The 57,671-nt window shown below is 67.8% G+C and carries 51 protein-coding genes (2 of these 51 cut by a window edge); 13 read left to right on the top strand and 38 right to left on the bottom strand.

The genetic code is table 11. The features are described from left to right. On the top strand, positions 1-2,291 hold the 3' portion of the coding sequence (locus BLV57_RS36400) for a S8 family serine peptidase (RefSeq protein WP_091297444.1). It extends 1,573 nt beyond the left edge of the window; 2,291 of the gene's 3,864 nt are visible here — the last part of the coding sequence; the start codon falls outside the window, past its left edge; the stop codon is at positions 2,289-2,291. Here BLV57_RS36400 and BLV57_RS36395 read toward each other — a convergent pair. Then, the gene (locus BLV57_RS36395) at positions 2,254-3,282 is read right to left on the bottom strand and encodes a helix-turn-helix domain-containing protein (protein WP_091297441.1); all 1,029 of its coding nucleotides are present in this window, start codon (positions 3,280-3,282) and stop codon (positions 2,254-2,256) included. The two genes, BLV57_RS36400 and BLV57_RS36395, sit on opposite strands and share 38 nt — an antisense overlap. A 125-nt stretch (positions 3,283-3,407) precedes the next feature. Between BLV57_RS36395 and BLV57_RS36390 the strand changes: the two genes are divergently transcribed. Then, complete coding sequence (locus BLV57_RS36390) at positions 3,408-4,007, top strand: PadR family transcriptional regulator (RefSeq protein ID WP_091297440.1); 600 nt, start codon at positions 3,408-3,410, stop codon at positions 4,005-4,007. On the opposite strand, the gene BLV57_RS36385 is transcribed toward BLV57_RS36390, so the two are convergent. Further along, complete coding sequence (locus BLV57_RS36385) at positions 3,962-4,780, bottom strand: class I SAM-dependent methyltransferase (protein ID WP_091297437.1); 819 nt, start codon at positions 4,778-4,780, stop codon at positions 3,962-3,964. The genes BLV57_RS36390 and BLV57_RS36385 overlap by 46 nt on opposite strands. Before the next feature lie 123 nt (positions 4,781-4,903). Here BLV57_RS36385 and BLV57_RS36380 point away from each other — a divergent pair, with 123 nt between their 5' ends. Beyond that, positions 4,904-5,749, top strand: a complete 846-nt coding sequence (locus BLV57_RS36380) for a VOC family protein (protein WP_091297435.1) — start codon at positions 4,904-4,906, stop codon at positions 5,747-5,749. Between the two features lie 5 nt (positions 5,750-5,754). Here BLV57_RS36380 and BLV57_RS36375 read toward each other — a convergent pair whose 3' ends face one another. From BLV57_RS36375 to rpsB, 5 genes are all read right to left on the bottom strand, one after another. Further along, on the bottom strand, positions 5,755-6,636 hold the full coding sequence (locus BLV57_RS36375; RefSeq protein ID WP_091297433.1) for a phosphatidate cytidylyltransferase: 882 nt from the start codon (positions 6,634-6,636) through the stop codon (positions 5,755-5,757). After that, positions 6,636-7,193, bottom strand: coding sequence for a ribosome recycling factor (gene frr, locus BLV57_RS36370; protein WP_091297430.1), 558 nt, complete (start codon positions 7,191-7,193; stop codon positions 6,636-6,638). Before frr ends, BLV57_RS36375 begins: the two co-directional genes overlap by 1 nt. 55 nt (positions 7,194-7,248) lie before the next feature. Beyond that, complete coding sequence (gene pyrH, locus BLV57_RS36365; protein WP_091297428.1) at positions 7,249-7,980, bottom strand: UMP kinase; 732 nt, start codon at positions 7,978-7,980, stop codon at positions 7,249-7,251. A 102-nt stretch (positions 7,981-8,082) separates the two neighbouring features. Next, positions 8,083-8,898 (bottom strand): translation elongation factor Ts, encoded by an 816-nt coding sequence (gene tsf / locus BLV57_RS36360; RefSeq protein WP_091297425.1) that lies wholly within the window; start codon positions 8,896-8,898, stop codon positions 8,083-8,085. 96 nt (positions 8,899-8,994) lie between these two features. Then, the gene (rpsB, locus tag BLV57_RS36355) at positions 8,995-9,852 is read right to left on the bottom strand and encodes a 30S ribosomal protein S2 (protein ID WP_091297422.1); all 858 of its coding nucleotides are present in this window, start codon (positions 9,850-9,852) and stop codon (positions 8,995-8,997) included. Between the two features lie 388 nt (positions 9,853-10,240). On the opposite strand from rpsB, the gene BLV57_RS36350 reads away from it, so the two are divergent. Next, positions 10,241-10,720, top strand: a complete 480-nt coding sequence (locus tag BLV57_RS36350) for a M23 family metallopeptidase (RefSeq protein WP_091297420.1) — start codon at positions 10,241-10,243, stop codon at positions 10,718-10,720. 168 nt (positions 10,721-10,888) lie between these two features. On the opposite strand, the gene BLV57_RS36345 is transcribed toward BLV57_RS36350, so the two are convergent. The 23 genes from BLV57_RS36345 to BLV57_RS36235 form a co-directional block, all read right to left on the bottom strand. Continuing rightward, positions 10,889-11,893, bottom strand: coding sequence for a FliA/WhiG family RNA polymerase sigma factor (locus BLV57_RS36345; protein WP_176968961.1), 1,005 nt, complete (start codon positions 11,891-11,893; stop codon positions 10,889-10,891). Continuing rightward, the gene (locus BLV57_RS36340; protein WP_091297418.1) at positions 11,865-12,827 is read right to left on the bottom strand and encodes a tyrosine recombinase XerC; all 963 of its coding nucleotides are present in this window, start codon (positions 12,825-12,827) and stop codon (positions 11,865-11,867) included. Before BLV57_RS36340 ends, BLV57_RS36345 begins: the two co-directional genes overlap by 29 nt. 172 nt (positions 12,828-12,999) lie before the next feature. Beyond that, a complete protein-coding gene (gene dprA / locus BLV57_RS36335; protein WP_091297416.1) occupies positions 13,000-14,133 on the bottom strand; it encodes a DNA-processing protein DprA in 1,134 nt (377 codons plus the stop codon). Continuing rightward, positions 14,130-15,641 carry a YifB family Mg chelatase-like AAA ATPase gene (locus BLV57_RS36330; RefSeq protein WP_091297413.1) on the bottom strand — a complete coding sequence of 504 codons (1,512 nt, stop codon included), beginning with the start codon at positions 15,639-15,641 and terminating at the stop codon, positions 14,130-14,132. Before BLV57_RS36330 ends, dprA begins: the two co-directional genes overlap by 4 nt. 1 nt (position 15,642) lies before the next feature. Continuing rightward, on the bottom strand, positions 15,643-16,017 hold the full coding sequence (locus tag BLV57_RS36325) for a YraN family protein (RefSeq protein ID WP_091297410.1): 375 nt from the start codon (positions 16,015-16,017) through the stop codon (positions 15,643-15,645). Positions 16,018-16,175: 158 nt separating this feature from the next. Then, positions 16,176-16,499: a DUF2469 domain-containing protein gene (locus tag BLV57_RS36320; protein WP_091297407.1), complete on the bottom strand. Its 324-nt coding sequence runs from the start codon at positions 16,497-16,499 to the stop codon at positions 16,176-16,178. Continuing rightward, a complete protein-coding gene (locus tag BLV57_RS36315; RefSeq protein ID WP_091297405.1) occupies positions 16,496-17,275 on the bottom strand; it encodes a ribonuclease HII in 780 nt (259 codons plus the stop codon). The genes BLV57_RS36320 and BLV57_RS36315 overlap by 4 nt, the downstream gene beginning before the upstream one ends. A gap of 58 nt (positions 17,276-17,333) precedes the next feature. Continuing rightward, a complete protein-coding gene (gene lepB, locus BLV57_RS36310) occupies positions 17,334-18,257 on the bottom strand; it encodes a signal peptidase I (protein WP_091297401.1) in 924 nt (307 codons plus the stop codon). A gap of 31 nt (positions 18,258-18,288) precedes the next feature. Next, positions 18,289-18,657: a 50S ribosomal protein L19 gene (gene rplS, locus BLV57_RS36305; protein ID WP_091297399.1), complete on the bottom strand. Its 369-nt coding sequence runs from the start codon at positions 18,655-18,657 to the stop codon at positions 18,289-18,291. 154 nt (positions 18,658-18,811) lie between these two features. Beyond that, positions 18,812-19,558, bottom strand: coding sequence for a tRNA (guanosine(37)-N1)-methyltransferase TrmD (trmD, locus tag BLV57_RS36300; protein WP_091297397.1), 747 nt, complete (start codon positions 19,556-19,558; stop codon positions 18,812-18,814). After that, positions 19,559-20,068, bottom strand: a complete 510-nt coding sequence (gene rimM / locus BLV57_RS36295; protein ID WP_091297394.1) for a ribosome maturation factor RimM — start codon at positions 20,066-20,068, stop codon at positions 19,559-19,561. 21 nt (positions 20,069-20,089) lie between these two features. After that, positions 20,090-20,329, bottom strand: a complete 240-nt coding sequence (locus tag BLV57_RS36290; RefSeq protein ID WP_003103110.1) for an RNA-binding protein — start codon at positions 20,327-20,329, stop codon at positions 20,090-20,092. Then, positions 20,326-20,760, bottom strand: a complete 435-nt coding sequence (rpsP, locus tag BLV57_RS36285) for a 30S ribosomal protein S16 (RefSeq protein ID WP_091297391.1) — start codon at positions 20,758-20,760, stop codon at positions 20,326-20,328. The genes BLV57_RS36290 and rpsP overlap by 4 nt, the downstream gene beginning before the upstream one ends. Before the next feature lie 168 nt (positions 20,761-20,928). Beyond that, a complete protein-coding gene (locus BLV57_RS36280; RefSeq protein WP_091297388.1) occupies positions 20,929-21,690 on the bottom strand; it encodes a CPBP family intramembrane glutamic endopeptidase in 762 nt (253 codons plus the stop codon). Between the two features lie 57 nt (positions 21,691-21,747). Next, complete coding sequence (locus BLV57_RS36275) at positions 21,748-22,482, bottom strand: CPBP family intramembrane glutamic endopeptidase (protein WP_091297386.1); 735 nt, start codon at positions 22,480-22,482, stop codon at positions 21,748-21,750. A 40-nt stretch (positions 22,483-22,522) separates the two neighbouring features. Further along, positions 22,523-23,593 (bottom strand): amidohydrolase family protein, encoded by a 1,071-nt coding sequence (locus BLV57_RS36270; RefSeq protein ID WP_091297383.1) that lies wholly within the window; start codon positions 23,591-23,593, stop codon positions 22,523-22,525. Beyond that, positions 23,590-25,110 carry a signal recognition particle protein gene (ffh, locus tag BLV57_RS36265; RefSeq protein WP_091297382.1) on the bottom strand — a complete coding sequence of 507 codons (1,521 nt, stop codon included), beginning with the start codon at positions 25,108-25,110 and terminating at the stop codon, positions 23,590-23,592. Before ffh ends, BLV57_RS36270 begins: the two co-directional genes overlap by 4 nt. Before the next feature lie 204 nt (positions 25,111-25,314). Further along, positions 25,315-25,581: a hypothetical protein gene (locus BLV57_RS36260; protein ID WP_091297380.1), complete on the bottom strand. Its 267-nt coding sequence runs from the start codon at positions 25,579-25,581 to the stop codon at positions 25,315-25,317. Then, positions 25,578-26,405 carry a non-homologous end joining protein Ku gene (ku, locus tag BLV57_RS36255; RefSeq protein ID WP_091297377.1) on the bottom strand — a complete coding sequence of 276 codons (828 nt, stop codon included), beginning with the start codon at positions 26,403-26,405 and terminating at the stop codon, positions 25,578-25,580. Before ku ends, BLV57_RS36260 begins: the two co-directional genes overlap by 4 nt. Positions 26,406-26,441: 36 nt before the next feature. Continuing rightward, positions 26,442-26,813 (bottom strand): hypothetical protein, encoded by a 372-nt coding sequence (locus tag BLV57_RS36250; RefSeq protein ID WP_091297375.1) that lies wholly within the window; start codon positions 26,811-26,813, stop codon positions 26,442-26,444. Positions 26,814-27,323: 510 nt separating this feature from the next. Beyond that, a complete protein-coding gene (locus tag BLV57_RS36245; protein WP_176968960.1) occupies positions 27,324-34,184 on the bottom strand; it encodes an RHS repeat-associated core domain-containing protein in 6,861 nt (2,286 codons plus the stop codon). Between the two features lie 64 nt (positions 34,185-34,248). Next, positions 34,249-38,406, bottom strand: a complete 4,158-nt coding sequence (locus BLV57_RS36240; RefSeq protein WP_176968959.1) for a LamG domain-containing protein — start codon at positions 38,404-38,406, stop codon at positions 34,249-34,251. A 271-nt stretch (positions 38,407-38,677) separates the two neighbouring features. After that, positions 38,678-40,435, bottom strand: a complete 1,758-nt coding sequence (locus BLV57_RS36235) for a hypothetical protein (protein WP_143047235.1) — start codon at positions 40,433-40,435, stop codon at positions 38,678-38,680. Positions 40,436-40,633: 198 nt separating this feature from the next. Here BLV57_RS36235 and BLV57_RS36230 point away from each other — a divergent pair, with 198 nt between their 5' ends. Further along, positions 40,634-42,028, top strand: coding sequence for an SdrD B-like domain-containing protein (locus BLV57_RS36230; RefSeq protein ID WP_143047234.1), 1,395 nt, complete (start codon positions 40,634-40,636; stop codon positions 42,026-42,028). 35 nt (positions 42,029-42,063) lie between these two features. Here the strand turns inward: BLV57_RS36230 and BLV57_RS36225 are convergent, their stop codons facing one another. Genes BLV57_RS36225 through BLV57_RS36215 form a run of 3 tightly spaced genes read right to left on the bottom strand, consistent with a single transcriptional unit; the run spans position 42,064 to position 46,093 of the window. Continuing rightward, complete coding sequence (locus tag BLV57_RS36225; RefSeq protein WP_091297361.1) at positions 42,064-44,376, bottom strand: [protein-PII] uridylyltransferase; 2,313 nt, start codon at positions 44,374-44,376, stop codon at positions 42,064-42,066. Between the two features lie 2 nt (positions 44,377-44,378). Next, positions 44,379-44,717, bottom strand: coding sequence for a P-II family nitrogen regulator (locus BLV57_RS36220; RefSeq protein ID WP_091297359.1), 339 nt, complete (start codon positions 44,715-44,717; stop codon positions 44,379-44,381). Further along, positions 44,714-46,093, bottom strand: a complete 1,380-nt coding sequence (locus tag BLV57_RS36215; protein ID WP_176968958.1) for an ammonium transporter — start codon at positions 46,091-46,093, stop codon at positions 44,714-44,716. Before BLV57_RS36215 ends, BLV57_RS36220 begins: the two co-directional genes overlap by 4 nt. A gap of 173 nt (positions 46,094-46,266) precedes the next feature. Between BLV57_RS36215 and BLV57_RS36210 the strand changes: the two genes are divergently transcribed. Together BLV57_RS36210 and BLV57_RS36205 are read left to right on the top strand one after the other, a co-directional pair. Then, the gene (locus BLV57_RS36210) at positions 46,267-47,109 is read left to right on the top strand and encodes a putative RNA methyltransferase (protein ID WP_091297358.1); all 843 of its coding nucleotides are present in this window, start codon (positions 46,267-46,269) and stop codon (positions 47,107-47,109) included. Beyond that, positions 47,106-47,717 (top strand): (2Fe-2S)-binding protein, encoded by a 612-nt coding sequence (locus tag BLV57_RS36205; protein WP_091297355.1) that lies wholly within the window; start codon positions 47,106-47,108, stop codon positions 47,715-47,717. The genes BLV57_RS36210 and BLV57_RS36205 overlap by 4 nt, the downstream gene beginning before the upstream one ends. A gap of 46 nt (positions 47,718-47,763) precedes the next feature. On the opposite strand, the gene BLV57_RS36200 is transcribed toward BLV57_RS36205, so the two are convergent. The 5 genes from BLV57_RS36200 to BLV57_RS36180 all read right to left on the bottom strand — a co-directional run bounded on the left by BLV57_RS36200 (position 47,764) and on the right by BLV57_RS36180 (position 54,111). Beyond that, positions 47,764-50,373, bottom strand: coding sequence for an FG-GAP-like repeat-containing protein (locus BLV57_RS36200; protein WP_091297354.1), 2,610 nt, complete (start codon positions 50,371-50,373; stop codon positions 47,764-47,766). A gap of 159 nt (positions 50,374-50,532) precedes the next feature. Next, positions 50,533-50,964 carry a hypothetical protein gene (locus tag BLV57_RS36195; protein WP_091297351.1) on the bottom strand — a complete coding sequence of 144 codons (432 nt, stop codon included), beginning with the start codon at positions 50,962-50,964 and terminating at the stop codon, positions 50,533-50,535. Between the two features lie 59 nt (positions 50,965-51,023). Then, positions 51,024-52,019, bottom strand: a complete 996-nt coding sequence (alc, locus tag BLV57_RS36190; protein WP_091297349.1) for an allantoicase — start codon at positions 52,017-52,019, stop codon at positions 51,024-51,026. Between the two features lie 2 nt (positions 52,020-52,021). Beyond that, positions 52,022-53,338, bottom strand: coding sequence for an allantoinase AllB (gene allB / locus BLV57_RS36185; RefSeq protein WP_091297347.1), 1,317 nt, complete (start codon positions 53,336-53,338; stop codon positions 52,022-52,024). Continuing rightward, entirely contained in the window at positions 53,335-54,111 is a 777-nt protein-coding gene (locus BLV57_RS36180; RefSeq protein WP_091297346.1) for a hydroxypyruvate isomerase family protein, read from the bottom strand. Before BLV57_RS36180 ends, allB begins: the two co-directional genes overlap by 4 nt. Positions 54,112-54,337: 226 nt before the next feature. Here BLV57_RS36180 and uraD point away from each other — a divergent pair, with 226 nt between their 5' ends. The 6 genes from uraD to BLV57_RS36150 form a co-directional block, all read left to right on the top strand. After that, positions 54,338-54,808: a 2-oxo-4-hydroxy-4-carboxy-5-ureidoimidazoline decarboxylase gene (gene uraD, locus BLV57_RS36175; protein ID WP_091297344.1), complete on the top strand. Its 471-nt coding sequence runs from the start codon at positions 54,338-54,340 to the stop codon at positions 54,806-54,808. Beyond that, positions 54,805-55,131: a hydroxyisourate hydrolase gene (gene uraH / locus BLV57_RS36170; protein WP_091297343.1), complete on the top strand. Its 327-nt coding sequence runs from the start codon at positions 54,805-54,807 to the stop codon at positions 55,129-55,131. The genes uraD and uraH overlap by 4 nt, the downstream gene beginning before the upstream one ends. Before the next feature lies 1 nt (position 55,132). Then, positions 55,133-56,017 carry a factor-independent urate hydroxylase gene (gene pucL / locus BLV57_RS36165; protein WP_091297340.1) on the top strand — a complete coding sequence of 295 codons (885 nt, stop codon included), beginning with the start codon at positions 55,133-55,135 and terminating at the stop codon, positions 56,015-56,017. Then, positions 56,017-56,409, top strand: coding sequence for a DUF3052 domain-containing protein (locus BLV57_RS36160; RefSeq protein WP_091297337.1), 393 nt, complete (start codon positions 56,017-56,019; stop codon positions 56,407-56,409). The genes pucL and BLV57_RS36160 overlap by 1 nt, the downstream gene beginning before the upstream one ends. Before the next feature lie 73 nt (positions 56,410-56,482). Then, positions 56,483-57,058 carry a TetR/AcrR family transcriptional regulator gene (locus tag BLV57_RS36155; protein WP_091297335.1) on the top strand — a complete coding sequence of 192 codons (576 nt, stop codon included), beginning with the start codon at positions 56,483-56,485 and terminating at the stop codon, positions 57,056-57,058. A gap of 104 nt (positions 57,059-57,162) precedes the next feature. Further along, positions 57,163-57,671, top strand: the 5' portion of a protein-coding gene (locus BLV57_RS36150) for a S1 family peptidase (protein ID WP_091297332.1). Its footprint extends 310 nt past the window's final position; 509 of the gene's 819 nt are visible here — the first part of the coding sequence; the start codon lies at positions 57,163-57,165; the stop codon falls past the right edge of the window.

Genomic DNA, 57,671 nt, shown 5'->3' with positions numbered 1-57,671 from the left:
CACCGGCTGACGGGATCAAGCTCACGGAGAGCACGGTCTCGGTCCCGCCCAAGTCCACTTCGGACGTCACGATGACCGTGTCACCCGACGCGGGCACACCGGGCGTGTACGGCGGCACCGTGGTCGCCAGCAGCAGCGACGGCGCGGTGGTGCGCACCCCGCTGAGCACCTACAACGCGCCCGCGTTGTTCCCGGTGACCGTGCGGGTGCTCGACTCGTCCGGCAAGCCGCCCGACCTGGCCGTCGCGCAGCTGGTCGACGACACCGCCGGGTCGAGCAACCGCAACGACCCGTTCCTCGATCAGCTGAGCCAGCAACTCGAACTCGTCGACGGCGTCGGGCGGGCTTCCCTGCCCGCCGGAAGCTACTCGGCGCTCGGCTGGACCTTGGAGCAAACCCTTGCGCAGCGCCGTTTCTCCGCGCTGAGCGCGTCCGAGGTGGCCGTCACCGGCGCGACCGAGATCACGCTCGACGCCACCAAGACCGTCCCGGTCCGCATCGTCACGCCCACCCGCACGGATCAGCGCGACCGCACGGTCATGCTGCGCCGCGTGATCCCGGCGAGCGGGGACAAACCCGGGTTCATCGCCGAAGCGGGACTCACCGCGGGCGCCACCGACTGGGAGGTGCGGGCGACCGCGTCCGCCCCGGCCAGGACAGGAGCGATTTCCTTGCAGGACAGCGCGATGCTCGCCCAGCCGACGGCCGAGGTCTCCGTGGGCGGCACGCCGCTGGCGCCGCTGTACGACCCGGCTTCGCTGGCGGCGAGCTGGGCGGGTGACCGCTCGGTGCCGGTCGTCTTCGGTGGCGGCGGAACCGCCGCGGAACTCGCCGGGCTGGACGTCAAGGGCAAGGCGGTGCTCGTCCGGGTGCCCGCCCAGGACGCCGACACGGTCTCGGCGGGTGCGCTGAACGCCGTCAAGGCGGCCAAAGCCGCCGGCGCGGCCGCGGTACTCCCCTATGCCGGTATCGCGGGCGCGTTGCCGATCCCGAGCCTGACCAGTGCCACGCTGCCGACGCTTTCGCTCGGCTGGGATCACGGTGAACTGTTGCGCGCCAAGGGAAACGTCAACCTGCGCGTGCTCGTGCGCGCGGCGCCGGACACCATGTACAACCTCAGTTACCTGGATCCCAACGGGGTTCCGCGCGACCATGTCCGCACGGTCGACCCGGCGACGCTGGTCGCCACCAAGACGAGCTACCACGCCGATCTGCCGGGACTGACCGCGCAGAAGCTCACCTACGCGTTCCCGACCGGCCTGTGGGCGAGCCAGCTCGTGCAGGGCACGAAGCTGCCGATGCCGATCGAGTACACCGAACTCACCGGCCCCGGCGACGACCGGACGGCGTGGAAACGCGTGGTGACGCTGTCCGGCACCGACAGCAAGGGCAGGCGCGCCGCGTTGTCGATGTACGCGCAGAACCTCTACCGGGCGGGCGAGCGGACCCGGCCTGACGAGCACTGGTTCCGCGCCGACATGCACAGCACCGCGGTCGAGCTCGCGTCCGATCACCCCGCGCGGTATCCGGCCACGGCGAACGGCTGGAAGATGCTGTGCGGGCTGTGCCGGGGCGGGCCGGATCCGGACCTGTTCCTCCCGGCGGCACAGTGGGCCGACGGCGCGGGCGGGCATTTCACCAGCCCGTACGAGTCCGGCAAGTACTTCGCCACCACCTCGGTGCGGCTTTTCCAAGGCGTCACCGAGATTCCGCCAGCCAACGCCGATGATCCCTACGCGTTGCTGCCCGTGTTCCGGCTCTCCCCGGGTAGCGCGGCGTACCGGCTGGAGATGACCGAGATCATGCCGTCGTCGGCGCAGGTCGGCGCGCCGAGCACGGTGCTCTTCCAGCGTGCGCCGCGCACGGACACCACGTGGATGTTCACCTCGGCCAGGCCGTCCTCACCGCCGCCGCCCGGATACAACTGCTACCGCTCCGGGACGGTGTGCGCCTTCCAGCCGCTGATCCAGCTCGAGCACCGGCTCCCGCTCGACCTGAACAACCGGGCGCCGGCGGGCAAGCCGTTCACCTTCGAGACGACAGCGGCGTCGCACACGGGCGCGCGTGGCGGCGGCCCGGTGACGCAGCTGAAGGTGTCGGCTTCGGCGGATGAGGGTGCCAGCTGGGCTCCGGCGGTCGCCAAACCGCTCGGTGACGGACGCTGGAGTGTCACCGTCACTCCGTCGCGGTCAGCGGCGGCGGGCGGCTTCGTCTGGCTGCGGACGGAAGCACGCGACAGCGCGGGCAACACCGTCACGCAGACGGTCCAGCGGGCGTACGCCCTGCAGTAGGGGGCGGGGGCTGGGGCACCGGCACGGTGACCCAGCCCCTGGCCGCGGCCTGCAGGCCAGCCTGGAAGCGGGTCTGCGCGCCGAGGAAGTCCATCAGCTCGCGCAGCCTGCGCTGAAAGGTCCGGTAGCTCAGCCCCAGCTGCTTGGCGATGCTGCGGTCCGGCAGCCCGGTGGTGAGCAGCGCGAGCAGCCTGCTGTCCTCTGTGGACAGTGCGTTGTGCGCGGAGTGCGCACTGCCGGGCAGGCACAGCGGCAGGCTGTGCCGCCAGAGGTTCTGGAACAGCGCGCCGAGCGCGTCGAGCAGCGTGGACGGGTGGACCACGAGCGCGATCTCGACCGTCGGCGCGTTGGAATGCAACGGCACCAGCGCCAGGTGATGATCGGCGACGATCATCTTCAACGGGGCCTCCGCGGTCACCCGCGCCTCCTCGCCGAGCAGCAAGCCAGCCTCGAGGTCGGCGTAGAGATCGTGCAACTCCAGCGCGCCGCGGTCGTAGACGCCGCGGAACCGGACGCCCGCGCCGAGCAGATCCCGTTCCGCCGGATGCAGCGTGGCGGGCGCCTTGGCGTACGGGGGTTTGTCGACGAAACGCACCTCATGCCTGGCGGAGCGCATGATCTGGTCGGCCCGGCGCGCGATGGCCTCGCTGCCGCGCACCACCTCGATCAGGTCGGAAGCCTGTCTGCCGACAGCGTGCCGATGGCGGTCCTGGAACCGGTTCGCCACCAGACGAGCACTCTCCAGCTCTTGCTCTTTGAGAAGCACCAGCGCGCCGAGCCCGACATCGGGAGCGACGGCCGTGAACCGCACCGGCTTGCCCGGGGCGCGGATAACCAGGTGTTTCGAGGTGAGCCCGCGTAGCACCTGGCTGAGCCGTTGCCTGCTCAGGCCGAGTTCGGCGGCGAGCTCGGCCGTCGTCATCGATCGGCTGTCGACCAGCGCACCGTAAACCCGCAGGTCGAGTGGGCTCAATCCGATGACGTCGAGCATGTGCGCACCTCGCAAGGGTCGGCGGACTTCCAGTGTCCCGCGTCACAGAGGTTGCCGAACGACTGTTACCGATATATCGTGAACGTGTCGGAACAGTTCGTTAGACATCTAGAGGAGAAAAGATCATGAGAGGACGACGACACTTCCCGCCGCCGCACGTGCGCGAGGCCTTCGGCCCGTTCGGACGCGGTGGCTTCGGGGAATTCCCCGCGGGCTGGGGCCCTGGGCCCCGTGGTCACGGCCGCGGCCGTGGCGGACCCGGCAGGCGAGGCAGGCGCGGTGACGTCCGCGCGGCGATCCTCGCCCTGCTGGCCGAGCAGCCGAGGCACGGCTACGAGATCATCGGCGAGATCAGCGAGCGCAGTGGCGGATTCTGGAAGCCGAGCCCCGGCTCCATCTACCCGACGCTGCAGCTGATGGCCGACGAAGGACTCGTGACCAGCCGCGAAGACAGCGGCAAGCGCCTGTTCGAGCTCACCGAAGAGGGCCGCTCGGCCGCCGAGCAGCAGGACGCGGTGCCGCCGTGGGAGCACATCGCCCACGAGGTCGACCCGATCGAGGTCAACCTGCGCAAGGCGGGCATGACCCTGATGGCCGCGGCCGTCCAGGTCGCGCAGGCCGGTTCACCGGCTCAGAAGGCGAAGGCCATCGAGGTGATGAACGAGGCGCGGCGCGCGCTCTACGGGATCCTCGGCGCGGCGGACGACGAATCCGAAGCCGAGTGAAGCGGGATGACGAGGCCGGTGGGCTTGCGCCGCACATGCACGCGGTAGCTCACCGGCAGCGTCACCGGGCCACGGGAATCGTTGGCCCGTAACACTTCCGCGATCGCGCGTTCGGCGACGGCCGCGCTGAACTCGATCTTGAGCACGGCCTTCATGGCCTCGGCGTCGTCGAAGCGCCAGCGGGTTTCCACCCGGCGGCAGCCGAAACCGGCGGCCGCGAAGAACCGCTCGACGGCCACCGGGTCGTAGTCGGGCAGATCCGCCCGCATCCAGTCGCCGTAGGGGGCACGGCTGACGTCCAGGTCGACGATGGCGAACACGCCACCCGGCCGCAGCACCCGCTCCGCCTCACGCAGCCCCGGATCGCAGCCGGGGCCGAAGAAGTACGCCGTCCGCGCGTGCACGACGTCGACGCTCGCGTCGGCCACCGGCAGCGCCTGGGCGCACCCGCGGAGCACGTTCACCGAAGCCAGATCCTTCACCCGCAGCAAGGCGCGCTCGACGAGCGGCTCGTGTGGCTCGACCCCCAGCACCGACTTGGCCTGTTCGGCGAACCGCGGCAGATGGAAGCCGTCGCCGCAGCCGACGTCGAGCACGTCCTTGCCCTGCCAGCAGGCGGATTCCGCCAGTACCTGCCAGATCTCCCCGTCCACGTCCTGCGCGCGGTTCTCGATCTCGTACGCCTGGGGGTAGTACCAGATATTCGGGCTCGGCAAGACCTCCGCCTTGCGCGGCACGCGCGAGGACGGGGCGGGACGGGTGAACCAGCGCACGGAAGCTCCAACGTAACCAGGCGGCCAGGTAGTTCCGCTTGGGTTGCGATCATCATATTTCGGTCCGGAGAACGCGAGGTCAGCCCGTAGAATTGTGCTTTGGGATCTGCGAGGGAGATCAGCATGTCGCTCAGTTCTCCGTCCGTGCCACGCGTCCTGCCGTCCGGCATCCCCTGCTGGATCGAGCTCTCCACCACCGACGAAGCACGGGCCCAGCACTTCTACGGCAACCTTTTCGGCTGGCAGTACGCGACGAACCGCGACCCGGCGACCCCCACGAGGCGCTACTCGATCGCTTCGCTCAACGGCGTGGCGGTCGGCGGCCTCTACACCGGCGCGAGAAACCAGGCGCCTGGCTGGACAGTGCATTTGTCCGTGCAGCACACGGCGAGCGCGGCCGAATGGGTGACCGAACTAGGCGGCAAGGTCACGCTCGGGCCGATCGCCATCCCGCAGCGCGGCAGCATCCTGCACGCCATCGACGCGAGCGGCGCGCCCGTGGTGTTCTGGGAACCGGACGTGAGCTGGGAGTTCGGCACCGGTGTCGCCAACACGTTCAGCGGCGCCGACCTCAACGTGCACGACGGTGAGGCGGCCGATCACTTCTACTGCAGGCTCTTCAACTACCAGAGCCATCAGATCGGCGACGCGGAGACCGTCGACTACGCCGAATGGTGCATCGAGCACGAACCGGTGCTGTACCGGTACGTGATGGGCCGCGAATATCTGCCGTCCACGCCGCCGCACTGGCTGGTCTACATCAAGGTCGATCCCGCGAAGGGCACCGACGCCGTCGCCGGGCAGGCGCTGCTGCACGGCGGGTCCGTCGTGATCGAGCCGTACGACACCCCGTTCGGGCGGGTGGCGATACTGGCCGATCCCGACGGCGCCGTCTTCGCGGTCATCGACCACGAGTACATCGCCGACAACGTGGGCCGCGCCGAGGTCGACGACCCATACGACGACTAGGGCCCTCAGACAGGGACGAAGGCGCTCAGCAGCAGCCAGGACACGACCGCGGACGGCAGGAGCGAGTCGAGCCGGTCCATGATGCCGCCATGGCCCGGCAGCAGGTTGCCCATGTCCTTGATGCCGAGGTCGCGCTTGATCAGCGACTCGACGAGGTCGCCGAGCGTCGCGACGAGCACGATCGCGATGCCGTAGAGCACGCCCTGCCAGACGTGGCCGTCGACGAGCAGCGTCAGGGTGAGCGCACCCGCGACGATGCCCGCGATCACCGAGCCCGCGAAGCCTTCCCAGGTCTTCTTCGGGCTGATGCTCGGCGCCATCGGATGCTTGCCGCGCAGGACACCGGCGGCGTACCCGCCGGTGTCCGAAGCGACGACACCGATCATGAACACCAGCACCCGGCCGGGGCCGTCGGCCGGTGGCACGAGCATCGCGGCGAACGCGCCGAACAGCGGCAGGTAGCCCGCCGCGAAGATCGTCGCCGTGACGTCGCGCAGATAGCCTTCGGCGCCGCCCGGCAGCCGCCAGACGAGGCAGGCCAGCACGGTCAGCACGAACGCGATCAGCGCGCCGCGCAGCCCGAACGGCCAGGCCAGCCAGATCATCGCCTGGCCACCGGCGAGCACCGGGACCATCGCGACCTGGATGCCGGCCGCGCGCTTGAGCGCGCCTGCCAGCTCGACCGTGCCGACCGCGATCGCGGCGGCGATGATCGCGATGAACAGGTACTTCACGGTGAACAGCGACGCGATGATCGCGGCACCCAACAGCAAACCGACGCCGATGGCCGCGGGCAGGTTACGCCCCGCCCGCGACGGCTTCTTGGCGTCCTGCGCCGGTTCGGGCGCCACGACCGTTTCCTCGCGATCCTCGCTCACCTGTGCCATCAGACCTCGAGCAACTCGGCTTCCTTGTGCTTGACCAGCTCGTCGACCTTGTGGCTGTAGGTGTCGGTGAGGTTCTGCAGTTCCTTCTCGGCGCGCACGACCTCGTCCTCGCCCGCCTCGCCGTCCTTCTGGATCTTGTCCAGCGTTTCCTTCGCCTTGCGGCGCACGCTGCGGATGGAGACGCGGGCGTCCTCACCCTTGCCCTTGGCGAGCTTCACCATCTCCTTGCGGCGCTCTTCGGTGAGCTGCGGGATGACGATGCGGATGACGTTGCCGTCGTTGCTCGGGTTCACGCCGAGGTCCGACTCACGCAGCGCCTTCTCGATCGCGTTGAGCTGCGTGGCGTCGTACGGCTTGATGAGCACCATTCGCGCCTCGGGGACGTTCACGCTCGCCAGCTGGTTCAGCGGGGTCGGCGCGCCGTAGTACTCGACGACGATCCGCGAGAACATCGACGGGTTCGCCCGGCCGGTGCGCACCGACGCCAGGTCCTCCTTCGCGACGTTCACCGCTTTTTCCATCTTCTCCTCGGCGTCGAGGAGGGTCTCGTCGATCACGGTAACTCCCGTTGTTGTCCAATGGTGTGACGCTGTGCTGACACCGGCCGGTACCTCAGTCTCCGGGGGTACTGACCAGAGTGCCGATTCTTTCACCACTCACCGCGCGGGCGATGTTCCCCTCGGTGAGGAGGTTGAACACGATGATCGGCATGTTGTTGTCCATGCAGAGGGTGAACGCGGTGGCGTCCGCGACCTTGAGGTCCCGCTCCAGCACCTCGCGGTGCGTGATCTCGTGGAACATCTCCGCGCTGGGGTCGCTCTTCGGGTCGGCGGTGAACACGCCGTCGACGGCCTTGGCCATCAGCACGGCCTCACAGCCGATCTCGAGCGCGCGCTGCGCGGCGGCGGTGTCGGTGGAGAAGTACGGCATGCCGACACCGGCGGCGAAGATGACCACGCGGCCCTTCTCCAGGTGCCGCTCGGCGCGCCGCGGGATGTAGGCCTCGGCGACCTGGCCCATGGTGATCGCGCTCTGTACGCGGGTGGGCAGGCCCTCCTTCTCGAGGAAGTCCTGCAGCGCGAGGCAGTTCATCACGGTGCCCAGCATCGCCATGTAGTCGGCGCGGTCACGGTCCATGCCGCGCTCGGAGAGCTCGGCGCCGCGGAAGTAGTTGCCACCGCCGATGACGACGGCGATCTGCACCCCGGTCCGCGCGACCTCGGCGATCTGCCGGGCGACCGAGTGCACGACATCGGGGTCGACCCCGATGGCACCGCCGCCGAACATCTCACCGCCGAGCTTCAGCAGTACTCGCCGATAGCCGCCGTTGACCCGGTCACTCATCTTCGGTTTCGCTCCCTAGACCGCTGTAATTCGTCTGGACCCGACTGTGCCCCGTCCCCGGCACGGGCGGAGACGGGGCACAACCTGCGAGAACTAGCCGGTTCAGGCCTGGCCGACCTCGAAGCGCGCGAACCGGGTGATGGTCACACCCGCCTCGTCCAGCAGCGCCTTCACGGTCTTCTTGTTGTCCTTGACCGACGGCTGCTCGAGCAGCACGTTGTCCTTGTAGTACGCGTTGACCTTACCCTCGATGATCTTGGGCAGTGCCTGCTCGGGCTTGCCCTCTTCGCGGGCGGTCGCCTCGGCGACACGACGCTCGTTCTCGACGACCTCGGCCGGGACCTCTTCGCGGGTCAGGTACTTGGCCTTGAGCGCGGCGACCTGCATCGCGGCGCCGCGGGCGGCGTCGGCGTCGTCACCGGTGAACTCGACCAGCACGCCGACGGCCGGGGGCAGGTCGGCGCCACGGCGGTGCAGGTAGGTGGCGGTGGTGCCCTCGAAGGACACGACGCGGCGCAGCTCCAGCTTCTCGCCGATACGGGCGGCGAGCTCCTGGACGGCGGCGTCGACGGACTTGCCGTCGAGCTCGGCGGCCTTCAGCTTCTCGACGTCGTCGGTCTTGACGGTCTTCGCGACCTCGACGATCTTCGCGGCCAGCTCCTGGAAGTCGGCGTTCTTCGCGACGAAGTCGGTCTCGGAGTCGAGCTCGATCAGGACACCGTCCTGGCCGGCGACGAGGCCCTCGGAGGTGGCGCGCTCGGCGCGCTTGCCGACGTCCTTGGCACCCTTGATGCGCAGGAACTCGACGGCCTTGTCGAAGTCGCCGTCGTTCTCGTCGAGCGCCTTCTTGCAGTTCATCATGCCGGCGCCGGTGAGCTCGCGCAGGCGCTTCACATCTGCGGCGGTGTAGTTCGCCATGGTGCTAAATCCCGTCCTTTTTCAGGGCGTGTGGTTCGGGGGAAGAATGAGAGCCCGCGCGGCCCGAGCGAACTCGGGCCGCGCGGGAGCAGCGCGTCAGGAAGAGGCGGTGGCGTTCTCGGCCGGCACCTCGGTGGCCTCGGCGGCAGCGGCCTCGGTGGTGTCGGAACCGGCGAGCAGCTCCTTCTCCCACTCGGCCAGCGGCTCGTCGGAGGCGACGCCCGGCTCCGGCTTGTCGGTGCCCGCGTCGGCGGAACCGTTGCGGCTGGAGCGCTGCAGCAGACCGGCGGCGGCGGCCTCGGCCACGACCTTGGTCAGCAGCGCGGCCGAGCGGATCGCGTCGTCGTTACCCGGAATCGGGTAGTCGACCTCGTCCGGGTCGCAGTTGGTGTCGAGGATCGCGACGACCGGGATGTTCAGCTTGCGAGCCTCGCCGACGGCGATGTGCTCCTTCTTGGTGTCGACGATCCACACGATCGAAGGCACCTTGGCCATGTCGCGGATACCGCCGAGGGTCTTCTCGAGCTTGTCCTTCTCACGGGTGAGCGTGAGGATCTCGCGCTTGGTCAGGCCGACGAAGCCGCCGGTCTGCTCCTGCGACTCGAGCTCCTTCAGGCGGAGAAGACGCTTGTGCACCGTCTGGAAGTTGGTCAGCATGCCGCCGAGCCAGCGCTGGTTCACGTAGGGCATGCCCACGCGCGAAGCCTCGGCCGCGATGGCCTCCTGGGCCTGCTTCTTGGTGCCGACGAACATGATGGTGCCGCCGTGCGCGACGGTCTCCTTGATGAACTCGTACGCACGGTCGATGTAGGTCAGCGTCTGCTGCAGGTCGATGATGTAGATGCCATTGCGCTCGGTGAAGATGTAGCGCTTCATCTTCGGGTTCCACCGACGGGTCTGGTGCCCGAAGTGCACGCCGCTGTCGAGCAGCTGCTTCATGGTGACGACGGCCATAGCCGGAATCGCACCTCTTCTGTGTAGTGCCCGCCGGGCGTCCGCTCCGGCAAGCTGGTTCGGTTTGCCGCCGCCGGCCGGGTGGCCGACAGCCCTGGTGCTTGAGCGAGAACCCGAATCCGCTGGTCGGAGCACCACCGGAACCGCCGGGCCTCGTATCTTCCGGCCGCCGCTCACCTCAAGGAGATGAAACAAAAGCGGCCAGAATGCGCACGAGCACGCGAAGTCAGTCCACTCACATGGACTGCGGGAAACAGTCTACTCCGTCACGCGGGCACTGTTCCCACCGGCAGCACGAGCAGTGGTGAGTTGTCCACACCCGCCCCGTTCATCCACAGATCACGCCTGGTCACCCCCACAGCGCGCGGCCGGAGGCGAGCCTGGGGAGATGGACCGATTCCTGCTCGCGCTGGCGGCGTTCGCGGCGCTCTTCCAGCCCCGTTTCGACTGGCCGCTCTCCCCCGTCCCGACGGTGACCAGGCCTTTCGAAGCCCCCGCCGACACCTACAGCGCGGGCCACCGCGGCGTCGACCTCGCGGCCTCACCCGGCCAGGAGGTGCTGGCGGCCGGTCCGGGCGTGGTCGTGTTCTCGGGTTCACTGGCCGGGCGCGGGGTGGTGTCCGTCGACCACGACGGCGGCCTGCGCACGACGTACGAGCCAGTGCTCCCGGCCGTGGCCGCGGGCGACCAGGTCCACGGCGGGCAGGTGCTTGGAACGGTGACCCCCGGCCACCCGGGATGTCCCGTCGAGGCATGCCTGCACTGGGGCGTCCGCCGCGGCGAGGACTACCTGGATCCGCTCACCCTGGTCCCCGTCCCGCGCACCCAGCTCCGCCTCAAGCCCTGGGAAGACCCCGAATCCCCCTGACCCGCCCCGCCCATTCCCACGCGGTCGACAGAGATGCCCGAGCGTGAGGCACGAGGTGCCCGACTGGCCGACACGCGTACACGGATGGCCGCCACGCGTACACAGCCGGACGACACGCGTACCTGGATGGACGACACAGCGGGCCTGAGGAGTCGGCGGGCGGGGTGGCTAGACGCCGGATTGCTCGACGAGTTTGGCGCGCAGGCGCATGACGGCTCGGGTGTGGAGCTGGCTCACGCGGGACTCGGTGACGCCGAGGACCTTGCCGATTTCGGCGAGGGTGAGGCTCTCGAAGTAGTAGAGGCTGACGACGATGCGGTCGCGCTCGGTGAGCTGGGAGATGGCGTCGGCGAGCTGGCGGCGGTTGTCCTGGTCGACGAGGACGGCGACCGGGTCGACGGCGTCGTCGTCGGGGAGGGTGTCGACGAGCGAGCCGCTTTCCTTGCCCGCGGCGACCAGGTCTTCGAGCGCGACGACGCTGGTGAGCTGGAGCTGGCCGTAGAGGTCGCGGAGCTCGTCGAGGGTGATGTCGAGTTCGGCGGCGAGCTCGGCGTCGGTCGGGGTGCGGTGGAGGCGGGCGCCGAGGCGTTCGAGCGCGCGCTCGGCCTCGCGGGCGCGGCTGCGCACGACGCGGGGTACCCAGTCCTGGGAACGCAGGTCGTCGAGGATGGCGCCGCGGATGCGCTGCATCGCGTAGGTCTCGAAGCGCAGGCCGCGGGCGGGCTCGAATTTCTCGATCGCGTCGACCAGGCCGAAGATGCCGGATTGGACCAGGTCACCGACGTCGACGTGGGTGGGCAGCCCGGTGCCGACCCGGCCGGCGACGTACTTGACCAGCGGCGCGTAGTGCAGGACGAGCCGGTCCCGCAGCACCTGCTCGGGAGCGTCGGAGAACTGCTTCCAGAGCGCCTGGATACCGGAGTCGACGTCGTAGCCCGCGGTCTTCTCGCGTGCTTGGCCGGGTACCACGTCATCACCGTCCGAACACGGCTGGCCGTGTTCGACGGTTTCGCTCAGCTGCGGGTCGGCGGTCACCGGACCGCTCTCACTGGCATCTGGCTCAGTTCTTTCTCCGGCCTCGTACGAGTTCTCTCGCGCCTGTGCCTGTTCTCTGCCCCCGTGACCGGCCGGACGGTCCCCGGCATCAGCGGGCCCGGGGGTGTGCTCGGTCATGGATCGCCTTCAGCCGCTCGACGGTCACGTGAGTGTAGAGCTGCGTCGAGGCAAGCGTAGCGTGACCAAGCAGTTCCTGAACGCTGCGAAGGTCGGCTCCGCCCTCCAAGAGGTGCGTTGCCGCCGAATGGCGTAGTCCGTGTGGCCCCATATCCGCAGCCCCAGGCACCGATCCCACGGCGTCGTGGACCAGGCGGCGCACCGAACGCTGATCCATCCGCCTCCCCCGGATTCCCACGAACAGAGCAGTGCCACCCGGCGCGGCGAGCGCGGCGCGTCCCGCGTCGAGCCATTCCCGGACCGCGCTGTCAGCGGGCGCCCCGAACGGCACCATCCGCTCCTTGTCACCCTTGCCGAGCACGCGAATCATCCGCCGCCCGAAATCGACGTCGCCGACGTCGAGCCCGCACAGCTCCGAAACCCGCACTCCGGTCGCGTAGAGCAGCTCGAGGACCGCGTGGTCACGCAGCGCGACCGGATCCCGCTCAGCGGCGCCTGTCGCGGACGCCCGCATCAGCTCGTCGGCCTGCTCGGGCCGGAGCACCCCCGGCAACTTCCGGTGCGCCCTCGGCGCGACCAGCCGGGCGCCGGGGTCCGTCGCCAGCGCGCCGCGCCGCTGCGCCCACGTGGTGAACGTCCGCACCGCCGCGGCCCGCCGCGCGAGCGTGGTCCGGCTGGCGCCCCCGGCCCGCTGCCCGGCCAGCCACGCGCGCAGCACGCCGACATCGAGCGCGCTGAGCTCGGCCGACTCGTCGCGATACACGAAGCCCAGTAGCGAGACGACATCCCCGACGTACGCGCGCACGGTGTGCTCGGACAGCCCCCGTTCCAGCCGGAGGTGCCGCTCGTACTCACCGACGAGCTCGCCGGCCGCCTCGGGCAACCCCGCGCGGACCCGCCGAAGATCGACGCGCTGCGTACTCGAACTGGGCATGACGTTGACGCTGCGCGATCGGCCGCGTGCGGTCAAGGGGGCGCGCCCAGGCCGCCGCCCCGAAATCCATCACTCGCCGCGAGTTCGGCCACCGGCGGGCGACCACCCTTCCAGGCCTCGCGTCTTCGCCGGCGCCGGCGAAGACGCCGAAAGCCCTGGCAGCGGGGCTCACTCAGGAATCAAGCCGCCTCCAACCCGCTTCGCCGTGCTCGGCGAAGCCGTCGATTTCGAGCGCGGGCAGCAAAGCGCGGACACGGGACACCGGAACGCCCGACTCGGCCGCGATGTGCTGGACGGACTTGGCGCGGCGCGGGGCCAATGCCTCGTGGACGCGCAGGGCTTCGGGACCCAGCCTGTCCGTCCGGCGCCGCGGGCTCGCTCTCGGCTGTTCGCCGGCCGCGAGCTTGCCGACCGCGCCCGCCACGTCCTGGACCGACGTGACCAGGCTGGCGTGGGCCTCCCGGATCAGGTCATGGCAGCCGACCGACATCGCCGAGGTGATCGGGCCCGGCACCGCCATCACCACCTTGCCGAGCGCGCCCGCGGTGGCCGCCGTGTTCCGCGCGCCGCTGCGCTGCCCGGCTTCGACCACGATCGTGCCTTCGGTCAAGGCTGCGATCAGACGGTTGCGGACCAGGAAGCGATGCTTCGCGGGCGACGTGCCCATGGGGTACTCACTGATCACCACACCGCTTTCGGCGATGCGGTTGAGCAAGCCCTCATGACCCGCCGGATAGCCCGCGTCCAGCGCACACCCCAGCACGGCGACCGTGAAGCCCTCCGAGGCGAGCGCGCCCCGGTGCGCGGCGCCGTCGATGCCGTACGCGGCGCCCGAGAAGATCGGGAAACCCGCCGAAGCCAGGCCGAATCCGAGCTCCGAGGCGACGTGTTCGCCGTAGCCCGTGGCCGCCCGCGCGCCGACGATGGCGATCGCGTTGTCCGCGGCCTCGTCGAGCGGACGCTGACCGCGCACCCACAACGCGAGCGGCGGCACCGCCTCACGGATGCCGTTGCCTTGCGCCAGCGTCAACGAGTGCAGCGGCCAGGACGGCCACTCGTCGTCTTCCGGGATCACGAGCCTGGCGCCGAGGCGCTCGGCCTCCGCGAGATCCTGCTCGGCCAAGTCATAGCCCGCGCGAGCCGAGGTCTCCTGCCAGACCTTCTCCGGGCAGTCCCTGGCGCGAACCCGGTCGGCCGCGTCGACCGGACCGAGTTCACCGACGAACGACACGAGCTCGGTGGCTGGCGGCTCCGCGACACGCACCAGATACGCCCTGGCGAGCCGCTGATCGTCCAAGACGCTCATGCCGCCTGCCTCTCACGGAAGTCCAGCGCGGCGGCCACCTCGTCCTCGTCGGGCCGCGCCGCACCCGCCAGGTCGGCGAGCGTCCACGCGATCCGCAGGCAGCGGTCCGCACCACGAGCGGTGAGCAGACCTCGGTCCAGACCACGGTCGAGCAACGCCGTCGCCTTGGCGGGTAAGGAGAATTCCCGCCGGAGCACCGGGCCAGGCACCTCCGCGTTCGATTGCCAGCCATGCTCGGCCCACCGCGCCGCTGCCCGCTGCCGCGCCTCGATGACCCTGGTGCGGACCACCGTCGTCGACTCCGTCTCGCCCAGGTCGTGAGCGCTCATCGCCGTCATCGGCCGCAGCTTGGTCCGGAGATCGACGCGATCGAGCAACGGGCCCGACAACCGGCTCAAATACCGGCGCCTGGCCGTCGCCGAGCACGAACAATCCGTTTCCTTCGGTGGCGCACAAGGACAGGGATTGGTCGCGAGCACCAGTTGGAACCGCGCCGGATACCGGACCACACCGCGAATCCGCCCGATACGCACCTCGCCGTCTTCCAGAATGGTGCGCAGTGATTCGAGCCGATCCGAAGGGAATTCGCAGACTTCGTCCAACAGCAGGATTCCGCGATGTGCCCTGCTGATGGCGCCGGGAACCGCCAGTCCGCTGCCACCGCCGATCAGGGCGGCGACCGAAATCGAATGGTGCGGCGCGACGAACGGCGGCACCGTCACCAAAGGCGACCCCGTGGCCAGCGAACCGTCGATCGAATGCACGGCCGTGACTTCGAGCGATTCCTCGTGTGTCAGCGGCGGCAGCAATCCAGGCAGGCGCTTGGCCAGCATGGTCTTGCCGACGCCAGGCGGGCCGGTCATCAGCAGGTGGTGGCCGCCCGCGGCCGCGACCTCGAGCGCCCAGCGTGCTTCGGGCTGGCCGATCACGTCCGCCAGATCCGGCACCTCGGCGGGCTCGGGCGGCGCCGGCGGCGGAGGCTCGACCAGGTCGTTCTCGTCCCTGAGCCACGCCACGAGGTCACGCAGCCGCGCCGCGCCCAAGATCTCGAGACCGTCGACGAGTGCTGCCTCGATCAGCGATTCCACCGGAACCACCGCGCGCTTCATCCCGGCTGCCCGAGCCGCCAGCAGCCCCGGCAGCACGCCACGCACCGGCCGGACCCGGCCGTCGAGCGCCAACTCCCCGAGCAGGACGCTGCGGACCAGCCTCGTCGACGGGACCACCCCGGACGCGGCCAGCACCGCGGCGGCTATCCCGAGGTCATAGCCCGAACCCACCTTCGGCAGGTTCGCGGGCGACAACCCGAGCGTGACCTTGCCATCCGGCCACGACTGCTTCGAGTTGCGGACGGCCGAGCGGACCCGGTCCTTGGCCTCGCGCAACCCGGCGTCCGGCAGGCCGACGAGCTTGATGCCCGGCATCCCGCCACCGATATCGGCTTCGATTTCGACGATCCGGCCCTCGATACCGAGCAGGGCGACGGACCACGCCTTCGCGATGGGCATCTCAAAACGCCCCCTCGATGTGCTTGAGGCGCGGCTGCCTGCCCGGTGGCGCGTGCACGGCGATCACGTCGAACCGGATCGGGGTCCAGTCCATCCGGTGCTCGGTGAGCCATTCATGGGCGAGCCGCCGGATGCGGTACGCCTTCTCCTCGGTCACCGCCGCCTCGGGCGGCCCGGTACTCGCGCCCGCTCTGGTCTTCACCTCGCAGACCAGCAGCATCGTGCGATCGGTCGCCACGATGTCCAGCTCGCCGGACCGGCTGCGCCAGTTCCGTTCGAGCACGACGAAACCGGCGTTCTCCAGATGCCGCACGGCCAGGTCTTCGCCGAACCTGCCCAGTCGCTGGCGCCGTGTCAGTGTGTTCGTCATCGTCATCCCCTTCAGCGATCACGGTGGGTACGCGATCAACGCTGCCAGGGCGACAGGACGGCACACCAGATCCGTTTCCCGGATCTGTGGATAAGTGGGGCGATGTGGACAACTCGGCCGCCGGAGGCCGCGCCGAGCCGAAAGTGTCGGGGGTCTGTGCTAGGTCAGCCCGAGAACGGCCCGTCCTCGGGAAGCCGCAGGTCAGGCTTATCGAGCTCCTCGACGTTCACGTCCTTGAATGTGATGACCCGGACATGCTTCACGAAGCGGGCAGGGCGGTACATGTCCCATACCCAGGCGTCCGACATCCGCACCTCGAAATAGACCTCGCCACCGCCGTCGCGCACCTGCACGTCGACGGCATTGGCCAGGTAGAAGCGCCTTTCGGTCTCCACCACGTACGAGAACTGGCTGACGATGTCGCGGTACTCGCGGTACAGCGACAGCTCCATCTCGGTCTCGTACTTCTCGAGATCCTCTGCGCTCATGAAGTCTGCGCCCCTCCTCGGGATTCAACGGCGAAGCGTTCATTCTTGCCTACCGAGGTATCGGTGGCACTCACCGCCGCACCCATCTCCTTTGAGACTGACTCCAATGCCGCAACGGTCAACATCACCTGATGCGGAGGAGTATGACCCAAAGCGGCCGCCACCGTGGCCACGTTGGTGTACGACCACCGGTGCACCTTGCTCGGGCCGTGCTTCGCGAGCGCGGCCGTGTGCTCGGCGGTGCTGTAGCCCTTGTGCACGTCGAAGCCGTAATGCGGGTGCTCCTCGTGCAGCCCCGCCATGATCCGGTCCCTGGTCACCTTCGCGAGCACGGACGCGGCCGCGATGCAGGCCACCGCCCTGTCGCCCTTGGTCACCGGCACGCTCGGCGCGGGCAGGCCCGGCACCCGGAACCCGTCGGTGAGCACATACCCGGGCGTCTGGCGCAGGCCCTGGACCGCGCGGCGCATGCCCTCGATGTTCGTCACGTGGATGCCCAGCGCGTCGACCTCGTCGGCGCCGATCACCACGATCGAGTAGTCCACCGCCCTGGCCAGCACGCGGTCGTAGACCCGGTCGCGGGCGAGCGCGGTGAGCAGCTTGGAATCGGTGAGCTCCGGCAGCCGGGCGGCGTCACCGGGGCGGAGCACGCAGGCGGCGACCACGAGCGGCCCGGCGCACGCGCCGCGCCCCGCCTCGTCGACACCGGCGACGGGACCGAGGTCACGCCGGTCGAGAGCGGCCTGAAGACCCCAGAAGCCGTCGCCCCTGACCACCGCGCGTGGCGGTCGCAGAGGGGCTGACGGCTCCCGGGAAACACACAGTGTCAACGCTCTAACGCTTTCGCTTGACCGACTTTCGCAGGCCCGCGGACAGGCGGCGCCCGAAGAACACCACCGGGAAGGCCGCGGCCGTGCCGACGCCCAGCGGGATGCCCTGCTGCCACGCGGGCGCGGACAAAGCCGCGGGCTGCGCGGCTTCCTGCGGGTTGTGGTCGGTCACGCCACCCCAGCGGGACGGCGGGAGCACGATGATCCGGGCCTTGCCGATCACGTTGTCGAGCGGGATGGTCGCGTTCGGACCGCCACCGCCCTGGTAACGCGAGTCACCGGAGGCGTTGCGGTTGTCGCCCATCACCCAGAGCCTGCCTTCGGGAACCTTGACCGGCTCGAAGGACGCCTGGGTCTGCTGGCCCGGGTCTTCCCAGTGGATGTACGGCTCGTCGAGTGCCTTGCCGTCCACGATCACCCGGTTGCGGGCGTCGCAGCACTGGACGGTCTGGCCGCCGACGGCGATCACGCGCTTGACGAAGTCACGCTCGTCCGGGGGCGCGAAACCGATCAGCGAACCGAGCCCGCGCAGGCCCTTGACGATGATGTTGCCCGACTCCTGGGACACGATCTCCGTGTTGTTCCACGATTCCGGGCCCTTGAAGACGATCACGTCGCCGGGGCTCGGGTCCGTGAAGTCGTAGACGACCCGGTCCACCAGCACCCGGTCGCCGAAGCAGCCGGTGCACCCGTGCAACGTGGACTCCATCGACCCCGAGGGGATCATGAAGACCTTGGCGAGGAACTGCTGGATCAGGATCGTCAGCACGAGCGCGACGACGATCAGGATCGGCAGTTCTTTCCAGAACGAGCGCTTCTTGCTGGATTTGCCACGCCGGTGAGAAGAGCGGCGTCCGGAAGAGGAAGGCTCCTCTTCCGGACGCTCGGCATCGTCTTCAGCGGCATTCTGGGGCACGGGTTCTACCACGTCGCCAGGCTACCGTTCTCCGCGTAAAGGCTTAGGAAGCGGAGGTCGTCTCGCGGTTTTCGCGGCGCTCCTTGATCTTGGCCGCCTTGCCGCGCAGGTCGCGGAGGTAGTACAGCTTGGCGCGACGCACGTCGCCGCGCTTGTGCACCTCGATCTGGGCGATGTTCGGCGAGTGTACCGGGAAGGTGCGCTCCACGCCGACACCGAACGAGACCTTACGCACGGTGAAGGTCTCGCGGATGCCACCGTTCTGGCGGCGGATCACGACGCCCTGGAAGATCTGGTTCCGCTCACGGTTGCCCTCGATGACGCGGACGTGAACCTTCAGCGTGTCGCCGGGGCGAAAGTCCGGGATGTCGGAACGCAGCGAGTGCGCGTCCAGTGCGTCCAGGGTGTTCATCGGTGGTCCGTCCTCGTCATTTCAGTGTGGCTTGCGTACTTCCGGGCGCGCGCGGATTGAACTGCGCTCGAACCCGGGGGCTGTGGTCGGCGGAAGGCCTGCTCACGCCAACCGGTCAAGTATTACAGATAGCTACCCGACCCCTGCATGGGGCCTACTCCGAGGCCTCGCGAAGACTCTCGAGAAGCCGGAGATCGTGTTTGTCGAGACTACCCTCGGGCAGCCGGTCGATGAGCTCGGGGCGTCGCCGGGCGGTCCGCTCCAGCGCCTGATCACGGCGCCAGCGGTCGACCAGCGCGTGGTTCCCCGAGCGCAGGACGTCCGGAACGGCCAGCTCACGCCAGACTTCCGGGCGGGTGTAACTGGGTCCTTCGAGCAGGCCGTCGGAGAACGAGTCCTGCTCGGCGGAGAGCTTGTTGCCGAGCACCCCGGGCAGCAGCCGGACGACGGCCTCGACCATCACCAGCACCGCGGCCTCGCCGCCGACCAGCACGTAGTCGCCGATCGACACCTCGTCGACCGGCATCCGGCGCGCGGCGTCGTCGATCACCCGCTGGTCGATGCCCTCGTAGCGGCCGCAGGCGAACACCAGGTGCTCCTCCGCGGCGAACTCGTGCGCCATCGCCTGGGTGAACGGGCGGCCCGCCGGCGTCGGCACGACGAGCCTGGTCTTGTCACCGCAGACCTCGTCGAGCGCGGGGCCCCAGATCTGCGGCTTCATGACCATGCCGGGGCCACCGCCGTAGGGCGCGTCGTCGACGGCGCGGTGCACGTCCTGCGTCCAGTCACGCAGGTCGCGCACGCCGATCTCGATGAGCCCGCGTTCGATCGCCCTGCCCAGCAGCGCGGCCCTCAGCGGGTCGAGGTACTCGGGGAAGATCGTGACGACGTCGATGCGCACTTAGTCCAGCAGTCCTTCCGGCGGGTCCAGGACGACCCGGCCACCGGCGATGTCGACGGTCGGCACGATCGCGCGCACGAACGGCACGAGCACCGTCCGGCCGTCGCGGTCGAGCGAAAGCAGCTCGCCCGCCGCCGAGTGCAGGACCTCGATCACCTTGCCGACCACGGTGCCGTCCACGAGCTCAGCGCGGAGGCCTTCGAGCTCGTGGTCGTAGAACTCGTCCGGGTCATCCGTCGGCGCGAGGTCCGCCGTGTCCGCGAGCAGCAGCGCGCCCCGCAGGGTCTCCGCCACGTCCCTGGTCACGACCTCCGTGAAACGCACGAGCAGCCGCCCGCTGTGTGAGCGGGCGGCTGCCACGGTGAGTTCACGGTGTGAGCCGTCACGCAGCTTCGTCGTCATGGCCTTGCCGACGGCGAAGCGCTGATCGGGAGAGTCGGTGTGCACGTCGACGGCGAGTTCACCGTTGATGCCGTGCGCCTTCGCGACCCTGCCCACTACGACCTGCACTGTGTTCTGCCCTGTTCTGCGTCAGCGGTCGGTGTCGACGACGTCCACGCGGACGCCGCGGCCACCGATGCCGCCCATGACCGTGCGCAGGGCGGTCGCGGTACGACCACCGCGACCGATCACCTTGCCGAGATCGTCGGGGTGCACGTGCACCTCGAGGGTCCGGCCGCGGCGAGTGGTCAGCAGTTCGACCCTCACCTCGTCCGGGTTGTCGACGATGCCGCGAACGAGGTGTTCGAGTGAGTCGGCGAGGAAGCTCACGCTTCGGCCTTCTCTCCCTCGGCCTTGTCCTCGGTCTTCTTGGGGGCCTTCTTCGACTTCGGCGTGGTGGCCTCGTTCGAAGCGGTGTCACCGGCGGCGGCGAGCGCGGCGTTGAAGAGGTCCTGCTTGGACGGCTTCGGCTCCGCGACCTTCAGCGTGCCCTCGGCGCCCGGGAGGCCCTTGAACTTCTGCCAGTCACCGGTGATCTCGAGGATGCGCTGGACCGGCTCGGTGGGCTGCGCGCCGACCTTCAGCCAGTGCTGCGCCCGCTCGGTGTCGACCTCGATGAAGGAGGGCTCCTCCTTCGGGTGGTACTTGCCGATCGTCTCGATGGCCTTGCCATCACGACGGGTGCGCGCGTCGGCGACGATGATCCGGTAGTACGGCGCACGGATCTTGCCAAGGCGCTGAAGCTTGATCTTGACGGCCACGGGTGTGGGTACTCCTCAGTTCTCTCGCTGCAAGGTCGACGCCCAGCGGTCCGTGTGGGGATACGGATTTGGGCACCAAATGTCAGGAGCTCCGGCGCGGTGAGAGGGTCCGGCCGAGGCAAGCAAGGGAACATTCTGCCAGATGGCCTCAGCGACCTGCGCGGCAGGCTAGATCGTGGCGATGCCGAGCGAGGTCAGCAAGATCGCGAGCGCCGGGAGGAAGTTGTTCATCTGGTGCGCGACGACGCTGCCGAGCAGGCGCCCGGTGACCAGCCGCGCGAGGCCGATCGGGATGGAGATCACGATCAGCAGCGTGGTCCGCAGCGGTTCGAGGTGGCTGGCCGCGAACACCGCGGTCGAGAGCACGAAGGCCGCCGTCCTGCCGACGCGCTCGTTGCTCCAGTGCAGCCGTTCGACCGCGCCCCAGAGCAGGCCGCGGTAGATGACCTCCTCGCAGATCGGGCCGAGCAGCCAGAGGTAGAGGAACATCGCGACCGCGGCCGAGACGGACATCTTCTGGTCCCCGACCAGCGCGCTGATGGCGGAGGTCGCGTTCCGGTCGCCGACGAGCTGGGTCCACACGTAGGCGCCGATCGACGTCAGTACCAGTCCGAGCACCCCGAACTTGAGCCCGGTGCGGACGTCGGCCCAGCGCCAGGCCAGGCGCAGGTCGGCGACCGGGCCGTTGCCCCTGAGCCTGGTGATCAGCAACGCCACCGCCGCGGCCGTCATGGTCGGGGCCGCCGTGCCGATGAGCACGTCGCGGACAGGGATCGGCTGGCCGGACGGCCTGTCGCCGAGCAGCACGCCGACGAACGCGGCCGACGCGAGCAGCACCGCCTCGACGAGCAGGAAGGCGCCGAATCCCCAGCGAGGCGGTCTCGGCGGATCCTCGTCCAAGACGGAGGAAGCCGGCTCTTGAGCTGTCACAGCCGATCCTCCGTGGTCTGGGTTGATGGTGAGCCTAGCGCCGCTGTGCGTGTCCGGTCAGTTACCGCCGAGCAGCAAAAGCGCGGGCGGCAGGTTGTTGGCGGCGTGCGCGACGACGGCCGCGCCGGCGTTTCCGGTGAAGTACCTGGCGAGGCCGATCATGATGCCTTGGGCGAACAAGGCGATCGTGCGCGTCGGCTCACCGTGCAGATGCGCGAAGACGATCGCGGTCAGCACCAGCGTCACCCATTGCGGGATCTTGTAGCGGTCGAGCGCCGACCAGAGCGCGCCGCGCACGAGCAGCTCTTCGGTGAGCGGCGCGGCCAGCACGACGATCAGGGCGGCCAGCACCAGCCAGAGCCTGGATCCGCCCAGCTCGCTTGAGAAGTCGGTAAGCGGATTCTCGGAGGCTCGCTCGGTTCCGTAGACCGCGATCAGCACCAGGTTGGCCAGGTATCCGGCCAGCAGCGCGAACCCGCCGCAGGCCAGGCCGACCTTGATGTCACGCAGGCCGATCGTCCCGAAGTCGACGCGCAGGCCGAGTCCCCAGAGCTTGGACCCGATCAGCGGTCCCAGGCCCAGCAGCAGGTTCGGCACGAACGCGACCAGCAGCAGCGGGCCGACATCGTGGAGTTCGAGCTGGTCGAAGCCGCCGAAGTGACCGGAGAAGAAGACCGCGATCAGCAGGTTGGCGAGGTGGTAGCCGCCGATGCCGATGAAGAAGGCGAGAAAGCCCCAGTGGGCGCCGAGCACGAGTCCGGCACGGACGTCCTGATCTGGCTCTCGGTCCACCACACTCCTACGCTAGGTCACCAGGCCGTGGCGCGCTGCGTCAGGTGCCACATACGACGCCACGCAGGATGATGTGCGTGGGATGCCGGAGAACGCCGAGGTCTTCGCGCGGATCCGTGGCGTAGACCAGCAGGTCGGCGTGGGCGCCGTCGACGATGCCCTGATAGCCGAGCCACTCGCGAGCGGCCCAGGAAGCCGAACCCAGCGCCTGCTCGGTGGTCATGCCCGCGCGGTGCAGCGCCTCGATCTCGTCGACGAGACGGCCGTGCGCGACCATCCCGCCCGCGTCGCTCCCCGCGTAGACGGAGACGCCCGCCTCGACGGCGCCGGCGACCATCTCCCCGACGCCGGCGTGCAGCGCGCGCATGTGGTCGGCATAGGTCGGGAAGCGCGTGGCCTTGTCGGCGATGCCGGGGAAGTTGTCGATGTTGATCAGCGTCGGCACGAGCGCGACGTTGTTCTTCGCCATGCCGTCGAGCTGGTCGGCGGACAGGCCCGTGCCGTGCTCGAGGCAGTCGATCCCGGCGTTGAGCAGGCCGTCGAGCGCGTGCTCGCCGAACACGTGCGCGGTGACCTTGGCGCCGGCGTCATGGGCGACCTCGATGGCCTCGGCGAGGACATCGTCCGGCCACAACGGCGCGAGGTCGCCCACGCTCCGGTCGATCCAGTCACCGACGAGCTTGACCCAGCCGTCGCTGTTCTTGGCCTGCTCGGCGACGGCCGCGGGCAGCTGCTCGGGATCGTCGAGCTCGATCCCGAAGCCGGGGATGTACCGCTTGACCAGCGCGAGATGCTGGCCCGCGCGAATGATCCGCGGCAGATCGCCGCGCGCCTGCAACGGCCGGACGTCGAGCGGAAGACCGCAGTCGCGGATCAGCAGCGTGCCCGCGTCGCGGTCGGTCTTGGCCTGCTCGGCCGCCTCCTCGAGCGAGGTGGCGCCGGTCGCGCTGAGCCCGGGGTGGCAATGCGCGTCGACCAGGCCCGGGACGAGGAAACCCTCGATGGTCTCCGCGCCCGGAACCGGTTCGCTGGTGATGCGGCCATCGGTGATCCACAGGTCGCGCCGCTCGTCGTCCGGCAGCACGACCCCGCGCAGGTGCAGTGCGGTCATTTCTGCGGCGGCAGCTTGAACTTCGACGGGTCGAAGCCCGGCACATCGTTCATCCCGCCACCGAGCGAGCCCAGGTCGGGCATCCCACCGCCGGGCGGCAGCATCGGCATGCCGCCGGGGAAGCCGCCGCGCATCTTGGGCTGGGTGGGGCCGCGCCCGCCCTTCTTACCCTTCTTGCCCTTGCGGCTCTTGCTCCCGCCACCACCGCCGAACCCGAACCGGCCCGCCATCTGCGCCATCATCTTGCGCGCCTCGTAGAACCGGTTGACCAGGTCGTTCACCTCGCGCACGGCCACACCGGAGCCATTCGCGATCCGCAGCCGCCGCGACCCGTTGATGATCTTCGGGTCGGCCCGCTCGGCAGGCGTCATGCCCCGGATGATCGCCTGGAGGCGGTCGAGGTGCTTGTCGTCGACCTGCGCGAGCTGGTCCTTCATCTGGCCGGCGCCGGGCAGCATGCCGAGCAGGTTCCCGATCGGCCCCATCTTGCGGACCGCGAGCATCTGCTCCAGGAAGTCCTCGAGCGTCAGCTGGCCGCTGGTCAGCTTCTCGGCGGCCTTCTGTGCCTGGTCCTGGTCGAACGCCTGCTCGGCCTGCTCGATCAGCGAGAGGACGTCACCCATGCCGAGGATCCGGCTGGCCATCCGGTCGGGGTGGAAGACGTCGAAGTCTTCGAGCTTCTCGCCGTTCGAGGCGAAGAGAATCGGCTGCCCGGTGACCTGCCGGACGGAGAGCGCGGCACCACCGCGAGCGTCACCGTCGAGCTTGGTCAGCACAACGCCTGTGAAGCCGACACCGTCTCGGAAGGCTTCGGCGGTGTTGACCGCGTCCTGACCGATCATCGCGTCGACGACGAACAGGATCTCGTCCGGCGTGACGGCATCGCGGATGTCCGCGGCCTGCTTCATAAGCTCTTCGTCGACGCCGAGACGGCCGGCGGTGTCGACGAGCACGATGTCGTGCTGAGCGTGCTTGGCCTCTTCGATCGCCCGGCGCGCTACATCGACAGGGTCGCCTACGCCGTTGCCAGGCTCCGGGGCAAACGTCGTGACGCCCGCGCGCTCACCGACGACCTGCAGCTGCGTGACGGCGTTAGGACGCTGGAGGTCACACGCTACGAGCAGAGGAGCGTGTCCCTGCTTCTTAAGGTGCATGGCCAGCTTGCCGGCGAGCGTCGTCTTACCAGCACCCTGGAGACCGGCGAGCATGATGACGGTCGGCGGGTTCTTGGCAAGGTTCAGCCGTCGCGTCTCGCCACCGAGGATGGTGACGAGCTCCTCGTTGACGATCTTGATGACCTGCTGAGCCGGGTTGAGCGCCGCGGAGACCTCAGCGCCCTTCGCCCGCTCCTTGACCTTCGCGATGAATTCCTTCACCACGGCGAGCGCGACATCGGCTTCGAGCAGCGCGATCCGGATCTCACGCGCGGTCGCGTCGATGTCCGCGTCGGACAGCTTGCCCTTGCGCGTCAGTGTCTGCAGCGCAGAAGTGAGCCGATCGGAGAGGGTGTCGAACACGGGGTCTGCTCCAGCTGAGTCGTCGGTGCTTAGCCCCGAGGGTAGTCGTATCCGGGTTCCGAGGCCGCACACTCCCCACGCGCGACCTCGGAACCCTTACGGATGGCCCGCCCCTCGAAGGCCAATCGCCGGGGAGTTCGCCAGACCCCCAGTACCGGGCGATCCCGCCTTGCGATGGGTTCGATCTTGTACTGGGCGGCGGCGTTACGGGAGCGTGATGTCCCCTGGATTGCCGTGGGTAGATCTACTCAGGTTCTCGTGGAGCTGCTCGCTGGCGTCGCGCCTATCGGCCCATGTCTCGCTGAGATGCACCACTCGTTTGGCTTCGGCCAGCGTGGATCCCTCGCTCAGCGCGCGGATGCAGTCGACCTGCGAAAAGCCGTTGGCGCGCAGCATCGCGAGCTTGGCCTCGACGTCGTCCAGCCCGCAGGCTTCTTCGAGGAGTCGTGCGTAGTCCTCTTCCCCGATCATCGGCCCTGCGGAGTCCTCTCGTTCGCACGCTTCGCAGCCTGCGCGGCCGCTTTGGCCTTATCAGCGGCTAGGAGGCTGTTGCGGAGCGAGGCGAGCAGTGCGTCGACGCCCGCTTCCTGGACGCCCTCGGTCGGCTGAAGCAGGTCGCTGCCCTCGATCTTGGCCTGGATCAACGTCTCGAGGGCTTCGCGATAGCTGTCGGCGTAGTCGCGCGGCTCGAAGTCGCTGGCGAGCTCGTCGATGAGCGCGACCGCGGCCCTGACCTCGCCGCGGGTGACGGTGATGTCCTCGTACTGGAACGGGAAGTCGGGGGTGCGGATCTCGTCGGGCCAGAGCATGGTGTCGAGCAGCAGCGTCTGGTCGTAGACCCGGAGCGCGCCGAGTGTCTCCTTCTGGCGGAGCGCGACCCTGACGATGCCGACCTTGCCGGACTCCTTGAGCGCCTCGACCAGCAGGACGTAGGGCTTGGTGCCCTGCGGCTCGGGTTCGAGGTAGTAGCTCTTGGTGAAGTAGATCGGGTCGATCTGGTCGAGCGGCACGAACGAGTGGATCTCGATGGTCTCGGCGTTCGGGAGCGGGAGGCTCGCGAAGTCATCCTCGGTGAGCATGACGACGTCACCGCCGGGGACCTGGTAGCCCTTGGCGATGTCCTCGAGCGGGACCTCTTCGTTGTCGAGCTCGCACACTTTGCGGAACTTGATCCGGCCGCCGTCGGTCTTGTGGACCTGGTTGAGCGGGATGCTGTTCTCCTCGGTGGCGCCATAGACCTTGACGGGGATGGCGAATGCCCCGTACCCGATCGTTCCCCTCCACACCGCTCGCATGAACCCAGTTTAGCTCAGGTGTTCGAATCTGGGCTGCTACAAACGGGTGTTGGACGAGACGCTCGAGATCACGCTTTCGAAGGACGGACCGGCTTCGGCCAGGGCTTCACCCGAATAGTGGACGGCTTCCGCGGCTGCTCGGAGGACTTCGGCGAGGACTTCGACCTCGACGGCCGGGGCTTCGGAGAGTGCGGTCGTCTTGGCGGCGTCCATGCGGACGGCGAGTCCGCCGAGGGCCCTGGAGATGGCTCGCTGGGCTTCGAGGACCTGGATGATGACCTTGGCGACGTCCTCGGGGTTGCCGAAGTCTTGGGGCGACTCGGCGCATTTAGCCAGCTCAGCGGCGCTGGCGGCGAGGTGCGTGGCTACTACGGTGGACGGCAGGACGGGCTCGCTTGCGCGCACCATCCGGATCACCGCCCTGACGTCTAGCCGACAAGTGCAGGCACATCTTGCCAGCGCCCGTACCTCAAGTCGCGGCGACACTCCGAGCAGTCCTCGGTACGCACGACCGAATGCCAGCCGCCTCAAACCGCCATGAAACGGCAGCACCTACAAGAGCGCGAGTACGCCCCGGAAACTCAACTTCATACCACCTTTGCGTAGTACCGAACCTCCGCCAGCGAATCCTCCGCAATACCACCCAACTCTGGATCATCAACAAGACCCTCGAGGCAAGAAACCAAACGAGGTCCGACAAGTCCGCGCATCCGTCCAAGGTGCCCCATGCACGTCACCGCCAGGGAACGCAAGTTCGGGTCATTACCCTCCCTCAATTGCTCCAGTAGCAAATCCTCCAACCAAACGCGATCCGGATCATCGTATGTCAATGCGAGGAGCGCACGCGCGGCACGAGGGCCGTCTCCACTCGCAAGATCATTCATCATTTCAGACCGCCACAGCTGATCCGCCGACATGTCACTCATAAGGTGTAATTGCTCCCGACTTTAAAGCGCGCCGCAACGCATTCCTCGCACCTTGCATAGCAGGGCTTTTCGCGAAGTCAGATCGAACATGACCATGAAATACCTCGTTTGTACCACCTGGCGTCTTACAACCACAAGGAGCTGCGGGGTGAGTCCGATCAAGCACGACAACGTCCCCATTGGTGGGATCGATCCCGACTCGACGCGGAGCTGTCGATTTGATCTGGACCGAGTTCTCCAGCGCGCCCTGACCATCGGCGGGCTCCCTGCTGTTGGGACCACGAGAGGTACTTCGCACCTCATTGTTATGTTTACCGCCAGCCTCATAAATTCGATCACCGCAATTGTGAACGAGAACGGGAGTAAGGCCAGCGAGGACATTGTAGGTGTGAACACCGTCAACGGTGAGGTCGAAAACGGGGGCGTTCTGCTGAAAGTGGCGGACCGCCGTAACAACCGAAGGCTGACCATCTGGCGAGTGTAGGTGCTGCCCAGGAGCCAGGTCACCGATCGCGACCCACTTACCGACTTCCTCGGCCCAAACGGGGTGCCAGTCGGTGGCGGTGACCTTGCCGAACCCGCCATCGGCCTCCACGGTGATTTCGGTGCGCTCGTCCTCATCAGCATGAATGAGCGTACCGACTACCTCGTGCCGCTCAACCCCTCCTGTCTCAGGGTTCGTCGACAGGACGAAATCGCCGATCTTGACCTGCTCGATGGGCTTAGCAGTGCCGTCCGCCATCGCAACCAAAGTCCCAGCAACGAAGCTGTGCAGAGCACAGCTCGTGGCGCCACCACCGCCGCGTTCGGCCGCGCTCGCGGCCTTCGCCTCCTCGGCAGCCTTAGCCGCTTGGGCCGCAGCGCGCTCGGCATCAACAGCCATCCGCTCGGCCGCCATGCCGGCTTTTTGTGCGTCGACCAGCACACGCTCGGTATCGACGATGACCTTCTCGGCCTTGGCCACTTCCTTGCCGAAGGTGACCAGGGCCTTGGCGCCCTTCCAGAAGTCGGCGATGATCTCGCCGGTCTTCAGGACCTTGCCCCACGGGATCAGGTTGACGACCGTCCGAATGCAGGCGCCGACCGCGCCATGTGACAGACAATCCTTGATGTCGTCCCAGCCGATTAGCCCCTTTATGAGGTCACCGGCCGCATCGATGAAGACATCCCATTTCGTCTTCTTCACCAGTGCTTGGGCGTCGCGGTACGCCGCAGTGTTCACATTGTGGTCTTTGATGTACTTGTCCTGCGCGGCCTTACCTGCCGCAGTCCCAGCCGCGTCGCCCGGGTTGGGATGGCACTGGTAGGTACAGCTGGGCGAAGCACCTGGCGGGCAGTAGAGACCGTCCTCGCCCATGTGATGGCAGGTCGACATACCACTCGGGTCGGTCAGAGAAACCGGTGAGTTGCCCGCATAGGCGTAGGCGTTCCACTCCTGCGGAACCTCCGCGTTGAGCAACGGGTCCGCTTTGGTGAAGCGGCCTGTGGACGGGTCGTAATCACGCGCCCCAAGGTGGGTGAGACCAGTCGTGTCCTGGTAACCGCCTACGAAGCCGTGCTTGTCCGGCCAACCCGGTGGGACCGCGTCGCGGGAATTACCGAATGGGTCGGTGAAGCGCTGAGTGACCTGCAGCGTTCCCGCGGTGATCGACATGCCGTTCGTGCCGTGGTGGTCACTGAGCATCCACTTCAGGCCGGTCGATCCCACTCGCTCGGCGACCAAACCGCCGCCGTGTGTGTAGAAGCGGGTCGCCGTGACACCCGTTGTGCCGGCGGTCTGGAACAGCTCCAGGTCACCGATGGACAATGTCGCGCCGGTCGGATCGTGCGAGATCAGCCGTGAGCCGTCGGCGTCGTAGACATACGTGCTCGCGCCTGTCTTGTCCGTCTCGCCGGCCGTTTGCCCTTCGGAGGTGTAACTGAACGTTTGAGTGTCTCCGCCGACGTTCCTCGTACGCGTCGAACCAACCTCGTCGTACGTGTAGCTGCTGGTCGAGGTGCCGTTCGGGCCGCTCGTGTCGACCTTCTGCAGTGCGTGCGGGCGAACAGACGACGCCCCGGATGCGGGGTAGGTGTACTTGCTGGTCACATCACCAGCGGGCTTGTGCTCGACCTGCTTCGTGCGGTTGCCGATCGGGTCGAACTCGTAGCTGTTCCAGTACGGTGCCGCTCCGCCCAGCGTCTTTGCCGACTTCGCGGTCGCGCAGTCGCCGGACGACGGCGTCCACGCCTCCGTCATCCGCTGGAGGTAGTCGTAGTCGAAGCACTGGACGTCCGTCTTGCCGCCGCTCGGGGTGTCCGCGATCTTCCGGACCGTGCCGGCCGGATCGTAGGTATACGTCCGCTTGGTCAGCTCGGACCCGACCTGGGTCGCCTTGATAACGGTGGTCGTCTGTGCCCGCCGCGTTACCTCGTCGTAAGTCTGGGTCAGGCCTATGTTCGCCGACGAAGTGGCACCGTCGAGCTGGAGCCGGGACATCTCGTTGTACGAGGTGTAATCGCTCTGCGAGACCAAATTCGTGATGACCCCGTTGGAGTCGATCGCGTAGCTCGTCGACGGCAGCCCGAGATCCGTGTAGGTGTGCATGATGTGTTCGGCAGGCAGGTTCCCTGCCTTCGGGCTGCCCTGGTCGACTATCGCGCCGGTCGAGCTGTACCGCGTCGTGAACTCGTAGGTGCCTTGCAGCGGGCCCTCTTTCGCGGGGATGTCCACCGCAGTCTTGGTCGGCCTACTGTAGCTGTCATAGTTGACGACTCGCTTGGTGTACGCGTTCTGACCGTCCCACCGAGTCGACGACGTGAGCAAGCCGAGTCCGCGCGGCAACGTGTCGTAGGTCCAAGTGGCCAACGTCGGGCCGGACTCCGAACCCTCGGTTTGCTTGACCTTTCTGCCCAGCGCGTCGTACTGGACGATAAGCTTCTTGCCACGAGCGTCGGTCGTCGACGTCAGCTGGCCTGCCTTGTCATAGCTGAACGTCGACGTGCCCGCGTCCGGGTCGGTCTGCGAGATCTTCCGCCCACGCAGGTCGTACGTGTCGGTCCAAACGTTGCCTGCGGAATCGGTCATTCCCGTCATCGCACCGGCGGCGTTGTATGTGTAGCTGGACACGTCGGCCGGGTTGGCACCGCCTGGCGTGAAGCCGTTCTTGTATTGTAACCGTTGTACAGGCTGGCCCTGCACGTCGGTCACCACGGTGGACGGCGACGCGCCCGCCGGCGGGATGGTGGTGGTGCGATCGCCTTCATAGATGGTGCTCGTCCGCCACTGCTCGACCGCTTTGGACTTCAAGATCGAGGCTGTCGTCCTGCCCCTGCTGTCGTATTCGGTGACCGTCTGGTTAGGAACGGTGTTGTCCGCAGCCGCGACCAGCGTTCCGTTCGGACCGGAGTCGGCATTGAAGAAGGCGCCGTTGGTCTTGAACGGCAGACCTCGGGAGTCGTAAAGGGTGTCGGTGAGCACCCGGCCGCCGCCGTGCGCCGGGACCTGAACCTGGCGCGACCGGCCGAGTCCGTCGTAGATCGTGTACGAGTCGGTGTACGCCCCGTTGTCCTGCAACGACTTCGTCCGCACCGTGGTCGGTGTCTTCAGGCTCAGCGTGTACTCGAACGTCGCGGTGGCCGAATCACCTCCGGCCTTATTTCGGCCGGGGTTCCACACCGCAGTCTTCCGCCCGAGCGCGTCGTACTCGACGTCGGTGCGCACATTGTTCACGTCCACCGACGACGTCGGGTTGCCGCGCGATGGTTCCAAAGTGGTGGTCGACACCCAGTTAAACGTGTTGGTGGTCTTCGTGCCGGTCACCGGCCCGCCGGACGACGGGATGAATTCGGTCTTGATGGTCTTGTCGAAGACGTCGGTAGACAGCACCTCACGGCCGTATGCGTCGTACTCGTTCTTCGAAGTCGTCACGAAATGCTTGCCTGCGCTGTCCCAGCTGTCCAGCGTCCGGGTTTCGGTAATGTCTCCAGCTTCCGGCGGTGCGCCGAATTCGTTGTGGTCGTAGGAGACCTGGACATCGGTGATGCTGTTCTGGGCATTCGCCTCGTGGTCGCAGGTGCCCGCGAACATGTAGCTCTCGTCAGACCGGTCGAACATGCCGTTGTCGTTGGCCACATAGGTGGTTTTGGTACAGGTGTCGTCCGCGCCGGTACTCGTATCGCCGCGGTCTTCCTGTTCGATGGCCATGCCGTCGTCGTTGAACTTCCGGTTCACCTGCGTGCGACGGTAGGTCTTGCCATCCGAAAGCAATGTCCGGCCGTGCACTGAGCCGACATTGATCATGTACGCCTTGAGCAGATCGTCCGAGCTGGTGGCGGTCGGACCACGTAGCCACGGGTCGTTGATGGACGACGAATCGACAGTCTTGCCGTCCGGCAAATAGGTCCGAGACTCACGGACGAAGCCCTGCAGCGGATCCTCGTCCACAATGGACCCGCCGTCGGAATCTTTTACCGATGCCGGCCTGGTCCCGTTCGGCAGATGGTCACCATCCATGCCACGCAGATACAGCGACTCGTTGACCGTACGAACCGTGTTGGGTGCGCCTATCGAAGTGCGCACGAGGTTGTAACCCCGCCATTGTCCCCAGGTCTTGCGATCGTCCGGCGTGAACTGGCCTTCGTCGTAGTGCCAAGCCGCGTCGCCGACATAGTCGTAGTGCGTCACCACCGGTTCCGAGCCGCCGGTCAGGTCTTCTTCGGTGACATCGGTGACGACGTACTTGTGAAACCAGTCAAGTACTGGATCCTTCGCCGCCGGAGGGCTCCAATACGAGGCATAGCAACGCATGGTGTCCGTCTCCGGCGAGTCGGGTATCCGCTCGTTCGCGACGCAGTCGGGCGCCGAGTAGGCGATGGTGACCCGGCCGCCGGTCTCGGTCCTGATCTCCTTCATCCGGCTTCGAGTGAGTGGCGTGTACTTGTCGCCGACGGTGTCGACCCGGTTCGGGAAGACGTATCGGTCAAAGGTGGTCGGCGGCATCGTGATCGACTTGTCGCCGTTCTTACCGGTGTGCGTGATCGAAGTCAGCCAGAGCGCGGGCGGCATCGCGTCGCCCGATCCGGGATAGTCCTGCTTGAAATCCCATTGATCGACATCGACCGGCTTGCCTGCCGCGAAGTACTGGCTGTGCATTGCGACCAAGCGCTTCCGGGTGAAGAACGCGGGCGCACCATAGTCACAGGGCTTGCCTTCAGCGCAGATCTGGTCGAAAGGAACGTCCGGCCATGCGTTCGCGGTGTCAGCGGTCAGCTTGTCCGGCTCACAGGCGAAGGTATCCGTGGGAATACAACGCTCAGCGGTGTCGAAGGTGACCTGGTTGGTCGGCCCACTGCCATAGACGCTGTCGTTGGCCAGCCGGAGCCCATACTCGACCCGCAGCGGGTAGCCGCCGGCGGTGTAAACCGTGCCAGCGGTGGTGACGTTGCGGTTGAGGCCGTAGTAGTTCAGTTCTGGCTGGTAGTAGTAGGCGCTGGCGTTGCCATGCGAATCCACCATGTAGTCGAGATTCCAGCGCCACGCCTGCTGGCACCAAGAGCCAGCGAAGTTGTTCGCCTTGTAGCAGTCTTCGCCGTCATTGTTTCCGAAGACCGGGACGGTCCATGTGGACTCGGTCTCGGGCTTGCCATCGGTCCAGCCGGGAGGACGGTTGAGCCCGAAGAAGTACTGCGTGCCATCACCGGTCGTGACCTTCCAGTGCTGGCCGTGTGAAGCGCCGTTTTCGGCGCCAGTGAGCAGCTCGACCTTCGAGCCGTCATCCTGTTTGGGCCTCCACAACTTGTCGTCGACCTTGATGAGCTCGGTCGACTTGCCACCGAGCGAAAGCGTCGCGTTGTCGATGCCCCAGCACTGGTCACCGGTCTTGGTCTTGCCGTTGTTCCCGTCGAGATCCTCGCTACACGGTTTGTAGTGCCGTTCGACGAAACCGCCAGGTGTGAAGTTCCAGCCATCCCCGACCCATGATGTCTGGTTGTTCGTTCCCGACGTCAGACCATCCACACTGGACGATGAGTAGGCCAGTCCGAGATTCGGCCCGTCACCACTCGGCGATTTCGTCACGGAGAACGGGTAGCCGTAGGAGAAGTCTCCCGATGAACCGCCGCTTGACCACGAACCCGCCGCGGCGATCGGGGGCGCTGTCGGTGTGCCCGACGAACCGGACGAGCCCGCTGCCGCGGCCAGCACCCGGGTCTGCTGAGCGCTCGCCGTTATGCCCTGTGCCTGCGCCGGGAACACGATGTCGGCACCGACCTCGCGCCTGCCGCCATCGTTCACCGAGTTCTCGATCGGCGTCCGCACGCGGCATTCCGCCTTGGCAGGCGTGGTCAGCGCACAGGCCGGCAGCTCGAACATGCGCAGCCGGTCGGCCCAGCCCGCGCCGAACGCGCCGGCGAACGTGCTGTAGTCGAGTCCGACGTGGACTGGGTCGGCTCCGGACCCGGTCACCGTGAGCAGCACGCCATGCAGGCCGAGCGCGTTCGCCGCGTTGTGGTCGGTGACGTGCACATGCACCTTGGACGCGGTCCTCGCCTGCGTGTCCTTGGACGGCGCCACGCGGACCGGTGTACCACTCGGTTGCACACCGGCTCGCTGTTTGGCGTCAGCGCCGGCGGGCGGCACATCGACGTCACTGTCCGAAGCCGGCGGCCAAATCGGCTTCGGCAGCGGCTGGGTCTTCACGTCGATGTCCGGGACCTGTTTCGCAGGCACGGGCTTGACCGGGATGCTGGGATCCTTCTGTCCTGGAGGCAACGTCCAGCCAGTAGTGCCGACCGTCGCTGCGACCGCGGTCCCACCCGACGCGAGCATGACCGCGACCACGGCGATGGCGGTGGCTCTGGAGAAACGGCCCATCCGGGCCCACCTGGCACCAGCACGCATAAGAAACCTGCCTAAATGTCCGAGACGGGGAAGAAAGTCAGGGGTGGTCGACGATCGCGTCGGCGTTGATGTGCTGCGCGTCGAGCACACCGCTGTACAGCCGGACGCCACGCAGATCGCCGTACCAGAAGTCGGCGTGATAACCGTTCCATTCACCACTGCCGAGGAACAGGTCTTCGAGTGCGCTCGCGCCGTTCCAGCCGGTCACACCGGTCAGGCAGGTGGGCGCGTACTGATAGGAATCGGTTGCCGCGTAAAGGCAGGCGGTATGAGTGATGGCGTCGTAGGTGCCGGTCAGGTGAGTCCAGACATTGGACTCGGCGTCCACGTCCGACACCGAGAATTTGCCGAGCGGGTTCGCCTGTGTCGCACTCGGATCGGTGACCAGCCAGCTCCACCGGGGGTGCCATACCCCGTTCGAGTCGGTGATTCCGCGGTAGCCGAGCATGTAAGGCGAGAACTGCGGGGAGTTCACACCCACCGCGGCCCTACCCGGCTTGTCGACACCGGAAGGATTCTTGGCTGGATCGGCCTGTTTCGCAGCCGCGATGTCGGCGTCAGTCCAAGCGTGCTTCACCCACGCCTCGACGGTGAAGCTCCGGTCGCTGCGGAGGTTCTGTGGACGCGGTCCCTCGATCTGTCCGCTTGCGTCCTTGCCGAACCGGGCGACAGGGGCACCGTCTGAATCAGTGGTCATGGTGACGGCGCCGGAGGACACACCGGAAGCCCCACTGACCTTGTCCAGTGTGGAACCGTCGAGCTGGTAGTTCGCCCGCAGTACTGCCGAGTTGGCAAGCCCGGCGATCTCGTCCGCGGGCAACGTGCGATCCCAGACCTGCACCTGGTCGATGCTGCCGCGGAAGAACGCGTCCGGCAGGCCCCGAGCGCGAATCTGCCCGATGGTGAACCCACCCGTCGCGTTCCAGACACTGCCCGCGGGGATGGCGATCTGGCCTTCGAGCACGCCGTTGACGTAAAGGAGGATCTTGCTTGTCGAAGCGTCGTAAACACCCGTGAGATGGGTCCAGACACCCGCTTGAGGAATGCTGGTCGAGGCGGTCCATCGATAGGTGTCCGCGTCTGTGTCGGCCGAGGGCATGCCCATGATCCATCGGTTCGAATCATGGGAATAGCGGAGCTGGAACCCGCTGGCGTGGGAGCCCTCCTGCCCGAAGACCGCGTAATAGCCGTCGGTGTCGGACAGCTTCGCCCAGGCGGAAACCGTGAAGCTCTGCGCGGTGTCGACGACGGGGTTCTTGGAGCGAGCTCCCGCGGATCCGGTCACCGAGATGCCCTGCCCCGAAGACTGGCCGACGCTGCTGTCGGTCGCGGACTGGCCTGACGCATTGGTATAGCCTGGCGTGTAGGTCACGCCGTTGCCGAATGTCAACGTTTCATCCGTGCCGGTCGCATCCGTGGTCACACCATCCACCGTGTACTCACGAATCGCTGAAAGGCCGGTTGGGACGCCATTGTGGGTATAGAGCGTGTTCACATCGGCCGCTGGCAATGCGCGATCGAACACCGCGATCTCGTCCAACGCGCCTTTGAGCAGATAGCCACGTGACCCGCTCACCTTGGCACCGCCGAGCACCAACGGGCCACTGCTGTTCCACGTTGTCGCCGCGACCGTCGATTGTGCTTGTCCGTTCACGTAGAGACTCGCCGTGTGCGCTCCGGCGTCGTAGACAGCGGTGAGGTGTGTCCACGCATTTGCCGTCGCAGGCGCCGCGGACAGCGCTGACGCGGTCTGCGGGTTGGCAGTGTCGGCGCTGCTGACGCTGAATGCCCATTTACCTGTTTCCAGATACTGGACGACAAAGCCACTGGTCTGGCCGCCGTCTTGTGACAGCACAGCGCGGCGGCCAGTGAGATCCGCCGGGTTCACCCAGGCCGAGACAGAGAACGAAGCGGTGGTGTCGAGCACTCGGGCGCTGGTGGCGAAGTAGTCACCTGCTTGGCTGGTCAAGGTCGCTGCCTGGCCGAGCTTACCCGCGCCGAAGTTGCCCATTCCTTGTCCCGCGTAGCGCAGCCCAGTCGCCTGCGAGGTTCCGGTGCCTTCGAGCTGCCATGAGGCGACCGGAGCCGACGCGTCTTTCACGTTGAACGTGTAGTCGGTGCGGCTCGAAGCAGTCGCCGCGCGGTTGCACGACCAGACACTCAGCACGTGGGGACCTTTGGACTGCGGTGCGATCGCGGTCGTGGCGGGGCCGTTGAACGCCACGGGCTTCACTGTGCCCGGCTCAGTGCCATTGCAGGCAGGCGAGGCGGTGTTGTCCAGCTTCCAGACGTAGTGGCCGACCGTGGTCGGCGAGTTCGCGACGCTGAAGGTGAAGTCGCCTGGCCTGCCGGGACCGCCGCCGAACGTACCCGAAGGGTAGGTCTGCGAAGCGACGGCCGGTTTCGCGGGCGCACTCAGCTCGACCTCGACCTCACAGCCTGCCGACCACGCGGTTTCCTTGCCGTCGGTGGTATGCACGTCCCAGGAGTAAAATCCATCCGCGTTCATCAGCGACTGCGGCAGGGTCGCCACCGCGTTCCGGTTGTTCGTGTCCTCATCGCTCAGGACGTTGTCGACACCCGTCTCGTTCCCGTCCCACGTGTACTTACCGGTACTGACAAGTCCTTTGTACACACGGAATCCGGCGTAAAGCTCGTAGCCATCCGGGTCGGAGACGTTCGCCTTCGCCACGTAGGCCGTACTGATGCGGCCGAGTACGGGGCGAGACGCGCCTCTGACACAGCGAAAGCCTTGGCTGCCATTGAAGAGCTGCAAGTTGGCCGGCTTGTTGGGTGGAGAGTTGTAGGTGACCGTGAATCCGACATCCGTGGTGTAGCGCTTCCAGCTGTGCAGGTCGTTTTCGTTCGGTGCGACGATGCCGAAGGTGAACGCCGATTCCCCGTTGTTCACGAGAGAGGCGATCGTCGGAGTGACCACGAAACTGACATTGCTGGAGCAACCGTCGACTGTGCCTAGGGTTTCCCCCCAGCCCGGGCCGCTGTTGAAGGCCATCCCGGAGTCGATGCCGTTCGCCAGCACGACGTTGTTCGCGGGCCCGCAAGTCTCCGAATTGATGACATTCAGGTTCAGCACCGCGTCGTAGATCAGGGTGCCTTCCAGCCCGCTCAGTCCCAGCTCGACGAAAGACCGCGCGGTGACGAGGTGCGAACCGTGGCAGTTCGTGCGCGTGTCATTGACATAGCCCGCGCGCAGCTGATCGTCGTTGTCCCACTGCACGTCGCCCGGCGTTTTGCCACTACCACACGCGTACTGGACCAGGTAATGATTCCGATTACAGGAGGTGCAGTAGTTGTCGTGCCATTCCGGGTCCACATATACGGGGAACACCGTATCGGCTCCGGCGAACATGGTCTGGTCTGGACTGAGGGTGAGCTTGGTGCCCGAGAGCTCCTCACCGACCGGTGCTCGGCGACCACCGGGAGCGGGCCCGCGCAGGAAGTTGTGGTTTGCCGCGTCCGTGCCCGACGAGTCCCACATGATCGCGGGTGGCGCGGTGAACTTTTCGGTGCCCGCCGTGTCACGTACGTGCAAGGTTCCATCGGCGTCCTTGGTCACGGTGCCCTGCCGCACCGGGATGGTGAAGCCGAGTTTCGCGAGGGCAGGATTCTTGGCGGCTTCGGCCGTCTTGACCACGACAACCTCATGCACGGTGTCGATGTCGACTTCGAGCTTGAGATCGACGCCCGGAAGGATTTCGGGGTAAGTGGCGGTCGATCCGGTCACGACGGCGGCAGGCAACGCACCCGGCCAATCGAATCCGGTCGCCGTGCCGTCCTGAGTCAAGCTGAGGAGAGGTTGCGCGTTCGCGGACTTGGCCGAACCGGAACGGCCCCGAGACAACGTGATGTCCGTTGTGGCGGCCTTGGGCGCGAGCACTCCCGCGTCGGTCTGCACCAAGGTTGAGTCCGGCCGGACCCAGGTGCCGTTCTGCTTGACCCGAACCGGTCGCGTGTGCCGGGTCCTGGTGAACGAGCCATTCGGGTTCGCGACGGTCTCGTCCGTCTCGGTGGTCTGGTCCATCACCCGAACGGATTTTTGGCTCTGCTTGGCGAACTTCGACGCAGTCACCGAATCAGGCGCGACGTCTGGAACCGCGGCCGCCGCGACATCCTGACCTGGAAAGGCCGTGGCCGGGAGAACCCCGAACGCCACGGCCAGCACAACGAGAAGCACGCCGAGTCTGGATCTCGAGCAGCATGAACGCATGCCAGAAGGCATCGGAAGTTCCCCCCATCACCTGCGGTCACAAGACCTGACCACAACCAGGCAGAACAATTGTCGCCAAGGTCAAGTAAAGAAAGCAGCCAAACGGGTTAACCAGGAGGAGACATCACCCACACTGGGATGAACCGGACAAAATACGACAGGTTTTCCACTGGCGTGTAACCCAGATCACCGATGGAGCCCGAACTGCAATTTGCACTACCTCGGCCGAATGGGCGAGCTATTTGATGCCCGCGTCCTTGACCGCGGTCAGCCGGTATTGGGTCCCGTTGTGAATGACGACGATGGTCGCTTCCTTCACGTCCGGTCCGGCGACGGCCTGGAAGCCCGAGCGGCCGGTCGAAGAGTAGATGAACGCGTTGACGTCGGGCCTGGGCAGGCCGACCGTTCCCCCGCCGACGACCACGCCGTCCGGTGAGACCATGAGCACGCACTTGGCCTGCTCACCCTTGATCATGGCCCAGCCGTTGATCTGCTTGTCACCGGCGATCGGGGCGGTGTCCACCGCGCCCGCGGTGTTGTTGCCGCCGTCCGGACCGGGCAGCCCGGTGGTCTTCGAGAGGTCGAGTTTCGAGCCGAGCTCGGGGCCGCCGGCGCCGCAGCCGAGCGTGAAGTCGTCGTTGAACGGGTAGATCTTCATCGTGCGTTCCTGCTCGAGGAAGTCCGAGGAGGCCCACATCTGCCCGATGACCGTCTTGGCTCCGGTCAGCATCGCGACCGCGAACACCGGCTGGTAGGCGTACCGCTCGCGGGTTCGCCCGGCGGCCGTGTTGCCGACGGCGAAGACGGTGAGCGCGATGATCAGGGACAACGCGACGGGGCGTGTCCGGATCGCGCGGGGGCCGCGGGTGATGAGCAAGACGACCAACGCGCAGACGCCCAGCAGCGCGATGCCGACGTAACGCAGCTCAAGGCCTTCCGAAGCCTTGAAACCGCCACGGCTCAGGCCGATCATGGCGCTGTTGAGCAAGATCTGCGTGGCGAGGCCGAACCAGCCCGCCACCTCGCCGAGCGGCGCGGGTGCCTTGTCGAGGCTGTGAAGGTCCGGCTCGGCCGGAGGACTGCTCAACCGCTCGCGGATGGCGGGGCCTGCCAGCACGGCCAGCAGGCCGATGGTCATCGCGCCCGCCAGATACGCCAGATCGGGTGAGCCGAGCGACCAAACCTGGCCGAGTGCGCTGGTCATCGCGCCGAGATAGGTGTCGGCGCCGACGACACTGGGCTTGGGGAAGGCGGGCGGCCACGGGGCGAGGCGCCACACAGCGAAAACGAGCAGGCCGAACCCGAGCGGAGTGGCGATCTTCCATTTCGGGTCGCGGCGGAGCCAGAAGACGACGGCCAGTGCGATCCACACCGGGAAGGCGACACCATGGCCGAGGCTGCCGAACGCGGCGAGCAGCACGGCCGGGATGAGCCGCCCGCGGTGCGCGCAGGCCAGCGCGGCAACCGCGGGCGCCAAGCCGAGCAGCCATTGCACGCCCATCATGCCGTCGCCGAAGTACTCGGTGGTCGCCGAAGAGAAGACGAGGGCGGACAGGCCGGCGAGCACGCCCAGCCTGCGCAGGCCGCCGAATCTCGGCGGCAGCATGCTCACGAGCGAAGCGAACATGCCGAGCGCGAGCACCCAGCTGAACAGGCCGAGCGGCGTCGACGAGCCGTCGAACAGCTTCGCGTCCAGCCAGAAAACGATGCCGACCAGCACGATCGGGTGCTCGTGATACAGATGCAGCAGCTTGTCGAGTTCGAGAGTGCCGTTCTGGTTGGCCGTCAGGCCCAGCACGGACCAATAGTCCCTGGTCGGCAATCGCGGTGCGCGGAGGATCTCGGCCAGCGTGAGCAGGATGGGCAGGGCGACAAGGGCCCACATCGCCCACTTGGGCGCGGACGCCACAAGTCGTTGACGAACACCGGGCGCCGGCTTCGGCGTCTCCGGCACATCGAGCACGAGCTGATCGCCGTGCTGAGAGATCTCAGACATCCCCACCCCTTTGAGCTGCGGCTTACAAACTACCTAACGCGCAGGTGAGAGGTCTCCGAAGGCACCTGCTTGCGGTCTAGACCTGTCCGACCGGGTCGGCTACTTTGGGGAAGATCGCAGTGACAACTGCGCCAGGAGCGGGACGGTCAGCGTGCGTCGGGGGACGCCCACGTCCCGCCTTCACCAGGGGGATTCACCGTGTCCAAGACACCCCTGCGCGGGGTGACGCGGCTCTTCGCCGTGGTCGCCGCCGCGCTGACCATCGGTGCGCTCGTCAGCCCGGTCGCGAGCGCCGTGCCCATCAAGCTCGTGCTCACGGCCTCGGTCGCCGACGAAACCAGGCTCGTCGACAAGCCCTTCGAGATCACACTGACGGTCACCAACAAGACCGACCAGGCGATGAACGGGGTCAAGGCCAACATTTCGAAGGTTTCGGGGTCATCGGTCAGCGTCACTGACTGGAATGGCCTGGCGAACACGAAGCCGGGCGACCCCGGGGTCACCATCGACGCGGGCGCCACGCGAACTTTTACCCTCGTCGCGAAGATCTATACCTGGAATGGCACGCCTCGAGTGCAGTTCAAAGCCACCATCTCGACGTTCGACCAGCAGCCGGCCGACCTGACGATTCCGTTCGTCGACCCGACCACGACGAGCGGGAACATCACCGGAGTCGTCTACGGCGACAGCAATGGGAATGGGGAGTTCGACGAGGGCGAAGGGCTCGCCGACGCGAAGGTCGGCGTTTTCGCGCCGGATGAGCAGCAGACGGTCACGGACTCGGACGGGTGGTTCACCTTCACCGACGTGCCCGCTCGGCGTTACTCGCTGTCCGTGCGAGATGTGCCTGGCGGCTGGGTGCTGACCAATGGCTACTTCTACGCCGATGTGGACGGTGATGAGGACGCGGACGTCAACATCCGGACAGTACGGCCGCTCTCGGACCGGCTGCGAGTCGAGGCTTCGATGGATCGCGATGTTTACGAGCCCGGCGACGCTGCTCATGTCAGCTTCACTCTCACCAACACCGGCGATGCGCCGCTGACCGGTATCGAAGGCTGGTGTGATCGCGTTGGTGACAGCCAGAATCACATCGCGGGCTGGAAGTCGTGGTCTGACCTGGTCTACCCGGCGAAGGTTGACCTCGCTCCCGGTGAAAGTCGCACCTTCACCGAGGTCGGCACGGTCCCGCAGGTCTCGAACCAGTACGGCGGATTCTTCGTGGCATGTGATTTCGGGCCTGAAGGTGGCGAGGAAGACGGGTTCCCCGCCATTACCTTGTGGGGCAAGGTGCCCGGTGCTCCCGGCGACACCAGCGGGTGGATCTACCACGACGACAATCACAATTCGCAGCAGGAGCCCGGTGAGGCCATCGCCGACACCGCGGTCGAACTGGTCAACGACGCCGATGAGGTCGTCGCGACCGGGACGACCGACGCCGACGGCCACATCGCATTTGCCGCTGTGGCGGCTGGGCGGTACAAGCTGGTCGTCGACGGCTGGGTTCCCGAATACGCGGATGGCTTCCAGATTCAGGCGGGCACTTGCCAAAGCTGCGCCTGGGAATGGTCGCTGGTCTACAAAGCAGCCTGACAAAGTCGCGGCCCGGCGAATCGCCGGGCCGCGGTTCAGGAAGCCGCGTTGAGCACGGCTTCGGTCACGCGGTCGCGCCAGGCCGAGTCGACGCGGCCCGTGCGCGGGGCGATCGCGAACGAGTCGACGACCGCGCCGCCGAGTGTGGCCGCCTTGGCCCAGCGGACCTCGGCCTCGCAGCGGCGCAGGGCGCCCGCGACGCGGAAGAGGAGGCCGATGCGGTCGGCCGCGCGCAGTTCCAAGACCACTGTGTCCGAGCCGCTGGTCTCGTCGTCGAACCACAGGACCTTGGCCGGGGCGGGCTCCTGAGGAGTCGCGTAGTCGCGTTCCTTGGCCGCGATCCGTTGGGTCAAGGGCAAAGTGCCCGCGACCGCGCGAGCGAACTGCTCCCGCAGGAGCGTTGTGTCCGGGAGGGAGCCGAACTTCGGGGATGCGGTGAAGACGCCCGCGCGGCCGCCGTCGTGGCTGCGGAGGATCGCCGTGTGGACCTCGAGGGAGTGCAACGCCAACACTCCCGCCGCGGGGGCGAGGAGTTCGCTGCGGCCGGGGACCGCCAAGACGACCGTGACGACCTTGCCCTCGGCGGAGATCTGGACTTCGCCGTGGCCCGAGGAGACCGCCTTGGCTACTAGGTCGCGCTGCTGGTCGGTCAGGGGGTCGGGGACGCTCAAACCCTTGCCGTGCATGGCGTGTGAGCAGCTGGAGACCAGGTCAGCCAGCAGGCGGGCCTTCCAATCCGTCCAGACGCCGGGGCCGGTGGCGAGGGAATCCGCGGTCGTCAAGGCGTGCAGCAACTCGAGCAGGATCGGGTCGTTGTCGAGGGTCTTGACGATGCGGGTGACCGTGGCCGGGTCCGAGATGTCGCGGCGGGTCGCGGTGTGGGGTAACAGCAAATGGTGTCGGACCATTGCGGACACCAAGGCCGCGTCCTCTGTGGACAGACCGAGCCGGGCAGCCACTTGAAGGGAGATGGCCGCGCCGAGTTCGGAATGGTCGGCTTCGCGGCCCTTGCCGATGTCGTGGAGCAGGGCTCCGATCAACAGCAGGTCCGGTCGGGACACCGTGGTGGTCAAGCGGGATGCCTCGACGGCTGCCCGGACCAGGTGCCGGTCGACCGTCCAGGAATGGACCGGTGAGCGGGGTGGGAGGTCGCGAACGGCTCCCCATTCGGGGAACAGGCGGGCCCACAGACCGGTGCGGTCCAAGGCTTCGACCGCGTCGACCAGGCCTTCGCCGGCGCCAAGCAGCTCGACCAGTGAGTTGCGGGCGTCGGCGGGCCAAGGGGCTCGGAGTTCGGGGGCCGAGTCGGCCAAGGTGCGGAGGGTGCCGTGGGAAATGGGCTTGCCGGTGCGGGCCGAGGCCGCGGCGACGCGGAGCAACAAGGCTGGGTCTTTGGCCGGGACGACGTCTCGGGCGAGGGCCACCTCGTTGCCGTGGAGGACCACGCCTTCGTCCAACGGGGTTCGGGCGGGGCGGCGGCCGAAGCGGGACCTGGGGGCTTCCTCCGTCGACCTCAAGGCGACGTCGACCGCGTAGCCGACCGCGCGGCCGGCGCCAGAAAGCTTTCGGGCCAAGGAAAAGCGGTCGCCGAGGTCCAATTCGGACGCTACGAGGTCGGCTTCCGCGGCTCCGAGGATGTCGCGGTCGCGGCGGAGCTCGCGGCGCATCTCGGTGCGGACGTCGAGCAGTAACTCCTTGGCGGCGCGGAGTTCTTCGCTGAGGCGGTCGGTCAGCTGGGCCAGAGCCAATGCTTCGAGCACGCCGATGTCGCGGAGGCCTCCCCTGCCGTACTTGAGGTCGGGCTCCGCGGACTGGGCGATCTCGCCGCTGCGCTGCCAGCGCAGGCGGATCGATTCCGCCAAGGAGGGTAAGACTTTGCGGGCCGTGCGGCGCCATTGGTCGCGGGCCGCCGACGCGAGACGATCGGTCAACCCCGCGTCGCCCGCTATGTGGCGGGCGTCCAACAACCCCACTGCGGTGCGCAGGTCTTCGGAGGCGACTTTCAGTGCTTCGCCGGGGGTTCTGACCGAGTGGTCGAGGCCGACGCGCGCGTCCCACAGTGGGTACCAGAGCGCGTCGGCCACCTTGGCCACGTCGGGGTTTCCGTTGTGCAGCAAGACCAAGTCAAGGTCTGAGAAGGGTACTAACTCTCGTCTGCCGAGACCGCCGACGGCGACCAGCGCGACACCCGGTTCCGCGGTGTCGACGCCGGCCGCCGTGGCGCCCTTGCTCAGCCAGAACTCGTAAAGGTCGACCAGGGCGGCGCGCAGTGCCGCCGCGCCCAGTCGTCCGTGCCTGCCCTCGAGCAGCCGCTCGGTGGCCTTGACCAGCTCTCCCCCGTCGACCACGGCTACAGTGCGTCCGTCCCGCGTTCGCCGGTCCGGACCCTGATCACCGTGTCGACCGGGGTCACCCACAGCTTCCCGTCGCCGATCTTGCCGGTGTGCGCGGCCGTGATGATCGCGTCCAGCACCTTCTCGACGTTGGTGTCGTCCGTGACGACCTCGATGCGGAGCTTGGCCACGAAGTCGACCGAGTACTCGGCGCCGCGGTAGACCTCGGTGTGGCCCTTCTGCCTGCCGTAGCCCTGCACTTCGCTGACCGTCATGCCCAGCACGCCGAGCTGCTCCAGCGCCGAGCGGATGTCGTCGAGTGTGAACGGCTTGACGATGGCGGTGATGAGCTTCACGCCTTGCTCCCCTCAAGAGAAACGGACTTGACCGGAATAGTGCTCGGCGTGCTGTGGCCGCCGCCACCCGAGCCGGTGAAGTCGTAGGCGCTTTCCGCGTGCAGCGCCTCGTCGAGGCCGTTGACCTCGTCCTCGACGCTGACCCGGAAGGCGCCGATCTTCTTGAGCACCCAGCCGATGATGAAGGTGAGCACGAAGGAGTACGCGAGCACCGCGCCCGCCGCGAGCGCCTGCTTACCGAGCTGGTCGAGACCGCCGCCGTAGAACAGGCCGTCCGCGCCGAGCGAGTTGACCTTCTTGGTGGCGAAAAGACCGATGAGCAGCGTGCCGACGATGCCGCCGACCAGGTGGACGCCGACGACGTCGAGCGAGTCGTCGAAGCCGAAGCGGAACTTGAGGCTGACCGCCAGCGCGCAGAGCACACCGGCGACGAGGCCGATGACGATCGACCCGATCGGCGTGACGAAACCGCAGGCCGGGGTGATCGCGACCAGGCCGGCGACGGCACCGGACGCGGCGCCGAGGGTGGTCGGCTTGCCGAACTTCAGCTGCTCGATGATCAGCCAGCCGAGCACGGCGGCGGCGGTGGCCACGGTGGTGTTGGTGAACGCGACGGCGGCGAGGTCGTTGGCGGCCAGCGCCGAGCCGGCGTTGAAGCCGTACCAGCCGAACCACAGCAGGCTCGCGCCCAGCAGGACGAACGGGACGTTGTGCGGGCGCCCGGTGTCCTTCGGCCAGCCCTTGCGCTTGCCGACGACGATGGCCAGCGCCAGACCGGCCGCACCGGCGTTGATGTGGACCGCGGTGCCACCGGCGAAGTCGAGTGCCTTGAGGTTGTTGGCGATCCAGCCGCCGACCGCGTCGGCGCCGACGAAACCGTTGAACGAGAACACCCAGTGCGCCACCGGGAAGTACACGATGGTCACCCAGATGACGACGAACAGCACCCAGCCCCAGAACTTCACCCGGTCGGCGATGGCGCCGGAGATGAGGGCGGGGGTGATGATCGCGAACATCAGCTGGAACATCACGAAGGCCAGGATCGGCAGGCCGTCGGCGCCGGGCCACGGCACCTCGGGCGCCGAGTCGGTGGCGGCGGTGACGAACCCGGCGAGCTTGCCGAAGGTGTTGCTCAGCCCGGCGAAGTCGAAGTTGCCGAGCAGGCCGCCGAACGCGTCGTTGCCGAACGACATGGTGAAGCCGTACAGCACCCACAGCACGCCGACCACGGCCAGCGCGATGAAGTTCATCATCAGCATGTTCAGAACGCTCTTCACGCGGACCATGCCGCCGTAGAAGAACGCCAGTCCCGGTGTCATGAGCATGACCAGCGCGGCGCTGGCCAACACCCAAGCGGTGTCTCCTGCGTTCAGCACATCGTCCTCCTGTGCGCGGATTTCATTGGGGCGCAGTTTTGGCCCGTGGTGTTTCGCGGGGCGGCGTCAGAGGTTTCGCGGGAGTGAACTGTGGGTGCGGGGTTGTTACGGGCAGGTTTCCTGCCACCCGGGTGGGAATGTCCGCCTCCGTAACCTCGTGGTCGAATAGCGACATGACCAGCACCGGGCACGGCAATCACTTACCGCCACCAGCCGTCCTCGATGTTCTCTTGTGCTCTGTTTGCGGTAACCCGCTCGTCTTAACGCAGCGCACCCTGCGTTGCGACCGGGGTCACTCGTTCGACGTAGCCAAACAGGGTTACGTGAACCTTTTGCATGCGCGAATACCGGCGGGCACGGCCGACACCCCGGACATGGTCGCGGCGCGCGTGGCGTTCCTCGGCAGCGGTGTTTACGCGCCGCTCGCCGACGAGCTCGCCAGGCACGCGACCGAGGGACTGATCGTCGACGCTGGCGCGGGCACCGGCTACTACCTCGCGCGCGTGCTCGACGCCGCCCCCTCGGCCCACGGGCTCGCGCTGGACGTATCGGCCGTCGCGTTGCGGCGCGCCGCCCGCGCGCACGAGCGGCTGGGTGCGGCCGTGTGGAACCTCTGGGAGCCTTGGCCGGTGGCTTCCGCTTCGGCTTCGCTCGTGCTCAACGTGTTCGCCCCGCGCAACGGGCCCGAGTTCCACCGGGTGCTGCGGCCCGGCGGGAAGCTCGTGGTCGCCGTGCCGAACCCCGGGCACCTCGCCGAGCTGCGGGACCTGATCGTGTCGGTCGACGAGCGCAAGGAAGAACGCCTCGACGCCACGCTGGCGGAGTACGTCACGCTCAAGTCCCGCACCGAGCTCACGCGCCGGGTCACGCTGAGCCCCGAGCAGATCCGCCAGGTCGTCGGCATGGGCCCGAGCGCGCACCACCTGCACAAGGACGGCCGGGCGGGCCAGCTCGACGCGATCACCGAGCCCGTCGAGGTGACCACCTCGTTCACCGTCTCGGCCTACCGGCGATGACCCCGGCGACGCTGCTCACCGACGCGACCTGGGTGCGGGCGCGGATCGGCGGCGCGGCGAAGCTGTACGGCTGCGCGCCGCCGCTGGTGCTCGGCACCGTCTGGTGGTACTCGCTGTCGTCCGTGCTCATCGGCCCCGTGGTGGAGGCGCTGGTCCGCGACGGCGTCGCGGCCGATCCCGCGCTGGACGCCGTCGAGCTGGACATGCTGGCCGACGGCCGGTTCCGCGGCGCGCACGCGACCAGGACGCTGCCGGGTGATCTCGAGACGGTCGGCGCGGCGATGGCCGAGGCGTACGAGCCGGTGATCGCGACGATCTCCGAGGTCAGCGGCGCGCGGGTGCCCGCGCTGCGTGCCATCGCGACGGACTCGGTCGGCAACCGTCTGCTGTGGACGGTGGACCCCGAGCGCGCGCTGACGCTGGCCGAGCCGCTGGTCGCGGCCATCGGGCACGGCTGGCCGAAGCCGCGGTTCGTCCGGGTCGGGCGCACTCCGGTGGTCCGGCGTGCGTCGTGCTGCCTGATCTACGAGACCGCGAACGCACCGAAGTGCACGAGCTGCCCTCGCCAGCGCCCCGAGGAGCGCGAGCGCCGCTTGCGAACGGGATAAAGCGGGCTTTATGCCGTCTTGGCATAAAGCCCGCTTTATCCCGTTCCTAACCTCCGAACTCGTTGTCGGCCGTGTTCAGGAGCCAGCCGCCGAGGTGCGAGCCGTTGGGCGCCAGTAGCGAGGCCGTGAACGTCGCGCCGGTCTGTTTCAGCATCCCGACGCCCCAGGGGCTGGTCAGCAGGATCTCGGCGCGGTGGTCGCCGTCGAAGTCGGCGACCGAGCCGAAGTGGTTGTCGGCCGTGTTCAAGAGCCAGTCGCCGAAGCGCGACCCGTTCGGCGCCATCGACGGCACGGTCAGCGCCCCGCCGATCTGCTTCAAAATCCCTACGCCCCAAGGGCTTTTGACGAGGATCTCCACGCGCGTGTCGGCGTCGAAGTCGCCGACGGGGCCGAACTCGTTGTCGGCCGTGTTCAGCAGCCAGCCGCCGAACCGCACGCCGTTGGGCGCCATCACGGGCGCACTCAGCGTGCCACCCGACAGCTTGAGGATGCCGATACCCCAGGGACTGGTCACCAGGATCTCGTCGTGCCCGTCGCCATCGAAGTCGCCGACCGGCCCGAACCGGTTGTCGGCGGTGTTCAACAGCCACTGCCCGAAACGGGAGCCGTTCGGCGCCATCATCGACACGGTCAGCGAGGGGCCGGACTGCTTCAGGATGCCGATACCCCAGGGGCTGGTCACCAGGATCTCGTCGCGGCCGTCCCCGTCGAAATCCCCGACCGGCCCGAAGTGATTGTCGGCGGTGTTGAGCAGCCACTGACCGAAACGCGTGCCGTTCGGCGCGAGCATCGAGCTGGTCATGCTGGTGCCGGACTGCTTCAGCACGCCCAAGCCCCAAGGACTCCGCACCAGCAGCTCGCCGCGCCGGTCCCCGTCGAAGTCCCCGGCGGGCCCGAACTCGTCGTCGGCCGTGTTCAGCAGCCACTGCCCCAGCCGTGTCCCGTTGCCCGCCATCGCCGACGTGACCGCCGTGCCGCCGAGCACCTTGACCACGCCGAGACCCCACGGGCTGGTCACCACGACCTCGGACCGCCCGTCCCCGTCGAAATCGGCGAGCGGGTCGAGCCGGTTGTCCGCGGTGTTGAGCAGCCATTGGCCGAAGCGGGTGCCGTTCGGCGCCAGCATCGGCGCGGTCAGCGAGCCGCCGGACTGCTTGAGCACGCCCATCCCCCACGGGCTCGTCACGACGATCTCCGCGCGGCCGTCGCCGTCGACGTCACCGACGCGGATCGACGGCCGGGTCGCCGCCGGGATCAGCTCCCGCAGGTCGGGCCGGGTGCCGATGCGCTGGGTGGCGGGCCTGCCCGGCGCGTCCCGCTGCGGCGAACCGGTCGCGCGCAGGAGCGCCCGCGCGCGACTCGGTGTGAGGCGCAGCGGGCCGCGGCCGTGGAAGATACCCTGGAGACAGGCAAGCGCGCCGACGACGATCGGTGACGCGCTCGACGTCCCGGCGAAAGTGTTGGTGTACCAGAGGTCCTGGCTGGTTCCGCCTTGCAGATCGCCGTAGCCGGTCGACGTGACCTCGCGGCCCCAGCCCTGCGCGTCGACGCGCGCGCCGTAGTTGGAGAAGTCGAGCCGCGAACGGTCCGGGCCCCAGTCCGCGCCGTGCGTGCCTTGCGGCGGGGCGCCCGCGCCGACCACGATCGCGCCGGAGGACGGGTTCGCCGCGTTGAACGGGTTACGCCAAGTGCTCGGGAATCCGGCGGGCGGCCGATCGTAAACGGCGTCGTCGAGGTTCTGGAATCCGTTTCCCGCCGCTTCGACCACGATGACGCCTTTCGCGATCGCATAGCGAATGGCGGCGAAATCGTCCGGCCACCATTCGATCGCGATATAGCCGCGCTGGCCCTGCTCGGGATCGGGCGTGTTCGGACCGGGACGGTGGATCTCCAGCAGGAGAAGGTCACCGGGCCCGAGCTTGTCCGCGGCCGCGCGGATGGCCTTCGCGGTGGACTGGTCGTGGAAGCTCGACCCGGCCACCCAGGCGTCGGAGGCGATGCCGGTCACGCCGAGGCCGTTGCGGTCGCCGCTGATCACGCCGAGCACGGCCGTGCCGTGGTCGATGCTGCGCTGATCGGCCGAAGCGGTCCCGGCGAGCACGCCGCCCTGGCCCTGCCCGAGGTCCTCGTGGGTGAACCGCCAGGCCCATTCGCAGTCGACGACGCGGACTCCCCGGCCGCGCCCGCCGTCGATCGTCCAGGCGTACCGCGCGTCGATCCCGCCGGGCGCGGGGTCCAGATACCCTTGGAGCGTACTGAAATCCGGGGTGACGGCGGGTGGATCGTCGGTGCGCGGCACCATCGTGTTGAGCGTGGGTTCGACCGCGGTCGACGGTGGCGCCCCATCCGGTTTGACGTACGCGCCGTCGACGAGATCTTCCGCTCGGAGCACGGCAGCCAGGTCGTCGAGCACGGCGTCTTCGGCCTCGACCCGATAATACGTGGCGAGATCGGGCACCTCGGTGTTCTGCAATGCGACGATGCCGGCGCGTAGTCGTTCCTCGCTGAGCCCGAACAGCGGCGTCAGCCGGGCGCCGTGCCTGGCCAGTGCCGAAGACAACGAGCCGATGTCGGCGTCAGCGGCCGAGGCCAATCCGGCGGCCCGGGCGCGGAGTTCGGCGTCCGGTCTGGTGACGACGATCAGTTCTCGAGCCATTTTGGGTCCTTCCCCTCGCGCACACCCAAAGTCGCTCTACGCTCCTCCGCACTTTTGGCGCTTCAAAGCCGCCATTCGTGCGCACATGATCGGCGCGGGGTCGGAAAAGGACTCGTGAGTGGTACGGCCGGTTAGAACCGGCCGTGCCACTCACGAGTCCTAGGACAGCGGGTTGTACTTGACGGCGCTCAGGCAGCTCTTCAGCAGCTCCGAGCCCTCGAAGTTGCCGACCTCCACGCGGGCCATGAAGATGCCCGCGTCATCGTTGGCGCTGGTGTTCCAGATGTCGCCGTCGCCCTTGCCGCCGTACACCTCGTGCCAGGGCCACGGGTTGCGAACGCCGCCGGTGTCGTAGGTGATCAGGCGGACACCCGGGTGGTGGCCGTCGGCCTTCTCGTCGTACACGCTCAGGTGCAGCCCGCTGATCGACCAGGGGCTGCTGAAAGTGCCGTCCCAGGCGCCCAGCGCACCGCCGTCCGAGGTGGTGCACTTGCTGCCGACCGCGGCGGCGGAAGCGGGGCTCGCGGTGAACGGGATGAGCACCGCCGCGACGGCGAAGGCCGCTGCGACGGTCAGGCTACGGATTCTCATGAGGCCGCACCCTACAAAGGGGCCAGCGTTCATGATCATGGTTTCGGCGGTGGCCGAAGCTACGAATGCTCGAAGCGATGTTTGACCGTCGCGCGGCCCGATTCCGTTAGCCCGCCCCACAAGCGCAGCCTGGCCAGGCCACCGTCGGGGTAGATGTCGAGCCGGGCGTCGGTCACCTCGGGCGAGTCGAGCAGCGCGAACCGGTGCCGCGTGTCCGGCTGCAGGCGCGTGCGGGGCAGCAGCTCGAACCACCGCTCGCCGCCGTCGGCCGACCCGCTCAGCGAAGCCCAGCCCGGCGCGTTGCCCTTGAGGTGCGTGGTGTCGAGTTCGGCGAACCGGATGGTGCCCGCGCCCGCGAGCTTCAGCGTCACCCAGTCGTTGCCGTCGCCGCGGCGGCGTGACGTTTCCCAGCCCTCGGCCTGGTTCGCGGCCAGTCCTGGCGCGAGCAGGTTGTTCGGCGACGAGTAGAACATGTTGCTGCAGCCGGTGATCGACGCGCCGTTCTCCAGCGCGGCGAGGTCGAGCGCGTCGAAGTCGACCTGGCGCGGATCGGCGATCGGGGTGCCGTGCACACGCAGCCTGGCGACGCCGCCGTCGGGGTACATGGTGAGCCGGACATGGGTGTACCGCTTGGCGTTGGCGACCGGGAAGAAGTTCTCCTGGTCGCCGTTGACCGCCGAACGCGCGACGATCGGCTCCCAGTCGGTCAGCTCGCCGGGGCTGGGGTAGCCGTCGACCGCGCAGGCCTCGACCGAGATGTACGGCGGATAGTTGCCCTTGAAGAACGCCGTGTCGACGATGACGCCCGAGACCCGGCCGGGCAGGCCGAGGCGCACGATCGCCATGTCGTCACCGGCTTCGCGGCGGCGGCGCGTCTCCCAGCCGTCGTAAAGCTGGCCACGCGGGCCGAAGGTCTCCGGCCGGTGCGTCGGCGCCCAGCCGTTGATGAGGTTTTCCTTCTCCGCGAACAACTCGTCGGTCGCCCACATGACCGTGCCGCCGAAACGCCTCGACGCCAAGTCCGGTTTGGACGTCCACTGCGGACGTTCGATCATCGTCATTCCCCTCTGCTCAGCAAGCGGCCCAGAGCCCGCGCGCCGGTGACCTCCGTGCCGCGCAGCCAGGTCGAGCGCACCACACCGGCGAGCGTCCGGCCATGGTAGGCGCTGACCTTGTTGCGGTGCTGGAGTTTCCGGGCGTCCACCTGGAACGACTCGTCCGGCGCGAACACGCAGAAGTCCGCGTCGCAGCCGACCTCGATCCGTCCCTTGTGGACCAGGCCGACGTGCTCGGCCGGTCGCTGCGCCATCCAGCGCACGACGTCGGTCAGCGCGAATCCGCGATGCCGTGCTTGCGTCCAGACTGCGGGCAGGCCGAGCTGCAGGCTCGCAATGCCGCCCCAGGCTTCGCCGAAATCCCCGCTGTCGAAGCGTTTCAGCTCGGCCGTGCACGGTGAATGGTCGCTGACGATGTAATCGATCACGCCGTCGGCGAGCCCGCGCCACAGCAGCTCGCGGTTCTCCGCCTCGCGGATCGGCGGGCAGCATTTGAACTGCGTCGCGCCGTCGAGGATCTCCTCGGCGGTGAAGCTCAGGTAGTGCGGGCAGGTCTCGACGGTCACCGGCACGCCGTCCCGTTTCGCGCTGGCGATCATCGGCAGCGCGTCCGACGACGACAGATGCAGGATGTGCACGCGCGCGCCGGTCCGCCTGGCCAGCTCGATGACCCGCGCGATCGCCATGTTCTCCGCGCCGCGTGGCCGTGAGTGCAGGAAGTCGTCGTACTTGGCGCCGTGCGGCTGGGGCGCGTGCTCGATCGAGTCGGAGTCCTCGGCGTGCACGATCATCATCGCGCCGAACCCCTTCAGCTCCCGCAGGTCTTCTTCGAGCTCCGGGTCGCTCAGCGGCGGGAACTCGTCGACACCGGAGTGCAGCAGGAAGCACTTGAAGCCGTACACGCCCGCCTCGTGCAGTCCGCGCAGGTCAGCGCGGTTGCCGGGGATCGCGCCGCCCCAGAAGCCGACGTCGATGTGCACACGGCCCTCGGCCGTCTTGCGCTTGACGTCGAGCGCCGCGACGTCGACGGTCGGCGGGAGGCTGTTGAGCGGCATGTCGACCAGCGTCGTGACGCCGCCGGCCGCCGCGGCGCGGGTGGCCGTGTCGAAGCCCTCCCATTCGCTGCGGCCGGGGTCGTTGACGTGCACGTGGGTGTCGACGAGACCGGGCAGCAGCACCGAGTCGTCGGCGAGCTCGATGACCCGGTCACCGGTCAGCCAGTCGTCGATCGCGACGATCCGGCCGTCCTCGACGCCGACGCAGGCGGGCCGTTCCCCCTCGGGCGTGATGACCCGCCGGGCCTTGAAAACCAGCTTCACGCCGCTCCCATCCAGCCGAACGAATCGGCGCTGTGACCGATCGGGTGATATTCGACGCCAACGTAACCGTCGTAGCCCGCCTCGGACAATTTCCGCAGGTGGCCCGCGATGTCCAGGGAGCCGGTGCCGGGCTGGTGACGGCCGGGCGCGTCGGCGATCTGGACGTGCCCGATGCGGTCGAGCTTGACGACTTCGTCGAGGTCGTCGCCGTTGACCGCGAGGTGGTAGAGGTCGGCGAGCAGCAGCACGTCGTCGCGGCCGAGCTTGTCGAGCACGCGCAGCGCGTCGGCCGAGGTCAGCAGCGGGTACCTCTCGACAGCCGAAAGTGGCTCCAGTGCGAGCCGCCCGCCGATCCGAGCGACCTTCGACGCCATGGCGTCCAGTGTGGACAGTGCGTGCTCGTCCTGCCTGGCGGGATCGAGACCGTCGATCCGCAGGCCGTACAAGGGATTGAACGTCCGGCAGCCCAGCCGCTCGGCGATCCCGATGGCGACGTCGACGTTGTCGGCCAGCTCGGTCTCGCGGCCGGGCGTCGAGACCAGCCCCCGCTCACCGGCGGCGAGGTCGCCGCCGTAGAAGTTCAGCAACGCCAGCCGCAGCCCCGCGTCCTCGACCGCGCGGACGAACCGGTCCACTTCGGCGTCCGGCGGCACCGCCACGTCGAACGGCCACCAGAACTCGGCGGCGTCGAAACCGGCGGCCCGTGCCGCGGCCGGCCGGTCGAGCAGCGGCAGCTCGGTGAAGAGGATCGACAGGTTGACGTCGTAATCCATGCGTCGACGCTACCCGAGCGGACGGGCTGGGCGTGTCTCTTGAATATTGTCCGATGAGAGTCGAGATCCAGGTGGTTCCTGGCGCCGTCGCGGGGCCATCCTCGTACCGGGTCGTACTCGGATGGTTCCGCGACGGCGCCAGGGGCCGCCTGGGCTCGGCTATCGCGGATAATATTCAAGAGACACGCCCCGGTGTCGGCGGCGAAGCACCGAGAGGAGTCTCACGTTGCAGCTCGCCGAGTTCAACGCCGCGGCCGACCCGCGTGCCGTGCTCACCGAGTGCCTGGCGGTGCCCCGCTGGGTGGACACGGTGCGGTCCGGTCGCCCGTACGCGGACCTCGAAGGCCTGCTCGCGGCCGCCGATCTGGTTCTCGAACCGGACGAGATCCGGGCCGCGATGGCCGCGCATCCCCGCATCGGCGAGAAGCCGAAGGGCGAGGGCACGGGTGCGGAGTGGTCACGCTCGGAGCAGTCCGGTGTGGACGGTTCGACCGCGGAGAAGTTCCTCGCGGCCAACGCCGAGTACGAGGCCCGCTTCGGGCACGTCTACCTGGTGTGCGCGAGCGGACGGAGCGGTGAAGAGCTGCTCGAGATCCTGCGCTCGCGGCTCGGCAACGACCCGGACACCGAGCTGCGCATCGCCGGCGAGGAGCTGGTGAAGATCGCGAAACTACGGCTGGCGAAGGCGGTCCGATGAGCCAGGTGACCACGCACGTGCTCGACACGGCCGAGGGACATCCCGCGCAAGGCGTCCCGGTGCGCCTCGAAGCCCATGACCTCGCGGGCTGGTCCGTGCTCGCCGAAGGCGTCACCGACGCCGACGGCCGGGTGCGTGACCTCGGCCCCGAGCGGCTCGACGCCGGTGTCTACCGGCTGATCTTCGACACCGGGTCCTACCTGGGGCCCGAGGCGTTCTTCCCGGAGATCACGGTCAGCTTCCGGATCGCCGACCCCGGCGCGCACCACCACGTGCCGGTGCTGCTCAGCCCGTTCTCCTATTCCACCTATCGAGGGAGCTGACGTGGGCATCACACTGGGCCCCAACCAGTACGGCAAGGCCGAGGTCCGGCTGGTCACGGTCACCCGCAGCGGGCCGGTGCACCATCTCAAGGACCTCACCGTGTCGACCTCGCTGCGCGGCGAGCTGGCGCGCACGCATCTGACCGGCGACAACTCCGACGTGCTGGCCACCGACACGCAGAAGAACACGGTCTACGCCTTCGCCAAGGAAAGCCCGGTCGGCGAGATCGAGGACTTCGCGCTGCGCCTCGGCACGCATTTCGTGCGCGGCCCGATCACCGGCGCGCGCATCCTGATCGAGGAGCACGGCTGGGACCGCATCCCGGTCGACGGCAAGGCCCACGACCACGCGTTCTCCCGCGCCGGCTCGGAGAAGCGGACGACCGCGGTCACCGTCCAGGGATCGGACTACTGGGTGGTGTCCGGGCTCGACGACCTGGTGCTGCTGAAGTCGACCGGCTCGGAGTTCCACGGTTTCCCCCGCGACGAGTACACGACGCTCGGCGAGACGACCGATCGGATTCTGGCGACCGCCGTGACCGCGCGCTGGCGGTACCAGGGCGGCGCGATCGACTGGGCGAAGAGCCACGCGGAGATCCGCCGGGTCCTGCTGGAGACGTTCGCGACCAAGCACAGTCTCTCGCTGCAGCAGACGTTGTACGCGATGGGCGAGGCCATCCTGCAGGCCAGGCCGGAGGTGGCCGAGGTCCGGCTTTCGTTGCCGAACAAGCACCACTTCCTGGTCGACCTCTCGCCGTTCGGCCTGACCAACGAGAACGAGGTCTTCTACGCGGCCGACCGGCCGTACGGCCTGATCGAGGGCACGGTCCTACGCGACGACGCGGAGGACCCGGGCCTCGCCTGGCACACGCTCCCGGCCTTCTGATGACCGCCGGGTACTCGGGCACCCCGCTGTTTAAGAAGCTGGGAGTCAAGGCGGAGCACCGGCTCGTCCTGCTGCACGCCCCTTCCGGCTGGGAGGTGCCCGAGCTACCCGACGGCGTACGCGTGCTCAGGCGCGGGATGGCCGGCGACGTGATCGTGGCGTTCTACAAGGAGCACAAGGCGCTTGTTAAGGACGCGCCGAAGTTCACGGCTTTGGCACCGGGGTGCGCGCTGTGGATCGCCTGGCCCCGGAAAGCGGGCGGCCACGTCAGCGACATCGCCGAGCAGGACCTGCGCGACCTGCTCCTGCCGACCGGCCTGGTCGACGTCAAGGTCGCCGCGCTCGACGACGACTGGTCCGGCCTGAAGTTCCTGTGGCGGAAGGGGTCGTGAGTGGTACGGCCGGTTCTAACCGGTCAAAACACTCACGACCCCAGCTCTGGATAGATCGCTCTATCATGTCGGTATGACCGGGACTCGTGAGCGCATCGTCAACGCCGGCGCGGAACTCTTCCGCCGCAACGGCTACACGGGCACGGGCGTCAAGCAGATCGTCGCCGAGGCAGGCGCGCCCTTCGGGTCGCTCTACCACTTCTTCCCCGGCGGGAAGGAGCAACTCGGCGAGGAGGTCATCCGCACCTCCGGGATGATGTACCTGCGGCTGTTCGAGATCTTCTTCGTCGACGGCGCCGAGCTCGTCCCCACGGTCGAAGCGATCTTCGAGAGCGCCGCCGAGACGCTGCGCGAGACCGGCTACGCCGACGCCTGCCCGATCGCGACGGTCGCGCTGGAAGTCGCCAGCACGAACGAGACACTGCGGATCGCGACCGCCGACGTCTTCACGGCCTGGATCGACCACGGCGCCGCGGGCCTGATCGCGAAGTTCGGCCTCGCGCCCGAGCGCGCGCGGGAACTGATCATCGCGATCATCACGAGCCTGGAAGGCGCCTTCGTGCTCAGCCGGGCCCTGCGCAGCACGGAACCGCTGAAAGTCGCGGGTGCGGCGGCGGCACACGCCGCCCGCGCGGCCCTGGTTCGTTAATAACGCTGCCTGAAATATAAGCGAAAATGTTTATCGACCGCTTATTTCGTGCTCGATAGAACTCTCGGGCGGCCCGATGGAGGCCACCGACGAGAGGACGGCACATGCGGCGAGCAGGGTTGATCGTGGCGGCGGCGATGGTGGCACTGGGCGGGCTGACGGGGACCGCGAGCGCTTCACCACCACCGCAGGCCAACATCATCGGCGGCACCGAGGTGCCGGACGGCAAGTACCCGTTCATGGCGTCGTTGCAGTACCAGGACGAAAAGGGGAACTGGGGCCACTTCTGCGGCGCCTCGCTCATCGACGCACGCGGGGTCCTGCTGACGGCCGGGCACTGCGGCCGCGTCGTCGAGCAGCTGAAGGTACGGGCGGTGGTCGGCCGGACGAAGCTTTCCGGTGAGGACGGGTACATCCGCGAGATCAGGGAGGTGAAGGTCCACAAGGACGCGGACGTGGCGCTGCTCTTCCTCGACGACGGGGTCGCCGACGTCGCGCCGATCCAGCTCGTCACCCCCGGCACCGACGCGCTGGAACGGCCGGGCAGGCCCGTGCTCACCACGGGCTGGGGCAGCACGGTGCTGGACCCCGCGGGCCCCGGTGGCGGCGGGCC

The organism is Amycolatopsis xylanica (assembly GCF_900107045.1).
In the GTDB taxonomy this organism is placed as follows: Bacteria; Actinomycetota; Actinomycetes; order Mycobacteriales; family Pseudonocardiaceae; genus Amycolatopsis; species Amycolatopsis xylanica.
The sequence above is the reverse complement of the archived record's forward strand: the minus strand, read 5'-3'. Positions and strand labels throughout refer to the sequence as shown.

Bases quoted from the DNA above. Each gene is read 5' to 3' on its own strand.
- BLV57_RS36395 (WP_091297441.1), bottom strand. From the start codon at position 3,282: ATGCTCGACGTCATCGGATTGAGCCCACTCGACCTGCGGGTTTACGGT.
- BLV57_RS36390 (WP_091297440.1), top strand. From the start codon at position 3,408: ATGAGAGGACGACGACACTTCCCGCCGCCGCACGTGCGCGAGGCCTTC.
- BLV57_RS36380 (WP_091297435.1), top strand. From the start codon at position 4,904: ATGTCGCTCAGTTCTCCGTCCGTGCCACGCGTCCTGCCGTCCGGCATC.
- BLV57_RS36375 (WP_091297433.1), bottom strand. From the start codon at position 6,636: ATGGCACAGGTGAGCGAGGATCGCGAGGAAACGGTCGTGGCGCCCGAA.
- pyrH (WP_091297428.1), bottom strand. From the start codon at position 7,980: ATGAGTGACCGGGTCAACGGCGGCTATCGGCGAGTACTGCTGAAGCTC.
- tsf (WP_091297425.1), bottom strand. From the start codon at position 8,898: ATGGCGAACTACACCGCCGCAGATGTGAAGCGCCTGCGCGAGCTCACC.
- rpsB (WP_091297422.1), bottom strand. From the start codon at position 9,852: ATGGCCGTCGTCACCATGAAGCAGCTGCTCGACAGCGGCGTGCACTTC.
- BLV57_RS36350 (WP_091297420.1), top strand. From the start codon at position 10,241: ATGGACCGATTCCTGCTCGCGCTGGCGGCGTTCGCGGCGCTCTTCCAG.
- BLV57_RS36345 (WP_176968961.1), bottom strand. From the start codon at position 11,893: ATGACCGAGCACACCCCCGGGCCCGCTGATGCCGGGGACCGTCCGGCC.
- BLV57_RS36340 (WP_091297418.1), bottom strand. From the start codon at position 12,827: ATGCCCAGTTCGAGTACGCAGCGCGTCGATCTTCGGCGGGTCCGCGCG.
- dprA (WP_091297416.1), bottom strand. From the start codon at position 14,133: ATGAGCGTCTTGGACGATCAGCGGCTCGCCAGGGCGTATCTGGTGCGT.
- BLV57_RS36330 (WP_091297413.1), bottom strand. From the start codon at position 15,641: ATGCCCATCGCGAAGGCGTGGTCCGTCGCCCTGCTCGGTATCGAGGGC.
- BLV57_RS36325 (WP_091297410.1), bottom strand. From the start codon at position 16,017: ATGACGATGACGAACACACTGACACGGCGCCAGCGACTGGGCAGGTTC.
- BLV57_RS36320 (WP_091297407.1), bottom strand. From the start codon at position 16,499: ATGAGCGCAGAGGATCTCGAGAAGTACGAGACCGAGATGGAGCTGTCG.
- rplS (WP_091297399.1), bottom strand. From the start codon at position 18,657: ATGAACACCCTGGACGCACTGGACGCGCACTCGCTGCGTTCCGACATC.
- BLV57_RS36270 (WP_091297383.1), bottom strand. From the start codon at position 23,593: ATGACCGCACTGCACCTGCGCGGGGTCGTGCTGCCGGACGACGAGCGG.
- BLV57_RS36260 (WP_091297380.1), bottom strand. From the start codon at position 25,581: ATGATCGGGGAAGAGGACTACGCACGACTCCTCGAAGAAGCCTGCGGG.
- ku (WP_091297377.1), bottom strand. From the start codon at position 26,405: ATGCGAGCGGTGTGGAGGGGAACGATCGGGTACGGGGCATTCGCCATC.
- BLV57_RS36250 (WP_091297375.1), bottom strand. From the start codon at position 26,813: ATGGTGCGCGCAAGCGAGCCCGTCCTGCCGTCCACCGTAGTAGCCACG.
- BLV57_RS36245 (WP_176968960.1), bottom strand. From the start codon at position 34,184: ATGGGCCGTTTCTCCAGAGCCACCGCCATCGCCGTGGTCGCGGTCATG.
- BLV57_RS36235 (WP_143047235.1), bottom strand. From the start codon at position 40,435: ATGTCTGAGATCTCTCAGCACGGCGATCAGCTCGTGCTCGATGTGCCG.
- BLV57_RS36210 (WP_091297358.1), top strand. From the start codon at position 46,267: ATGACCAGCACCGGGCACGGCAATCACTTACCGCCACCAGCCGTCCTC.
- BLV57_RS36205 (WP_091297355.1), top strand. From the start codon at position 47,106: ATGACCCCGGCGACGCTGCTCACCGACGCGACCTGGGTGCGGGCGCGG.
- BLV57_RS36200 (WP_091297354.1), bottom strand. From the start codon at position 50,373: ATGGCTCGAGAACTGATCGTCGTCACCAGACCGGACGCCGAACTCCGC.
- BLV57_RS36195 (WP_091297351.1), bottom strand. From the start codon at position 50,964: ATGAGAATCCGTAGCCTGACCGTCGCAGCGGCCTTCGCCGTCGCGGCG.
- alc (WP_091297349.1), bottom strand. From the start codon at position 52,019: ATGATCGAACGTCCGCAGTGGACGTCCAAACCGGACTTGGCGTCGAGG.
- BLV57_RS36180 (WP_091297346.1), bottom strand. From the start codon at position 54,111: ATGGATTACGACGTCAACCTGTCGATCCTCTTCACCGAGCTGCCGCTG.
- uraH (WP_091297343.1), top strand. From the start codon at position 54,805: ATGAGCCAGGTGACCACGCACGTGCTCGACACGGCCGAGGGACATCCC.
- BLV57_RS36160 (WP_091297337.1), top strand. From the start codon at position 56,017: ATGACCGCCGGGTACTCGGGCACCCCGCTGTTTAAGAAGCTGGGAGTC.
- BLV57_RS36155 (WP_091297335.1), top strand. From the start codon at position 56,483: ATGACCGGGACTCGTGAGCGCATCGTCAACGCCGGCGCGGAACTCTTC.